Origin of the sequence: Tateyamaria sp., from assembly GCF_039940735.1 — a bacterium.
GTDB lineage: Bacteria > Pseudomonadota > Alphaproteobacteria > Rhodobacterales > Rhodobacteraceae > Tateyamaria.
The window spans coordinates 56,668-113,113 of sequence record NZ_JBDVGB010000091.1 but is presented as its reverse complement, the minus strand read 5'-3'; the positions used below and the strand labels follow the sequence as shown (position 1 = coordinate 113,113).

General features: G+C 56.6%; 56 protein-coding genes (2 of these 56 running past the window's edge). 23 read left to right on the top strand and 33 right to left on the bottom strand.

Annotation, left to right across the window (positions count from 1 at the left end; genetic code table 11):
• Both ABJF76_RS19230 and ABJF76_RS19225 read right to left on the bottom strand, forming a co-directional pair.
• On the bottom strand, positions 1-455 hold the 5' portion of the coding sequence (locus ABJF76_RS19230; RefSeq protein WP_413820317.1) for a hypothetical protein. Its footprint begins 28 nt before the window's first position; 455 of the gene's 483 nt are visible here — the first part of the coding sequence; it begins with the start codon at positions 453-455; its stop codon lies off the left edge, out of view.
• Between the two features lie 85 nt (positions 456-540).
• Positions 541-1,023, bottom strand: a complete 483-nt coding sequence (locus ABJF76_RS19225; protein ID WP_413820316.1) for an RNA pyrophosphohydrolase — start codon at positions 1,021-1,023, stop codon at positions 541-543.
• 253 nt (positions 1,024-1,276) lie between these two features.
• Here ABJF76_RS19225 and ABJF76_RS19220 point away from each other — a divergent pair, with 253 nt between their 5' ends.
• From ABJF76_RS19220 to ABJF76_RS19205, 4 genes are all read left to right on the top strand, one after another.
• Positions 1,277-3,304 (top strand): FAD-dependent oxidoreductase, encoded by a 2,028-nt coding sequence (locus ABJF76_RS19220; RefSeq protein ID WP_413820315.1) that lies wholly within the window; start codon positions 1,277-1,279, stop codon positions 3,302-3,304.
• A gap of 258 nt (positions 3,305-3,562) precedes the next feature.
• Positions 3,563-4,042 carry an RNA polymerase sigma factor gene (locus ABJF76_RS19215; RefSeq protein WP_413820314.1) on the top strand — a complete coding sequence of 160 codons (480 nt, stop codon included), beginning with the start codon at positions 3,563-3,565 and terminating at the stop codon, positions 4,040-4,042.
• The gene (locus ABJF76_RS19210; RefSeq protein WP_413820313.1) at positions 4,039-4,809 is read left to right on the top strand and encodes an anti-sigma factor family protein; all 771 of its coding nucleotides are present in this window, start codon (positions 4,039-4,041) and stop codon (positions 4,807-4,809) included. The genes ABJF76_RS19215 and ABJF76_RS19210 overlap by 4 nt, the downstream gene beginning before the upstream one ends.
• A gap of 132 nt (positions 4,810-4,941) precedes the next feature.
• Positions 4,942-5,847 (top strand): LysR family transcriptional regulator, encoded by a 906-nt coding sequence (locus ABJF76_RS19205; RefSeq protein WP_413820312.1) that lies wholly within the window; start codon positions 4,942-4,944, stop codon positions 5,845-5,847.
• 95 nt (positions 5,848-5,942) lie between these two features.
• Here ABJF76_RS19205 and ABJF76_RS19200 read toward each other — a convergent pair whose 3' ends face one another.
• Genes ABJF76_RS19200 through ABJF76_RS19185 form a run of 4 tightly spaced genes read right to left on the bottom strand, consistent with a single transcriptional unit; the run spans position 5,943 to position 8,935 of the window.
• Entirely contained in the window at positions 5,943-6,917 is a 975-nt protein-coding gene (locus ABJF76_RS19200) for an OmpA family protein (RefSeq protein WP_413820311.1), read from the bottom strand.
• A gap of 2 nt (positions 6,918-6,919) precedes the next feature.
• Positions 6,920-7,486, bottom strand: a complete 567-nt coding sequence (locus ABJF76_RS19195; protein WP_413820310.1) for a peroxidase-related enzyme — start codon at positions 7,484-7,486, stop codon at positions 6,920-6,922.
• 7 nt (positions 7,487-7,493) lie between these two features.
• A complete protein-coding gene (locus ABJF76_RS19190; RefSeq protein WP_413820309.1) occupies positions 7,494-8,216 on the bottom strand; it encodes a GNAT family N-acetyltransferase in 723 nt (240 codons plus the stop codon).
• On the bottom strand, positions 8,213-8,935 hold the full coding sequence (locus ABJF76_RS19185; protein ID WP_413820308.1) for a competence/damage-inducible protein A: 723 nt from the start codon (positions 8,933-8,935) through the stop codon (positions 8,213-8,215). The genes ABJF76_RS19190 and ABJF76_RS19185 overlap by 4 nt, the downstream gene beginning before the upstream one ends.
• 49 nt (positions 8,936-8,984) lie before the next feature.
• Between ABJF76_RS19185 and sfsA the strand changes: the two genes are divergently transcribed.
• Together sfsA and map are read left to right on the top strand one after the other, a co-directional pair.
• The gene (gene sfsA / locus ABJF76_RS19180; RefSeq protein WP_413820307.1) at positions 8,985-9,689 is read left to right on the top strand and encodes a DNA/RNA nuclease SfsA; all 705 of its coding nucleotides are present in this window, start codon (positions 8,985-8,987) and stop codon (positions 9,687-9,689) included.
• A gap of 82 nt (positions 9,690-9,771) precedes the next feature.
• Entirely contained in the window at positions 9,772-10,584 is an 813-nt protein-coding gene (gene map / locus ABJF76_RS19175) for a type I methionyl aminopeptidase (RefSeq protein WP_413820306.1), read from the top strand.
• 27 nt (positions 10,585-10,611) lie between these two features.
• On the opposite strand, the gene ABJF76_RS19170 is transcribed toward map, so the two are convergent.
• The 7 genes from ABJF76_RS19170 to ABJF76_RS19140 all read right to left on the bottom strand — a co-directional run bounded on the left by ABJF76_RS19170 (position 10,612) and on the right by ABJF76_RS19140 (position 17,701).
• Entirely contained in the window at positions 10,612-11,526 is a 915-nt protein-coding gene (locus ABJF76_RS19170; protein WP_413820305.1) for a metal ABC transporter permease, read from the bottom strand.
• A complete protein-coding gene (locus ABJF76_RS19165; protein ID WP_413820304.1) occupies positions 11,523-12,725 on the bottom strand; it encodes a metal ABC transporter permease in 1,203 nt (400 codons plus the stop codon). Before ABJF76_RS19165 ends, ABJF76_RS19170 begins: the two co-directional genes overlap by 4 nt.
• Positions 12,726-12,728: 3 nt before the next feature.
• Positions 12,729-13,529: a metal ABC transporter ATP-binding protein gene (locus ABJF76_RS19160; protein ID WP_413820303.1), complete on the bottom strand. Its 801-nt coding sequence runs from the start codon at positions 13,527-13,529 to the stop codon at positions 12,729-12,731.
• Entirely contained in the window at positions 13,526-14,500 is a 975-nt protein-coding gene (locus tag ABJF76_RS19155; RefSeq protein WP_413820302.1) for a metal ABC transporter solute-binding protein, Zn/Mn family, read from the bottom strand. Before ABJF76_RS19155 ends, ABJF76_RS19160 begins: the two co-directional genes overlap by 4 nt.
• 80 nt (positions 14,501-14,580) lie before the next feature.
• Positions 14,581-15,537 (bottom strand): sensor histidine kinase, encoded by a 957-nt coding sequence (locus ABJF76_RS19150; protein ID WP_413820301.1) that lies wholly within the window; start codon positions 15,535-15,537, stop codon positions 14,581-14,583.
• Positions 15,522-16,211: a response regulator transcription factor gene (locus ABJF76_RS19145; RefSeq protein ID WP_413820300.1), complete on the bottom strand. Its 690-nt coding sequence runs from the start codon at positions 16,209-16,211 to the stop codon at positions 15,522-15,524. Before ABJF76_RS19145 ends, ABJF76_RS19150 begins: the two co-directional genes overlap by 16 nt.
• Complete coding sequence (locus ABJF76_RS19140; protein ID WP_413820299.1) at positions 16,208-17,701, bottom strand: DUF4153 domain-containing protein; 1,494 nt, start codon at positions 17,699-17,701, stop codon at positions 16,208-16,210. The genes ABJF76_RS19145 and ABJF76_RS19140 overlap by 4 nt, the downstream gene beginning before the upstream one ends.
• Before the next feature lie 175 nt (positions 17,702-17,876).
• Between ABJF76_RS19140 and deoC the strand changes: the two genes are divergently transcribed.
• Together deoC and ABJF76_RS19130 are read left to right on the top strand one after the other, a co-directional pair.
• Positions 17,877-18,878, top strand: coding sequence for a deoxyribose-phosphate aldolase (deoC, locus tag ABJF76_RS19135; RefSeq protein WP_413820298.1), 1,002 nt, complete (start codon positions 17,877-17,879; stop codon positions 18,876-18,878).
• A 76-nt stretch (positions 18,879-18,954) separates the two neighbouring features.
• On the top strand, positions 18,955-21,297 hold the full coding sequence (locus tag ABJF76_RS19130; RefSeq protein WP_413820297.1) for an aldehyde dehydrogenase family protein: 2,343 nt from the start codon (positions 18,955-18,957) through the stop codon (positions 21,295-21,297).
• Positions 21,298-21,548: 251 nt separating this feature from the next.
• Here the strand turns inward: ABJF76_RS19130 and ABJF76_RS19125 are convergent, their stop codons facing one another.
• From ABJF76_RS19125 to ABJF76_RS19095, 7 genes are all read right to left on the bottom strand, one after another.
• Positions 21,549-22,865 (bottom strand): M16 family metallopeptidase, encoded by a 1,317-nt coding sequence (locus ABJF76_RS19125; protein ID WP_413820486.1) that lies wholly within the window; start codon positions 22,863-22,865, stop codon positions 21,549-21,551.
• On the bottom strand, positions 22,865-24,214 hold the full coding sequence (locus tag ABJF76_RS19120) for a M16 family metallopeptidase (protein ID WP_413820485.1): 1,350 nt from the start codon (positions 24,212-24,214) through the stop codon (positions 22,865-22,867). Before ABJF76_RS19120 ends, ABJF76_RS19125 begins: the two co-directional genes overlap by 1 nt.
• Before the next feature lie 124 nt (positions 24,215-24,338).
• Positions 24,339-24,833 carry a DUF3035 domain-containing protein gene (locus ABJF76_RS19115; RefSeq protein WP_413820296.1) on the bottom strand — a complete coding sequence of 165 codons (495 nt, stop codon included), beginning with the start codon at positions 24,831-24,833 and terminating at the stop codon, positions 24,339-24,341.
• 51 nt (positions 24,834-24,884) lie between these two features.
• The gene (gene lspA, locus ABJF76_RS19110; protein WP_413820295.1) at positions 24,885-25,361 is read right to left on the bottom strand and encodes a signal peptidase II; all 477 of its coding nucleotides are present in this window, start codon (positions 25,359-25,361) and stop codon (positions 24,885-24,887) included.
• A gap of 7 nt (positions 25,362-25,368) precedes the next feature.
• On the bottom strand, positions 25,369-26,952 hold the full coding sequence (gene purH, locus ABJF76_RS19105) for a bifunctional phosphoribosylaminoimidazolecarboxamide formyltransferase/IMP cyclohydrolase (RefSeq protein WP_413820294.1): 1,584 nt from the start codon (positions 26,950-26,952) through the stop codon (positions 25,369-25,371).
• Positions 26,953-26,970: 18 nt separating this feature from the next.
• A complete protein-coding gene (locus tag ABJF76_RS19100) occupies positions 26,971-28,716 on the bottom strand; it encodes a heparinase II/III family protein (RefSeq protein ID WP_413820293.1) in 1,746 nt (581 codons plus the stop codon).
• A 74-nt stretch (positions 28,717-28,790) separates the two neighbouring features.
• Positions 28,791-30,062, bottom strand: coding sequence for an RsmB/NOP family class I SAM-dependent RNA methyltransferase (locus ABJF76_RS19095; protein WP_413820292.1), 1,272 nt, complete (start codon positions 30,060-30,062; stop codon positions 28,791-28,793).
• 85 nt (positions 30,063-30,147) lie between these two features.
• Here ABJF76_RS19095 and ABJF76_RS19090 point away from each other — a divergent pair, with 85 nt between their 5' ends.
• Complete coding sequence (locus tag ABJF76_RS19090) at positions 30,148-30,324, top strand: DUF1674 domain-containing protein (protein ID WP_413820291.1); 177 nt, start codon at positions 30,148-30,150, stop codon at positions 30,322-30,324.
• Positions 30,325-30,426: 102 nt separating this feature from the next.
• Complete coding sequence (locus ABJF76_RS19085) at positions 30,427-32,538, top strand: mechanosensitive ion channel family protein (RefSeq protein WP_413820290.1); 2,112 nt, start codon at positions 30,427-30,429, stop codon at positions 32,536-32,538.
• A 97-nt stretch (positions 32,539-32,635) separates the two neighbouring features.
• On the opposite strand, the gene ABJF76_RS19080 is transcribed toward ABJF76_RS19085, so the two are convergent.
• Complete coding sequence (locus tag ABJF76_RS19080) at positions 32,636-32,989, bottom strand: dihydrodipicolinate reductase (protein WP_413820289.1); 354 nt, start codon at positions 32,987-32,989, stop codon at positions 32,636-32,638.
• An 89-nt stretch (positions 32,990-33,078) separates the two neighbouring features.
• The gene (gene dapB / locus ABJF76_RS19075; protein ID WP_413820288.1) at positions 33,079-33,894 is read right to left on the bottom strand and encodes a 4-hydroxy-tetrahydrodipicolinate reductase; all 816 of its coding nucleotides are present in this window, start codon (positions 33,892-33,894) and stop codon (positions 33,079-33,081) included.
• A gap of 87 nt (positions 33,895-33,981) precedes the next feature.
• On the opposite strand from dapB, the gene rbfA reads away from it, so the two are divergent.
• From rbfA to rpsO, 7 genes are all read left to right on the top strand, one after another.
• On the top strand, positions 33,982-34,377 hold the full coding sequence (gene rbfA / locus ABJF76_RS19070; protein ID WP_413820287.1) for a 30S ribosome-binding factor RbfA: 396 nt from the start codon (positions 33,982-33,984) through the stop codon (positions 34,375-34,377).
• Positions 34,374-35,108 (top strand): phosphodiester glycosidase family protein, encoded by a 735-nt coding sequence (locus ABJF76_RS19065; protein ID WP_413820286.1) that lies wholly within the window; start codon positions 34,374-34,376, stop codon positions 35,106-35,108. Before rbfA ends, ABJF76_RS19065 begins: the two co-directional genes overlap by 4 nt.
• Before the next feature lie 59 nt (positions 35,109-35,167).
• Entirely contained in the window at positions 35,168-36,073 is a 906-nt protein-coding gene (gene truB / locus ABJF76_RS19060) for a tRNA pseudouridine(55) synthase TruB (protein ID WP_413820285.1), read from the top strand.
• Between the two features lie 205 nt (positions 36,074-36,278).
• Entirely contained in the window at positions 36,279-36,785 is a 507-nt protein-coding gene (locus ABJF76_RS19055) for a hypothetical protein (RefSeq protein ID WP_413820284.1), read from the top strand.
• A gap of 127 nt (positions 36,786-36,912) precedes the next feature.
• A complete protein-coding gene (locus ABJF76_RS19050) occupies positions 36,913-37,422 on the top strand; it encodes a DUF1643 domain-containing protein (protein WP_413820283.1) in 510 nt (169 codons plus the stop codon).
• Between the two features lie 121 nt (positions 37,423-37,543).
• Positions 37,544-38,497, top strand: a complete 954-nt coding sequence (locus ABJF76_RS19045; RefSeq protein ID WP_413820282.1) for a calcium-binding protein — start codon at positions 37,544-37,546, stop codon at positions 38,495-38,497.
• 161 nt (positions 38,498-38,658) lie between these two features.
• A complete protein-coding gene (gene rpsO, locus ABJF76_RS19040) occupies positions 38,659-38,928 on the top strand; it encodes a 30S ribosomal protein S15 (protein ID WP_413820281.1) in 270 nt (89 codons plus the stop codon).
• 103 nt (positions 38,929-39,031) lie between these two features.
• Here rpsO and ABJF76_RS19035 read toward each other — a convergent pair whose 3' ends face one another.
• Positions 39,032-39,505, bottom strand: a complete 474-nt coding sequence (locus ABJF76_RS19035) for a hypothetical protein (RefSeq protein WP_413820280.1) — start codon at positions 39,503-39,505, stop codon at positions 39,032-39,034.
• A 401-nt stretch (positions 39,506-39,906) separates the two neighbouring features.
• Between ABJF76_RS19035 and ABJF76_RS19030 the strand changes: the two genes are divergently transcribed.
• The 3 genes from ABJF76_RS19030 to ABJF76_RS19020 all read left to right on the top strand — a co-directional run bounded on the left by ABJF76_RS19030 (position 39,907) and on the right by ABJF76_RS19020 (position 44,324).
• Entirely contained in the window at positions 39,907-40,722 is an 816-nt protein-coding gene (locus tag ABJF76_RS19030; protein WP_413820279.1) for an alpha/beta hydrolase family esterase, read from the top strand.
• 193 nt (positions 40,723-40,915) lie between these two features.
• Positions 40,916-43,051, top strand: coding sequence for a polyribonucleotide nucleotidyltransferase (gene pnp / locus ABJF76_RS19025; protein WP_413820278.1), 2,136 nt, complete (start codon positions 40,916-40,918; stop codon positions 43,049-43,051).
• A 145-nt stretch (positions 43,052-43,196) separates the two neighbouring features.
• Positions 43,197-44,324 carry a rhamnan synthesis F family protein gene (locus ABJF76_RS19020; protein ID WP_413820277.1) on the top strand — a complete coding sequence of 376 codons (1,128 nt, stop codon included), beginning with the start codon at positions 43,197-43,199 and terminating at the stop codon, positions 44,322-44,324.
• On the opposite strand, the gene ABJF76_RS19015 is transcribed toward ABJF76_RS19020, so the two are convergent.
• Positions 44,240-45,445, bottom strand: a complete 1,206-nt coding sequence (locus ABJF76_RS19015; RefSeq protein WP_413822638.1) for a nitrogen fixation protein FixF — start codon at positions 45,443-45,445, stop codon at positions 44,240-44,242. The two genes, ABJF76_RS19020 and ABJF76_RS19015, sit on opposite strands and share 85 nt — an antisense overlap.
• Before the next feature lie 3 nt (positions 45,446-45,448).
• The gene (locus tag ABJF76_RS19010) at positions 45,449-46,102 is read right to left on the bottom strand and encodes a peroxiredoxin (RefSeq protein WP_413820275.1); all 654 of its coding nucleotides are present in this window, start codon (positions 46,100-46,102) and stop codon (positions 45,449-45,451) included.
• A gap of 133 nt (positions 46,103-46,235) precedes the next feature.
• Here ABJF76_RS19010 and ABJF76_RS19005 point away from each other — a divergent pair, with 133 nt between their 5' ends.
• Complete coding sequence (locus ABJF76_RS19005) at positions 46,236-47,675, top strand: aldehyde dehydrogenase family protein (protein WP_413820274.1); 1,440 nt, start codon at positions 46,236-46,238, stop codon at positions 47,673-47,675.
• 86 nt (positions 47,676-47,761) lie between these two features.
• On the opposite strand, the gene ABJF76_RS19000 is transcribed toward ABJF76_RS19005, so the two are convergent.
• The 7 genes from ABJF76_RS19000 to ABJF76_RS18970 all read right to left on the bottom strand — a co-directional run bounded on the left by ABJF76_RS19000 (position 47,762) and on the right by ABJF76_RS18970 (position 54,475).
• Positions 47,762-48,856 (bottom strand): DUF1513 domain-containing protein, encoded by a 1,095-nt coding sequence (locus ABJF76_RS19000; protein ID WP_413820273.1) that lies wholly within the window; start codon positions 48,854-48,856, stop codon positions 47,762-47,764.
• Complete coding sequence (locus ABJF76_RS18995) at positions 48,846-49,856, bottom strand: imelysin family protein (protein ID WP_413820272.1); 1,011 nt, start codon at positions 49,854-49,856, stop codon at positions 48,846-48,848. The genes ABJF76_RS19000 and ABJF76_RS18995 overlap by 11 nt, the downstream gene beginning before the upstream one ends.
• Positions 49,853-51,418 (bottom strand): di-heme oxidoredictase family protein, encoded by a 1,566-nt coding sequence (locus ABJF76_RS18990; RefSeq protein ID WP_413820271.1) that lies wholly within the window; start codon positions 51,416-51,418, stop codon positions 49,853-49,855. Before ABJF76_RS18990 ends, ABJF76_RS18995 begins: the two co-directional genes overlap by 4 nt.
• Before the next feature lie 72 nt (positions 51,419-51,490).
• Positions 51,491-52,753, bottom strand: a complete 1,263-nt coding sequence (locus ABJF76_RS18985; protein WP_413820270.1) for an imelysin family protein — start codon at positions 52,751-52,753, stop codon at positions 51,491-51,493.
• A gap of 12 nt (positions 52,754-52,765) precedes the next feature.
• Complete coding sequence (locus ABJF76_RS18980) at positions 52,766-53,242, bottom strand: hypothetical protein (RefSeq protein ID WP_413820269.1); 477 nt, start codon at positions 53,240-53,242, stop codon at positions 52,766-52,768.
• On the bottom strand, positions 53,239-53,403 hold the full coding sequence (locus ABJF76_RS18975) for a hemin uptake protein HemP (protein ID WP_413820268.1): 165 nt from the start codon (positions 53,401-53,403) through the stop codon (positions 53,239-53,241). The genes ABJF76_RS18980 and ABJF76_RS18975 overlap by 4 nt, the downstream gene beginning before the upstream one ends.
• 424 nt (positions 53,404-53,827) lie before the next feature.
• A complete protein-coding gene (locus ABJF76_RS18970) occupies positions 53,828-54,475 on the bottom strand; it encodes a pseudouridine synthase (RefSeq protein WP_413820267.1) in 648 nt (215 codons plus the stop codon).
• Between the two features lie 107 nt (positions 54,476-54,582).
• On the opposite strand from ABJF76_RS18970, the gene ABJF76_RS18965 reads away from it, so the two are divergent.
• Positions 54,583-55,380, top strand: a complete 798-nt coding sequence (locus ABJF76_RS18965; RefSeq protein WP_413820266.1) for an alpha/beta hydrolase family esterase — start codon at positions 54,583-54,585, stop codon at positions 55,378-55,380.
• 55 nt (positions 55,381-55,435) lie between these two features.
• Positions 55,436-56,188 carry a hypothetical protein gene (locus tag ABJF76_RS18960; protein WP_413820265.1) on the top strand — a complete coding sequence of 251 codons (753 nt, stop codon included), beginning with the start codon at positions 55,436-55,438 and terminating at the stop codon, positions 56,186-56,188.
• Positions 56,189-56,191: 3 nt separating this feature from the next.
• Here ABJF76_RS18960 and rarD read toward each other — a convergent pair whose 3' ends face one another.
• On the bottom strand, positions 56,192-56,446 hold the 3' end of the coding sequence (rarD, locus tag ABJF76_RS18955; RefSeq protein ID WP_413820264.1) for an EamA family transporter RarD. 648 nt of this gene lie beyond the right edge of the window; only the last 255 of its 903 coding nucleotides appear in the window; the start codon falls outside the window, past its right edge; it ends in the stop codon at positions 56,192-56,194.

Here is a 56,446-nt window from a genome sequence, read left to right as displayed (position 1 = left end):
CGCCCGGCAAGGCAATCCTGCATCTCACTGGCTTGGGCCTTGGTGGGTTGTCCAAACAAGAACCCACCGCAGGCATTTGTGCTAAGCACATAGCCCTCGGCAGTTTCGCGCAGGAAGCCAAGGCTATCGCCCGGTTGCGGCGACGGACACCATGGCCCGGCACAGCGCACCTCTAGTGTTACATTGGCCTCAAACTGCACCGGTTTTCCGCGTGCGCGCAGCACTTTCCCTTTGAAGGTTGCAGGGATCAATGTTTTGGTCGGGGTCGCCTGTTGGTTCTCCCAATCGGTTTGGGGCAAACGATTTAGATCAAAGTCGAGCGTGCCGTGGACGGGCAGGTAAGCTTCCTTGGCGTTAGCCGCTTGAATATAAGCGTTCGCGACGCTGTGCGGTACGCATGACAAAGCCAAAGCCGGTAATGGCAGAAGCGTCAGAACGAAAATCAGATAGCGCATGAAATGTCCCCTTTGTGGGCTGCTGGCGGGCTGACCCACCCTGCGCCCAAGACCTGATGTTATGCAATATCGCCCATTTCTGCTCCTACAAATGAGCAGAAAACGCCGCCAGCACCGCCACGTAAACATCACGTTTGAACGGCACGATCGCGTCGGGCAATTCGGCGACAGGCATCCAGCGCCAAGCCGAAAACTCGGGTTCTTCGGTGGCGATATTTACCTGTGCATCACTGCCCGAAAAGCGCAGCAGAAACCACTTTTGCTTTTGCCCGCGATACTTGCCCTTCCACAATTTCGGGATCAGGTCATGCGGCAGTTCGTAGGGAATCCAATCGCTTGATTCCGCCACGACGTCGACCAAATCAGGGGTGATTCCGGTTTCTTCCTCCAATTCACGCAAGGCGGCGGCGCGTGGGTCTTCGCCTTTGTCGATGCCGCCTTGGGGCATTTGCCAAGCATCCCGGGAATTGTCTTTGCGCTGACCGACCCAGACTTGGCCATCAGCATTCAGCACCATCACGCCAACATTCAGGCGGTAGGGCAATTTAGCGATCTGTTCAGGGGTCATGGCAGTACTTTCATCATCTGAGCGCATTTTTTCGAATTTGAACGTTGCGCGTCACTGTTTCGGGCTGAATAGCATGAAAGCCAACGGCGGCAAACGCGGGTTGAACCATAAGGCGCATCGCTCAAAAGCGTCCGACTTTCCCTGCCGCATTTTGCCAAACTCGACCATATCACCTTGCCTTGACGCCGCGTTTGTCGTGACATCCCGCGTCTGTTGCCTGACACCTTAATAAAATTCGCTTCCGGAGGACACCATGACCACATACCCGCATCTACTTGCCCCGCTGGACCTTGGGTTCACCACGTTGAAAAATCGGGTGCTGATGGGGTCTATGCACACCGGGCTTGAAGAAACAAAAGACTGGAACCGGGTCGCCGAATTCTATGCCGAGCGGGCGCGCGGCGATGTCGGGCTGATGGTAACAGGTGGGATCGGGCCAAACCTTGAGGGATCAGTGCTGCCCGGTGCCGCGATGATGACTACGCAAACCGACATCGACAACCATGGCATCGTGACCAAGCGCGTGCATGACGCAGGCGGCAAGATCGCGATGCAAATCTTGCATGCCGGGCGATATGCCTATGGGCCGATGTGTGTGGCACCATCAGCGGTGAAATCCCCGATCTCGCCCTTTCCGCCGTCTGAGTTGGACGAGGATGGCATCGAAAAACAGATCAGCGACATTGTCGCCACGGCCGAGCGCGCAAAACAAGCGGGCTATGACGGGGTCGAGATCATGGGCTCCGAAGGATATTTCCTGAACCAGTTCCTTGTCACCCACACCAACAAGCGCACAGACCGGTGGGGCGGATCATATGAAAACCGTATGCGCCTGCCTATCGAGGTGGTGCGCCGTGCCCGCGAGGCTGTGGGTACGGATTTTATCATCATCTACCGTTTGTCGATGATTGACCTTGTGCCCAACGGATCAACCTTTGACGAAGTGGTGCAACTGGCCAAGGAAATCGAAAAAGCCGGGGCGACGATTATTAACACCGGCATCGGCTGGCACGAAGCCCGCATTCCGACCATCGCCACATCTGTGCCGCGTGCGGCGTTCGCGTGGGTGACGAAAAAACTGATGGGTCAGGTGGGTATCCCGGTTATCACCTCAAACCGCATCAACACGCCCGACGTGGCCGAAGACGTGCTGGCAACCGGCTGCGCCGATATGGTGTCTATGGCGCGGCCCATGCTGGCGGATGCGCACTTTGTCGCCAAAGCGGCGGCGGGCAACGGTGCGCAAATTGCGCCCTGCATTGCCTGCAATCAGGCGTGCCTTGATCACACGTTTTCCGGCAAGCTGAGTTCGTGCCTTGTGAACCCACGCGCCTGTAATGAAACCGAGCTGGTCATTGAAACCGCCGCGACGCCCAAATCCATCGCCGTTGTGGGCGCGGGTCCGGCAGGGCTGTCCGCTGCAATAACGGCCGCGGAACGCGGGCACAAAGTGACACTGATTGACCGCGCCGATGAAATTGGCGGACAGCTGAACATGGCGAAACAAGTGCCTGGCAAGGAAGAGTTCTGGGGGTTGGTTGATTGGTATCGCACCATGGTGGCCGAAATGGGCATTGAAGTGCGCCTTGGCACGGAAGCGACCGTTGAAACATTGACGGGGTTTGACGAGGTCATCATCGCAACGGGCGTGTTGCCGCGTGACACGGCCATTCCCGGGCAAGACGGCGCGAATGTGCATTCCTATATAGATGTGTTGAAAAAGCGCAGCGTGCCCGGCAAGCGCGTGGCTGTGATTGGCGCAGGCGGCATTGGCTTTGATGTGTCGGAATTCCTTGTGCACCAAGGCGACAGCCTGACCGAAAACTTGCCAGACTGGATGGTTGAATGGGGGGTGAGCGACCCCGGTGAACATCGCGGCGGCCTTGCCCCCGAAGGTAGCCAACCCGACGCCCCTGCCCGCGCTGTTACGCTGTTGCAGCGAAAGGCGGAAAAGCACGGGAAACGGCTGGGCAAAACGACGGGATGGATTCACCGCGCCGCTCTTAACATGAAGGACGTGCAATTCGTCGCAGGTGTGAACTATGAACGGATCGACGACGACGGCCTGCATGTGTCGTTCGGTGAGGCGCGTGAAAACCCGACGCTGATCGAGGTCGACGACATCGTGATGTGTGCCGGACAAGTCCCAGACCGCTCCCTTGCGGATGCGTTGGAACAGGCGGGCATCGCACATCACATCATCGGCGGCGCAGATGTCGCGGCGGAACTTGACGCCAAACGCGCCATTGATCAGGGCACGCGGCTGGCGGCAACGCTGTGATTACTGCATTTGCAGCGCATCCAGCCGTATTTAAAGGTCAGCCCGGTGCCAATCCGTCCTTGTCGGTATTGTTACCGACAGCACATTTTTTTACCGCGTCCGGCTCCTAGCATTTTCAACCGGTGATAATTACAAACCTAACAAAAGCTTTTATTGTGTTCGCGCCATTTTTGGTGTCGTTCTAACACCGACACATACAACAGGACCGGGTCTATTTCTGCTTTCCCTTCAAATTCCGTCTCAGAGGTGCGCGCTGGTATGGCTGCGGTTTATCCGCGCCTTTGGCGTTATGCTGTGGCGCTAACCGGACGACGCGACTGGGCGGACGATCTGGTGCAAACGACCTGTGTGCGCGCTTTGGACAAAGCCGACCAATTTCAGGCGGGTACACACCTGGACCGTTGGTTGTTTCGCATGACCCAACGCATTTGGCTAAACGAGTTGCGATCGCGTAAGGTGCGTACCGGCGGCGGCCTTGTTCCAGTCGAAGACATCGACCTTCCCGATACGTCCCCCGACGTCGAAGTGAATATTTTCGCGCGTGATGTGTTAAATAAGGTGAATGCGCTTCCCGAAGCACAACGCCAATCGGTGCTGCTCGTTTATGTGGAGGGGTTTAGTTATAAAGAGGCCGCCGAAATTATGGACATTCCCGTGGGAACAGTCATGAGTCGGCTTGCCGGGGCACGCAAACGGTTGAACACTCAAATGGCGGAACCAGAGGACGTAAAGCGATGAGTATCTCGCACAGTTTTTCAGATGAAGATCTGACGGCCTTTCTGGACGGAGAGGCCGCTGACGCCCTGCACGACGCAATTGAACAGGCTTTGGAAACCGATATGGCCTTGGCCGATCGTATGGCGTCACTTGATATTCCGCTGGCGCCGATCGTGGCTGCTTTTGACACATTACTGGACACGGCACCTGTGATGCCGGAATTCGCGGTGACCGAAACCCCGCCCGCGAAAGCAAAGCGAATGAATTGGGGTTGGGGCATCGGCACCTTTGCGACCGGATTGGCAGCGGGTCTTGCTGTTGCGGTCTTTACCGGCTTTGGCACCCCCGAACCCGCTCCGCGTGGCTGGATTAGCTTTGTGGCCAGCTATCAAGCGCTTTACACCACTGCGACATTGCAAGGCGCCACACCCAGCGCCGATGAAGCAAAAATGCAATTGGCCAACGTGTCTGACGCCTTGGGCTTTGATCTTTCCACATTGCCCGCGACAGAAGGGCTGACATTCAAACGGGCGCAGATTTTAGGCTTTGCAGGCAAACCGCTGATCCAGATCGCGTTCCTGCGCGCCGATGGTACGCCAGTGGCGTTGTGTATCATCCCATCCGGTGCTGGCGACAAACCTATCAACATGGGTGCGGCCGAAGGGCTGGATATTGCACGCTGGAATACCTCTGACTTTGGCTTTCTGCTGATCGGTGGCCAAGATGCAGAACCGTTGGCGCAAGAGGCGGAAACCTTCCGCAACTGGAGTACGGACATCGCCACCTAATCCGCGATCCTTCGTTTCCGTGCCATCAACGATCCCTGCAATCACCCCAGTATTATCCCATCCCTGCCCTGATTGTGCCCTGATTGGGCGCGATACCTGATCCTCGAAGCAGTAAAGATGGAAAGGGACGGCATGGACCGCCTCACCGAAATGGAAGCATTCGCTATGGTCGTTGACCAAGGCGGATTTACAGACGCCGCCAAGAAGATGGGGATTTCAAAATCCGCTGTCTCCAAGCACGTGTCTTCGCTGGAGGCCCGCTTGGGTGCCCGCTTGTTGAACCGCACCACGCGTCGGGTTTCGCCGACCGAAATCGGCCTAGCCTATTACGACCGTGCTCGCCGCGTTCTGAATGATGCAGGCGAGGCAGATTCGCTGGTCACATCCATGCAATCCGCGCCATCCGGCTTGCTGCGCATTTCTGTCGCGACGGATTTTGGGGTCAACCACCTATCACCGCGCTTGTCCGAATTCCTTGAGGATTTCCCCGATATCACCGTCAACATGGTGTTGAACAATCGGTACGTCGAACTGATTTCGGAAGGGTTCGATATGGCCATCCGCATCGGTGAGCTGGAAGACAGCACCCTAAGAGCGCGTAAGCTGACCGAAACCACAAAACGCATGATCGCCAGCCCCGAGTATTTCGAAAAGTATGGGCGTCCCGAAAAGATCGATGACCTGAACGAACACAAGTTGTTGCACTATTCCAACCAGTCTTCGGGCAACGTGTGGAAACTGACGGCGCCTTCGGGCGAAAAGCGTCAAGTGCGCACTGCCGGCTGGCTGTCGGTGAACGACGGACAATCCTTGCTGAACGCCGCAGTTTCTGGCCTTGGCATCGCCTATTTGCCCAGCTTTCTATACGCCGAAGCGATGGAAAAGGGTCTGATCGAAGACGCGATCCCCGAATTGCCGATGGAAACCCAAGGCATCTATGCCGTGTACCCACCGGGTCGTTTCACCCAGCCCAAGGTCCGTGCTTTCATCGATTTTCTGGTCCACGCCTTTGCCGACAAAGGCCCGGCGGACTGGTAAGATTTTCTCCCCGACCGAAATATTCGGTCACCTGCCCCGACGTGAAAGCGCCGGGGCTTTTTTTGATCAACGCATCGGGCTAGCCCGTGTGGTTGTCATCCGTCGTCAGACAGAACAATCACCTCAACTCGACGATTGGCGTCGCGCCCGTCTGGCGTCAGGTTGCTTGCGATGGGCGCTAAATACCCCATCCCCTCTGCATCGATTTGGGCCGCTGGGGCATTGAACGTGTTGATCAGCGCAGACCGGACGGCCTGCGCTCGCGCGCGCGAGATGTTGATATTGGCCTGAAGCCCGCCTTCTGTGTCCGTGTGGCCAACGACCGCGATACGCAATCCGCGCCGCGCTTGTAACAGTTCGGCAAGAGTCGCCAGTTCAGGATTGACGGTCGAACTTAGGGTCGTGGCCCCCACTGCAAAATCCAGATCATGCAAAACTGCGCGCCCCTGCGTTTGCAATTGTGTCACCAAATCCCCCGGCGTTTGGGGGGCAGTAGTACGGGGCACATCAGTTTGAGCTGCGGGGGGCTGTGGTTCCGGCGTCACTGCCACGTTTGAAATGTTGACCGTCGCCGTGTCAGAACCAATCTGCACGATCTGCAAATAGCCCGCACCGGATGCGGCGCTCGCCAACAAGGTCACCGCAGAATCTGTGCCGGGCAGGGCTGCGCTGATGAAATGGAAGCCTCGGATATTCACATACATCCCTGGTGCCGGCAGCACATCGATGCCAAACCGAAAATCAAAACCGCCGCAGCGGTCCGTTTCACAATCCAACAGCACCTCGTAACCCGCAGTTTCAAGTTGCGTCCGGATCGGCGCCAAAATCTGAAACGATGTCATCCCTGAAGACGGAATGCGATAGGCGCGCCGCGTCACCGGTCCTTCGACGATGCGCACAGGCAATGTGCCATCGGCAAAGGGGCCCGTCGGCACGGCCTCTTGGTCAAGCGTGCTGTCGCGCGCTTCGGTTTCGGTTGCACTGGCGGGCAAAGTCAATTCCAGCGCATGCGCGGGCCATGCCGTACCGATCAGAAGGATTGCAGATATGCCCCGCGCCAGCTTTGTCATCTTTAACGCGCCTGCCCGTGGTATTCTGCGTTGGGCTGCATCGCCGTCGCACTTGCCACGCGATTTGACATGTTAAAAAAAGCCGCGACGTTGATCAGGTCCCAAATATCGCGGTCACTTAAATCATGATCCCGCAGGGTCGCACGGTCGCTTTCCTCGATCTGGGCCGAGGCGAGCGTGAGTTTTTCGGCAAATTCCAGCATTGCACGTTGGCGCGGCGTGACAGATGCGACACGCCAGTTCATCACTAACGCTTCGCCCAAAGCCGGATCACCCGACAGCGCACGCACCGCCGCACCATGTGCCGTCAGGCAATAATAACAACAGTTGGTTGCGCTGACGACCACGGCCACCATCTCGCGTTCAAGCTTGGTCAGGCCGCTGTCCGTCAACATCAGATCGTTATAAAGCGCGGTGAATGCGTTCAGTTTATCAATATCAAAGGCGTGCGCGGTAAGGACATTGGGCACCATCCCCAGCTTATCCTGACAAATATCAAAGTACTTTTGTGTCTGTTCCGGCAAAGGATCGACCATGGGCAAGTCTAGGGCGGTGGGGCTATTGGTCATTGCGGTTTCACTGTTCTGCCGGATCTATGCGGTAATGATAGCCGCCAATGGGTGAAAAACCCAACTGTTGATACAACGCATTTGCAGGGCCGTTTGATGCAGTCGTCAAGACCGCCAAGGTTTCGGCCCCGTTTTGCTGCGCCCAAAACGCCGCGCGGCGCATGATCCATTGCGCCACACCTTGACGGCGCTGCGATTTAAGCACTTCGACCGCATGTACCATGGCGATGCCGTCGTGGATCGCGACAAAAGCCGCCCCCGCCGGTTTTTCGTTCCACCTTGCAAGGATACCTGTCTTGATTTGCGCCCGTTCCATTACGGCCAAGCGCGCCGGACCAATGCCGCCTTGGGCCCAGATTTCGGCCATGATGGCCAGCGGTTCCCAAATGGCAAAGGCCGTGACGGGCGGCACTGGCGTGTCTGTTAGTGCAGAAACAGGGGCAACATAGCCATTGGTCGAGTCGATCACCTCATAATCGCGCGCGGCAAGTGCTGCGTCTAGTGCATCTTCGCCTGCGCGCACCTTAAACAGCGACCTTTGGTCAATCGTGCGCATGGCCGTTTCTGCCTGCGCGATGTCGGCGTCAACGAATGCCCCCTCTGCCGTTACGGCAGTGACACGTTTGCCCCCGCCTTGCCCGTCGCGGATTACCCATGGACCAACACGTGTTTTGCTTGCCGCAGGCCAAGTGCCATCAATGGCCGTGTAAAAGGCCTGCGGGCTGATCATGCTGGGAAAACGCTTGAAAGGGCCTCAAGAGCCGCATCAACCATCGCGCCATCTGTGCCTCGGATCACGACATTTGCACCGTATTTGCCGCCTTTTTGGAAAGGATACGAGCCGATGCTTAGATCAGGATAGGTCGCAGCCAAATCGCCAAGTGGGCCAGCAATGTCACCTTCTCCCCGGTCAATGCGCAGGGTTTTTGACACCAGCGGCGCGCCGCCCGTCAACGTGGGCAACACACTTTCGACCATCGCCTGAAACACCGACGGCACGCCGGCCATCACATGCACATTTCCGATGCTAAAGCCGGGCGCGACCGAAACAGGATTGTCGATCAAAGTTGCCCCATCTGGAATGCGGGCCATCCGCAGGCGGGCGGTGTTCAGTTCGGCCCCGGTCTTGGCATAGTGGGCGGCCAAAAGCGCGCGCGCGTCGTCGCGCACGTCGATGGGGGTGTCAAAGGCAGCAGCAATACAGTCGGCGGTGATATCATCATGGGTCGGCCCGATACCGCCCGAGGTGAACACCGTTTCATGGGCTGCACTCAGCGCTTTGACAGCGGCAATGATCGCATCACGGTCATCACTAACGACGCGGACTTCTTTCAGATCAATGCCGTGGTCAGTCAATTGACCTGCCAAATGGTACATGTTCGCGTCGCGCGTGCGACCCGATAGAATTTCATCGCCGATCACCAGCATGGCAGCGGTTGGGTTGGACATCGTGTTGGCCTCCTTGAGCAGGGCGTGGGATCGGTATAGGCCCGCACCCATGCGCTTTCAAACCGAACTTGTCCCCGCCACCCTGATCCGACGCTACAAACGCTTTTTGGCCGATTGCAGGTTAGAAGACGGACGCGAAGTGGTCGCCCACTGCGCCAATCCGGGGTCGATGATGGGATTGGCGGACCCAGGGATGCGGATTTGGCTCGAACCCAATGACGATCCCAAGAAGAAGTTAAAATTTGGTTGGCGCTTGATTGAACATGATAATGGGCACTTTACAGGTGTGGATACCTCTGTGCCGAACCGCGCCTTGCGGGCTGCGTTTGAGGCAGGCGAGGTGCCGGGATTTCAGGAATATGCGACCGTGCGCCCGGAACAAAAATACGGAACAAACAGCCGCATCGATTTTCTGTTGCAGGGTGACGGCCTGCCCGACGCCTATGTCGAGGTCAAATCCGTGACCTTATCGCGCACGGCTGGCCTTGCTGAATTTCCTGACAGTGTGACAGCGCGCGGCGCCAAACATTTGGGCGAATTGGCAGCGATGGCGCAGGCGGGGCACAGGGCGGTGATGCTGTATTTGGTGCAGCGTACAGATTGTGACCGTTTTGCCCTCGCGGCCGATATCGACCCTGCATATGCGGCGGCCTATCGATCTGCGTCACAGTCGGGGGTGGAAACCATGTGCCTTGGAACCTACATCACCCCTGAAGGCGTCGATGTTGCAAACCCGATCTTGATCGCGATCTGACAGCGTCTGGCCCTTTTCGCCGCAGTGCAGTATACTGGCGGTTATAGAATTTAAGACACCTTTTTTGCCGATGGAGCAGACCTTGAACAAAGAAAGCCGAGGCCGCCAAACCAAAGACGGTATCCGCATCTATGAAGCTGCGGACTTTGCTGGCATGCACGCCGCCGGACGGCTGGCCGCCGAAATTCTGGACGCCATGGCCCCGCTGGTCGTGCCCGGCCAAACCACGGGCGAGATCGACCGCATCATCACGCAGATGGTTGATGACGCCGGCGCCACGTCAGCCACCATTGGATACAAGGGCTATAAACACGCCAGCTGTATCAGTGTGAACCATGTGGTCTGTCACGGTATTCCGGGCGACAAGGTGCTTAAGGATGGCGACATTCTGAATATTGACGTGACTGTCATCGTGGATGGTTGGTTTGGTGACACAAGCCGGATGTATGTGGCCGGCAAACTGCCCCGCAAGGCCGAACGCTTGATCCAAGTGACCCATGATGCGCTGATGCTGGGGATTGAGACGGTTAAGCCCGGCAATACGTTTGGCGACATCGGTCATGCCATCCAAACCTATGTGGAAGGCCATCGCATGTCGGTTGTGCGTGACTTTTGTGGTCACGGGTTGGGTCGCGTGTTTCACGCCCCGCCCAACGTTTTGCATTACGGTCGCCCCGGTACCGGTGCGGTGCTAGAACCCGGTATGATCTTTACCATCGAACCGATGGTTAACTTGGGTCGCCCTGAAACCAAAACCTTGTCCGATGATTGGACTGCTGTGACGCGTGACAAGTCGTTGTCGGCGCAGTTTGAACATTCAGTGGGCGTGACTGAAGATGGGGTCGAGATTTTCACACCGTCCCCGGTTGGAAAGTTCCACCCAACATTTGGCTAACCAAGGGCGGAGCAAGCTCCGCCTTACTTAGCTACCGCGTGTGCGGTGCGGTCCAGCAATTGCTGCCAGTGCAAGGATCGCCCCTGACACGGTCGCGATCATACCCGCCGCACTCACGGATGCAGAGGCCCCAATCCAAAGGGGGCCATATCCTGCCAGCACATATCCCATGATGGCCGCGACTGTCGCAAAACCTGCCGACCACGCCACTTGATGGCCCAAACGGTTGGTCATCATCCGTGCGGCGGCTGGTGGGCATATGAACATCGCGATCACAATGATTGATCCCACGGCGTCAAATGCAGCCACGGCAGCAATCGCCGACACGACCACCAACGCCAGTCCTAATGGCCCGGTACGCAGGCCTAGGCCACGGGCAAACCCTTCGTCGAAGGTCGACAAGGCCAAGGGTCGCCAAAACAGGCATAAGAACGCAGCAACCACCACCAACGCCAGTGCCATGCGCGGCAATTCGACAGGCAATCCAGCGAGGGCTGTGGGATCGACCAAAGATCCCCACCCATCTGCATCTAGCCAAATCAGACTTTCTAGGTTGCCGAACAGCGCGTGTTCAACATCCAAATGAACGTTGGACGTGTCTGAACGTTCCAGCAGCAAAACGCCCCCGGCAAACATTGCGGTGAACACGACACCCATCGCAGCACCCGCTTCGATCCGGCCAAGACGGCGGATGGCTTCGATCGCGATGACCGCCAAGACCGCAGCCCCCGCCGCCCCAAGTAGCATCGGCCCCGTGGCGACCACCCCTGTCAAAAGGAAAGCCACAACGATACCCGGCAGGACCACGTGGCTGATCGCATCGCCGATCAGCGCCTGACGCCGCAACAATAGAAAATTCCCCGGTAGCGCACAGGCCACAGCCACACACACCCCAATCAGGATAGGTGTAAGGGACAGGGCGACAAATTCAGCCCCCATCACGTCACCACCACCGGTGCGGCAATCTTGCCGTCCACATCACTTAGTTGATCCGGGGTAAGGATGTCTTCGATCGGGGTCAGCCCGTCGTAGCGCGTGGCCGCCGCTGCAAAACTGTGGTCCGCCCGCACAATCGACCAACGGGTTTCATCAAGCAGCGCCTTAGAAGCCGCCGCCTGCCCCTGCACCGTCGCCACACCATCGGGTAAAATCAACCCCTCGCGGGTCATCAAACGTCTTGTCAGGGCCTCGAATATTTGTTGGCCCTGCGCCAGCGCCAACAACCCTTGTCGCATATGCACCCGCCGTTGATAGCGGCGGTGCACAAGGACTGAAGCCAGCACCCCGCGCCCCGGCGACAAAAGCAACGACACAAGAAACAGCGAAAAGCCGGCCAGCACTACAATCGGCCCTGTCGGCAACGCAGGCGCTACGGCAGACGTTGCCGCCCCGACATAACCCGACACTCCGCCAACCAAGCCCGCGATCAGCACCACATGGCCCGCCCGGTCTGTCCAGAACCGCGCGGTCACCGCAGGTACAATCAACAAGGCAACAATCAGGATCAACCCGACAACCTTGAGGCCCACAACCGTGACAACCAGCACAATGCCCATCATCGCCAGATCAATGCGCCCCAACGTCCAACCTGTTGCTTGGGCGTAACCGGGATCAAACGCTGCCAATTCCAAGGGACGGCGCAGCGCCAGAACCAGCACCAATACAACGGCCGCCGAAACCGCCAACAAAATCGCATCACTGCGCAACATGCCCGCGGTGGAGCCCAGCAAGAACCCTTCGAGGCCAGCCTGACGGCCTGAATTCATCGTCTGGATGATGGTTAAAATCACAATGCCGATGCCAAAGAACACCGACAGTACGGCCCCAATCGCGGCATCCTCGCCCAGCCGCGTGCGTGCACTTAACCACTGCACACAAAGCAACCCCAAAGCCGCCGACGCACCCGCGCCCAGCAACAATCCCGGCAACCAGCGTCCGTCTCCGCCCAAGCTAACCATCACAATAAAGGCCAGCCCAACGCCCGGCAGGGTCGCATGGCTGATCGCATCACTGACCAAAGCGCGTTTGCGCAAAAATAGAAAAGTGCCTGCCACGCCCGAGGCAACGCCCAACAGCGTAGCCCCCAAGGTCACAAGCGTCGCGTTATATCCAAGCTGCAAAAGCAGAGCATCGGCAAGCATAGCTTAGCCTGCGACGCTTTCTGGATCGACCCGCGCAGTTGTCAAACGACCACCATAGGCGGCTTGTAGGTTGTCTTCGGTAAAGATGTTTTCGACCGGACCGGCGGCGACCACTTGGGTGTTCAGCAACACCACGTCGTCGAAATAATCCGGCACGGTGGCCAAATCATGATGCACGGCCAGCACTGTGCGTCCGGTATCACGCAGGCCTTGCAGCACCGAAATGATGGCCTTTTCCGTTGCTGCATCTACGCCCGCAAAGGGTTCGTCCAGCACGTAAATGTCTGCATCCTGCGCCAAGGCACGGGCCAAGAACACACGCTGTTGCTGCCCGCCCGAAAGTTGGCCAATCTGGCGCGTGGCAAAATCTGTCATACCAACACGGTGCAAGGCATCGATCGCCTGCGCACGGTGTTTGGAACGCACGCGGCCCAAAAGGCCAAGCTGGCGGTACATACCCATCATGACCACGTCGATCACACGGGTCGGAAAATCCCAATCCACGCTGGCGCGTTGCGGCACATAGGCAATGCGATCGCGCATTTGCGCCAGCGGTTTGCCAAAAATCGCAACAGTCCCAGCCAGTGGTTTAACAACCTGCAACGCAGCCTTTAGCAACGTGGATTTGCCCGCCCCGTTGGGGCCGACGATTGCCGTCATTTTACCTGCGCGCACTGTCATATCGACAGAAAAAATCGCCGGGGTCTGCCCATAAGACACCGTCAGGCCGCGCACAGAAAGCGGGCTTGCAAGGCGTGTCTCTTCGGCTTTGGTTGCGTGATCAGTGACCAAGGAAAGTGTCATGCCGCCCCCTTTAGGTTGCCCAAACGTCCACCAGCAGGCACATCCGCGCCCAGTGCGCGGGCGATGGTCGTGACGTTGTGATCAATCATCCCAAGCCACGTGCCCTCATAGGTGCCATCCAGCCCCATCGCGTCAGAATAAAGCGATCCGCCAATGGCGACAGTGTGTCCCTGAGCGGCAGCACCTTCGATCAGCGCGCGAATGTTGCGATCCGAAACAGAGGTTTCGACAAACACGGCCGGCAATTGGCGCGCCACAAGCGTGTCCACCAACGTGCTGATGCGGTTCAGCCCTGCTTCGCTTTCCGTTGAAATGCCTTGAATGCCCAGCACCTCAAACCCGAAAGCCGCGCCGAAATAGCTGAACGCGTCGTGGGCCGTCAGTAACACACGCGCCTCGGGGCGCACTTGGGAAAGCACATCGTGGCTGTAGACCGAAAGGGCCTTTGCGTCGGTGACAAAGGTAGCGGCGTTGTCTTCGAACAGCGTTTTGCCTTTGGGGCGCAGCGTCGTCAGGGCACGCACAACTTCGGGCACACATTGCACCCACAAATCCGGGTCCATCCAAACGTGCGGGTCAAACCGGTTCTCATAATCCTGACTTGCAATCAAAGCAGCGGGATCAAGCGTTTCGGCAACCGCAAAAACCGGGCGTTTGCGCCCAAGATCGGTCAGAAATTCCTCCATCTGAGCCTCAAGGTACAGCCCGTGCGAAAACACCGCATCAGAACGCGTCATATCGACAATATCACTGCGGGTCTGGCGATAGGCGTGCGGATCAACACCCGCCCCCATCAAGGCTTGCACCTCGACGCCCGAACCACCAATGCGGCGCACCATGTCCGCGATCATGCCTGTTGTCGCAACAGCATTTACCCGAGAGGCCGCAAAAGACGGCGTTGCCACCATTGTTGCCATACCCGCCAGAACCGCGCGGCGCGAAACATTTGGAGTTTGAGGAAGATTTTTCATACAGTTGAATATGAGAGTCATTCGCAAGAAGTCAATAAGAATGAGAATGACTCGCAATAACAGCTTCGTGTTTTCGGGGTTTACTCAAAATTGATTAAAAAATGGGCGCCTTTTTCGTGATCTAACAAGGTGATCTGTCCTCCGCGTGCTTGAACAAGACTGCGCACGATACTTAAGCCCATGCCCGTGCCGCCACTTTCACGCCGTGTGGTAAAGAATGGATCGAACACCCGACTACGATTGCCGACACTAATGCCGGGGCCATCGTCGCCCACATGCAAACGCCCGGCTTGGGCATGTAACGTTAGGTACGTCGCGCCATGTTCGGCCGCATTGCGCGCCAATTGAGTTAGAATCGTGCCCAGATCGGACGCAATCAACGGCACCATGCCATCATGGCTCACCTCGATATTGATCGCGGCATTTAGCCCAAGTGCCACCTCGGACAATTTGCAGACGCCGCTGCCAGCACTTGTCGCGGCTTTGGCATGATGGCCCAGATCGTCCAACAGCATTTGCATGCGCTGGCTTGCATTGTGGATTGTGGCACTGAGTTCGCTTGCATCTTCTCCGCTGGCCCCCGCTTGCAACAGCTCAGCCGCACCTTGGATCGCTGTTAAGGGCGACGTCAGCTCGTGCGCAACATGATCGGCATAGGCTTTCATCCCATCTGCACGGTTGTGCAGGCTTTCGCCCATCGCCATGACGCTGACCCCCAGCCTGCTAAGTTCTGGCGTACCGAAATGCGTAGGCGCCGCGACATCGCGCCCCGCTTTCATCGCACGGGCATAATCCGTCAGGCGATAAATCGGACGCAGCACCAAACGCCACAATAAAAACCCCAAGACGCCAGTGGCCACCACGCCGATCCAGCCGATCAACCATGCGGCTTCACCCCAGCCCAGAATGTTTCCCCATAGACGCAGGTATATGATGCCAAAAAGCGGCGACACCAGCACGGCCGCCAACGTGCCCCCAAGGACCAGCGCCAAAGGCGGGCGCCACTTTTGGCCAATGCGTTTTACAGGCCCGTGCATGCGCCCATCCTTATGCCGATGCCATGCACCGTTTCGATGGCGTCTGCACAGCCTGCTTTGGTCAATTTGGCACGCAGATTGCGCAAATGGCTGTCGAGCGTGCGATCACTTGCCCCTGCATGCCCATAAAGCGCATCTGTCAACGACGGGCGCGCATGGATACGTTCGGGGTTGGCGATCAGGTGGGCAAGGATATCCATTTCACGCGCTGTCAGTGTGACAGGGGTACCATGCACCAGACAAAGATGGCGGGTCGCATCCACGCTGATCACACCGCGCGCCACTGCGGCACCTGATGGCGCAACGGGTCGCGTCCGCTTGAGGATCGCAGCGATGCGCGCCACCAACTCGCGGGGCGAGAACGGTTTGGTCACGTAATCATCGCCGCCCAATTCGAACCCCAGTATCCGGTCGATTTCGTCTTGCCGTGCGGTCAGAAACAACACGGGTGTCGTGTCGTTTGTGCGCAGTTCGCGGCACACGGCCAATCCGTCCATCTCGGGCAGGCCGATGTCCAGCACGATCAGATCAAAGCGACCTGACCGGGCCTTGGCAAGCCCTTCGGCCCCATCGCCCGCCTCGCTGACCTCGTGACCAGCTTGCTGCAGCGTGATGCGCAAGACAGAACGGATGTGGGGGTCGTCATCGACGATCAAAAGATGTGCGGTGTTCATGGTGCGGTCGCAGTCTGTGTCATGTTCGCAAGGCTACGGCGCACCCGCCAATTGCGAAAGCCCCATTCGCGCCAATCGTTCGGCTGAAAGACACGCGGCACGCGATACGAAGAAACACATTCAGCCGACCAATTTGCGCCAAAACGGGCAGTCATGGCAGGCACCACGTCTTCAGACAAACCACAAAGTGCAAACGTATCGGGGTCTGTATGGCGACTAAGGTTATGCCTCGCAATCGCGGCATCAAAACTCACGAAAGCACAGACATACAAAACTGCCGCCGCCAATGCTCCTCCGCGCAGTAGCATCCACGCTGCGGGGTAGTCCCGCCACACTTGCCAAACCACGATGCACAGCCCCGACGCCACCAGCCCCATCCAAACATAAGCGGCAAGCCGCAACCGCGTTAGCCCATAGATGTCCACATATGTGTCCAGTCGCCAGACCGAAGCAGCCACCAACGCCAGTGTCTGTGCCAACCACAACAGCATCAACCAACGCAAAACAGGGCGTCCAGCAAGATGTGGGCGCGCAAGCACGGCAAACAGGCCAGCCAGCAACGCCGTGACCAAAAGCGGATAAGCCCCGCGATGCGCATAGGTCGCCGCAGTGATCCCATCGGGAAGACCAGCATCGCCGTATAGAAACAGGATATCCATTCCCGTCTGCACCGCAAACAGTGCATTAAAAGCCACCAGCGAACGCGCGACTGATTCCGCGTTGATAATCCCCTGACGACGCACAGTTGAACGCACAGGGCGGCGCGCGCGCAACCGTTCGCGCATTCCCCACGCGGCCAGCACAGGCCAAATCATAACGGCCAGCGCGATCCAGAACCACAAACGCCACATGTTCGGCGCAGGCGCTTGCCACTCTGCCAGATTGGCAAAGATGCGGTCGAGCACCGGGTTTGCGCCAATAAGCAACAGTGCAAAAATCACCGTCGTCCCCAAGGGCAAGGCCCACGCCATCACAAACGCGCGGACATCAAAAGGGCCGGGACGGGCATTGCCGAGCTGTCCTGCCGTTTTGATACCGCTTTGTGCACTATGCAACGGCGCAACCCACCACAGCCGCAACCCGCCGCGCAAAAAATCACCCCGCGATAATCCCGCAAGGGCGACCACGCACCCCGTCAGTCCGCACAATGCTATAAGGACAGACAAAGGTTGCACCAGTTCAATCAGTGGCAACACCGACAACACAGCCCCTGACGCGATCCCGACCCGCGCCTGCATACCAAGGCGGGGCCATGCCAAAGCCAGCCCCGCCATAACGATCACAAGCGCCAACAGCGCAAAGCTGATCGCAGGAACCGCTTGCCAGACCAACAGGTCTCCGGTTGCGATTAGGGTGATCAAAAGACCGGCTTTCATGCCATCGTGTTTGCGCCGCATCTGCTTGCCCTGTCCCGTCGTTTTAGGCGCATCCAACCACCACCCATCCTGCTTCATACGCAGCGGCACTCCGCGAAAAATCCTCGTTTCCATGATCTGTCCCTGTGACTTTGTTTTTGCTGATGGGACGAATGTGACAGGCGGTTGTGCAGCGCCTGACGCAAAGCTTGTGCAGAATTTGTGCAGGCCGTGACATCGCGGCACAGCTTGCCAAACCGCGCATGTCGTGCCACTTCCGTAGCCTACCCAAATCCGAAAGGATCGCCCGATGCATGCCACCCAAACGTCTTCTGTCGGTTCAAACACCGCCCAATTGCCGCAGGTCACCGAGCCTCGCAATCCAGGAATGGCGCTGGATATGGATTGGGTGAGGCGGGTTCAGGCCAACACTTCGGCCATCGAACGGCGATGCGCGACCCTTTCAGCGCGACGTTCGATCAAGAAAGATCATCAAGCGGCGTGGTTGCTGAAAGCGGTCAGCCTGATCGATCTGACAACATTGTCAGGGGACGACACCGAAGCCCGCGTGCAGCGCCTTTGCGCCAAAGCACGCCAACCAATACGGGCCGAAATGCTGGATGCGTTGGGGATGGACGGACTGACAACCGGTGCCATCTGCGTCTATCATGAAATGATCCCCGCCGCAGTCACCGCATTGCATGGCACTGGCATTCCCGTTGCTGCCGTGTCCACTGGTTTCCCGGCGGGTCTGTCCCCTTTCCCCCTGCGTCTGCAAGAGATTACCCAAAGCGTCGCGGCCGGAGCTGCGGAAATTGACATTGTGATATCGCGTCGCCACGTGCTCGAAGGCAATTGGCAAGCGCTTTATGAAGAAATGGCCCAAATGCGCACCGCATGCGGAGACGCCCAAGTCAAAGCGATCCTCGCCACTGGCGAGTTGGGATCTTTGCGCAACGTCGCGCGCGCGTCACTGGTTTGCATGATGGCAGGCGCGGATTTCATCAAGACATCGACCGGCAAGGAAAGCGTCAACGCAACCCTGCCCGTAACGCTGGTGATGATCCGCGCAATTCGCGACTATTTCGAAGCGACGGGATTTCGCGTTGGATACAAGCCCGCTGGTGGGATATCCAAAGCCAAAGACGCGTTGGTTTATTTGTCTCTGATGAAGGAAGAGCTAGGAGACCGCTGGTTGATGCCTGACCTGTTTCGGTTTGGTGCGTCATCATTATTGGGCGATATTGAACGCCAACTCGAACACCATTTGACCGGCGCCTATTCAGCTGGGTACCGTCACCCCATCGGGTGAGGCGGAATTTTAAGTAAAATTCCGGCCATTTTCTGTGTCAGAAAATGCCGCCCGGAACAGACCGAGGGACGACACCATGACCGTCAAGAACATCTTTGAATCCATGGACTACGGCGAAGCTCCCGAAGCTGCTGGCGACGCGTTAACGTGGCTTGCTGATCGCGGCCCCGTTTTCGGCCACTTTATTGACGGCAAATGGGGTTCAAAGCGTGATGACTTCGCATCAACAAACCCCGCCACGGGTGAAAAACTGGCTGGCGTCACAAAAGGCACGCCTCAAGAAGTGGCCACTGCGGTTGCAGCCGCCCGCGCCGCCCAACCCAAGTGGGCCAAGTCAGGCGGCCACGCCCGCGCCCGCGTTCTTTATGCCATCGCCCGCCTTATGCAAAAGAACGCGCGCCTTCTGGCCGTCATGGAAACGTTGGACAATGGCAAACCGATCCGCGAAAGCCGCGACATAGACGTGCCTCTCGCGATCCGCCACTTCTATCACCATGCTGGGTTTGCTCAGCTGATGGACACCGAATTGCCTGATCAAGCGCCGCTTGGTGTTTGCGGTCAGATTATTCCTTGGAATTTTCCCTTGTTGATGTTGGCCTGGAAAATTGCGCCAGCTTTGGCGATGGGCAACACAGTTGTCCTAAAACCCGCCGAATATACGTCTTTGACTGCTATGGTATTTGCTGAAATCTGCACCCAAGCCGGCGTGCCCCCCGGCGTCGTCAATATCGTCACAGGAGACGGCGAAACCGGCGCAGCGCTGGTCGCCTCTGATGTCGACAAGATCGCCTTTACCGGGTCCACCGCAGTTGGCCGTCACATCCGCCAAGCCACTGCTGGCACGGGCAAGGCGCTGACCTTGGAATTGGGCGGCAAGTCCCCCTACATTGTGTTTGACGATGCCGACATTGATTCCGCGGTCGAAGGTCTGGTGGACGCGATCTGGTTCAATCAGGGGCAAGTCTGTTGCGCAGGCTCGCGCCTGTTGGTGCACGAACCCATTGCTGAAACCTTCTATGCTAAATTGCGCTCCCGCATGGATCGTTTGCGCGTGGGCGACCCCCTCGACAAATCCATCGACGTCGGCGCTATTGTGGACCCTGTTCAGTTGGGTGCGATCTCCAAAATGGTTGCTGGCAATACCGCAGGCACCACCTATCAACCCGACACCGCGCTACCTGCGACGGGAAGTTTCTATCCCCCGACCCTTATCACGGGCCTCAACACCGCCGACACGTTGATGCAGGAAGAAATCTTTGGCCCGGTCCTTGTCTCCACCACCTTCCGCACCCCTGCCGAAGCGGTGGAATTGGCCAACAACACCCGCTACGGCCTTGCGGCATCGGTCTGGAGCGAGAACGTCAACCTTGCCCTCGATATTGCGCCTAAACTTGCAGCAGGCATCGTTTGGGTGAACGCCACCAACCTCATGGATGCATCCGCCGGCTTCGGTGGCGTGCGCGAAAGCGGCTTTGGGCGCGAAGGCGGTTGGGAAGGGTTGCAAGCCTATACCAAGCCAAAGACCACACCCAAGCCTTTGAAACCCATCGCCACATATGCAGGCAAAGGCGGCCCAACCGATGCGCTGGACCGCACCGCCAAACTGTACATCGGCGGCAAACAAGCACGCCCCGACAGCGGATATTCCCGTAACGTCTATGGCAAAAACGGCGCACTGCTGGGGCAATCCAGCCTCGCCAACCGCAAAGACCTGCGCAACGCAGTAGAAGCCGCACATGCCGCAAAAGGCTGGAGCAAAACCACAGGCCACCTGCGCGCACAGATCCTGTATTACATTGCAGAAAACCTGTCAGCCCGCGCTGACGAATTCAGCAAACGGCTTGACGCCCTACAAGGCGGAAAATCCGGCAACAAAGAAGTCGAGGCCTCGATCCAACGCCTGTTTACCTACGCAGCATGGGCCGACAAATACGACGGGGCCGTCAAAGGCGTTCCCATGCGCGGCGTCGCACTGGCCATGAACGAACCCATTGGCGTTATCGGGTGTCTTTGCCCGGACGAGGCGCCATTGTTGGGGTTGATATCGCTTGTTGCGCCCGCCATCGCGATGGGCAACCGGATGGTTCTGGCCGCGTCAGACCCTTTCCCATTGGCCGCCACTGATTTTTACCAAGTTCTCGACACATCTGACGTTCCCGCCGGGGTGGTCAATATTTTGACCGGTGATCACACCGACCTTGCGCCGCACATCGCGAAACACTTGAACATCGACGCGGTTTGGTCGTTCTCGGGCGCGGATGTCTCGAAGACCATCGAACAAGAGGCGGCGGGAAATCTAAAGCGCACATGGGTCAATAACGGCCAAGCGCGCGACTGGTTCAGCACCGCAGGCGAAGGCAAAGCGTTCTTGCAAGCCGCCACACAGACCAAAACCATCTGGGTGCCCTATGGCGAATAGGCCTGTGATTTAGGTTTGGTGCCGCCTTGCCGTTCTTAGGTAAAAACAAGCTGATGGGCCAAACGCTTGCTTTGTTTGAGCCGCCCGGCCCGGCATGACCCAAAACCTAACGACGGTCTGAAGGTTCGCTTGACCGAAACACGTTCGCAAACAATAACCCACGCGTCCACCGCAATATCACGCAAGCCGAAGGGAAATTGGCCAAGCCAACCGCCCCCTTCAGCATGTCGTGTGCGCAGCACGCATTTGGGTCAATCGGTGTCTGTGTCCGCAAGGCCGACGGGTTTTCCGACAACCACAAAGTGCAGTTGATCCGGGTTCAACAACGTGCCCGCCACACGGCGCACATCGTCCAGCGTGACGGCGTCAACCTTTTCGTTGCGGGTGGCGATGTAGTCGATGGGAAGCCCCAACATCTGCATACCGACCATGATCCGCGCGATCGGGCCATTACCGTTAAACCGCAACGGATAAGCGCCAGTGATATAAGTCTTGGCCCCGATCAGTTCTTCTTCGGTGATACCTTCGTTTGCGGCGCGTGCCCATTCGTCGCGGATCACGTTTACGGCTTCGGCGATGCTATCGTTGGCCGATGCCACCTGCCCCTGCACGGTTTCCGCATAATCCTGCGGTACAAGAAAGGACGACACGCCATAGGTCAGCCCCCGCTTTTCGCGCACTTCAGTCATCAGGCGGCTTTCAAAGCCCCCGCCGCCCAGCACTCGATTTAGCACATTGGCCGCAAAGAAATCCGGATCGTCCTGCGCGATGCCGTTCTGGCCAAAGATCGCAACAGACTGCGGTGTTTCAAACTCGACAACGGTTGTGCCGCCTTCGATCGTGACCGCGGCCGGTTTTGGCATTGGCGCGCCGGTTTCGGGCAGATCACCCAACAACGTATCAAGCATCACACCCAGCTCTTGTGGTGTGATGTCGCCCACAGCACCGACATAAATCCGGTCTTTGGCAAACACGGCCTTGTGTGCGGTCACAATATCATCGCGGTTCAGCGCCGTAACGGATTCAATCGTGCCCTCATAGGCGGTCGCATAAGGGTGATCGCCATAGGTCATCGCGTCAAAGGTCAAGCGCGCGATTTCGTTGGGGTCTTTTGCGTCAGCGCGTCGCCCCGCCAGCACCTGTTCGCGCACCCGTTCTAGGGCGGTGTCGGCAAAAGTTGGTTCGATGATCGACTTGCGCAGTAATTCCAGCGCGTCTGCCCGGTTCTCAGATAAAAATCTGGCGGAGACTGATAGGGAATCGTCGCCCACATCATAGCCAAAGGACGCGGCCAAGCTTTCTTGCGCACGCGCAAAGCCACGGGCGTCCAGATCACCAGCACCTTCTTCCAAAAGTCCTGTCATCAGGTTGATCGCACCGCGCTTGCCAGCGGCATCAAGGGACGCCCCGCCGCGAAAGCGCATTTCCAGCGCCATAAAGGGTATTGATGGTTCGCGCACCAACCATGCGGTGATACCGCCGGGGCTTACGACTTCTTCGATTTTCACTTCGGCACGGGTGGGCAAAGCGGCAGCGACTGCCACCGCAAAGATCATCACAAAACGCATCATTGGCTAATCTCCTTTTGCGTTTCGGGGCGGGTCAGCCACCCGGTCACCGATGCATCGCGGTTCAACACGGAACGCGCCGCTTGCATGATGTCTTCGGGCGTTACGGCTTGTAAAACCCCGGGCCATTTCTGAACGTCGTCGATCCCAAGACCCACCGCCATTGCCGCCCCATAGCGCCGCGCGATCCCGTCCACGTTATCGCGTTCGTAAATCTGGCTGGCACCCAGTTGGTATTTGATACGTTCCAATTGTTCAGCATCGACGCCGTCCACAAGGAATTGCGCCAGAACTTTATCCATCGCGTCCTCGCCTTCTTGGAGGGTCAGGCCGGGGGCTGGCACAACCACCACATCAAAGGTCGTGTCGTCCACCGAAGTCCCGCGATAAAACGCGCCGGAAAACGTTGCGATCTGTTCGTCAAATTGCAGCTTTTCGGTCATATAGCTGGTCTGCCCACCGCCCAAAACTTCGGCCAAAAGCGTCAGCGCAGCGGCCGCTGTTTGGTCACCCGGATCGCGTTCAGGGGCAAGGTACGAGCGGCTGACATATTCTTGCGCCACCCGCGCATCCCGAAAAATCACCCGGCGTTCTGCCGTTTGCGGAGGCTCTTCCGAACGCAGGCGTTCTGGCAAATCTGGGTTCGGAGGGATCACGCCATAATAGGTTTCGGCCAAGGCTTTTACGTCTTCCGCGTCCACATCACCGGACACAACAAGGATCGCATTGTTGGGATAATAGTAGGTATTATAGAACCCCAAAGCATCCGCTTTATCGAGCGTTTCCATTTCATGCATCCACCCGATGATCGGCACGCCATAGCGATGGTTCAGATATTGCGCCGCGTTCATCTGTTCACCAAACAACGCACGCGGGTTGTTTTCGGTGCGTTGGTTGCGTTCTTCGATGATCACGCGGCGTTCTGTTTCGACGTTCTGATCGGTGAAATTGATGTTGCGCATCCGGTCGGATTCCATGCGCATCATCAATTCAAGCCGGTCGGCCGCGACGCGTTGGAAGTAGGCAGTGTAATCATAGCTGGTAAACGCATTGTCACGCCCACCATTGGCGGCCACGGTTGCCGACAATTCACCATCGGCCAGCGTATCTGTCGCTTTGAACAGCAAGTGTTCCAAAAAGTGCGCCACGCCGGACGAACCGACAGGTTCATCCGCGGATCCGGCACGATACCAAACCATGTGCTGCACAACTGGGGCTCTGTTGTCTTCGACGACAACGACTTGCATTCCGTTCTCTAGCTCAAAGGTTGTGACCCCGTCCTGTTCGGCCTGCGCCGCGGCGGGCGCAAGCGTAACAGAAAGGGCAAAAGCAGCCAAAGCGGCGCGCATACGTGTCATGGTAAAATCCAATTCATCAAGCGGTGTCGGACTAAAGATACTCTGCCACGCGCAGGCTTCAAGAAGGGCTAGCAGCTTTGTGAGGGTCACGCGCAGATGCAGCGGCCCATCTTTGTTATGGCGCAGATGGGGTCGGCACACCCGCGCGGCGGAATTCGTCAGCAACAGGACCGGGACGAAGCGATTGGCGGCGATACGCGCGCGCATAGGTGTCTTCCTGAATGATGCGGATCTGCGAAAAGCGAGCTTGGCGTTTGCGGAACTTAGCGTCGGCCTCGGCCAAAGTGGCCCGGATATTTGCTTCGCGTCCAAAACGGCTTGCGTAGTTGACAAGCGTCCCATCGACACCCGGAACCGGCGCATTCGGAGAGGTCGCCTGACCACCCAATTCGGCCACGGCGTCTTCTAGGGGGCGTTGATCTGTTCGGTTAAATCCACCCGGTGTCGGCGTTGGCAACGCAGAAAAGCTTTCAGGTTCTTGGAGCGGTTTATTCGGCACGATCAGGAAATCATCCGGCCCCTCGCCTCGGTTTTGAACCTCGCGCAGGCCTTTGCTCTCGCATGCAGCAAGAACAGTGACGGCTATCAAGGCACAGACGATCAGACGCATTTACGAAACTCTCCTCATTTGGGCCGCATTATCGCAGCTTGGGCCAGCTTGTCACGCACCCTTTTTGCGCGGCTTGTCCTCTTGCCCAAAGATCACAAGGCTTATCGCTCCGACAAAGATAAAGATATCGCCAACATTATATACGGTTGGATTGTTTAACCCGCAGCAAGATGTGTTCAAAAAGTCGAGAACATACCCATAGATGAAACGATCCAGAACGTTGCCCAACGCGCCGCCGATCAGAAACCCGGCCCCCATATTCGCCAAGGGAGGTTGCGGTACACGCCATGCCCAAACGAGCACAAGTAAACATATGACAATCGCTAACGCGGCGAGCACCCAGACCGGCAAAGAACCGCTGAACAGGCCAAAGTTGATACCTCGGTTTTCACCATAGGAAAATCGGATGATCGGTGGCAGAACGTCCATAGTTCTGCTGCCATTGATACCCATCATATGGATGACCACGTATTTCGACAGTTGGTCGAGCGCAAAGGCCAAAAAGGCCGATATCCAAAGAAGTTTCATAGCCGCCTTAATGCCTGAAATGACGCATGCCGGTAAAGACCATAGCAAGGCCTGCTTCGTCTGCCGCAGCAATCACTTCGTCATCACGCATCGACCCGCCCGGCTGGATCAGAGCGGTTGCGCCCGCTTCGGCAGCCGTCACAAGACCATCCGCGAAAGGAAAGAACGCGTCAGATGCCACCACAGATCCGTTAGTCAAAGGTGCGGGCAAGCCCATGGCTTCGGCCATATCCTGCGCTTTGCGCGCCGCGATACGGGTGCTGTCCACACGGCTCATTTGCCCGGCACCGACGCCAACTGTCGCGCCATCTTTGACGTAGATGATCGCATTGGACTTTACGTGTTTCGCAACGGTCCAAGCGAACAACAGATCGGCCAATTCTTGCTCAGAAGGCTGGCGTTTGGTCACGACTTTCAGATCATCGCGCGAAATCCGCCCGACGTCTTTGTCCTGCACCAAGAACCCGCCCGACACTTGTTTCACCGCAACAGCCGCAGCGGCGGGATCCGAAAGCCCATCTGTCGTCAGCAAACGCAGGTTCTTTTTCTTGGCGAACACCGCGACAGCGTCAGCATCTGCGCCGGGGGCGATGACGACTTCGGTGAAAATGCCACTGATGGCTTCGGCCGTTGCGCCATCAAGGGGTTGGTTCAGTGCAATGATCCCGCCAAACGCGCTGGTGCGGTCGCAATCAAACGCACGGGTATAGGCCTGTTCCAAGGAGTCCCCCGTTGCAACACCACAAGGGTTGGCGTGTTTGATGATCGCGCAAGCAGGGCCTTGGCCCGCAAATTCGCTGACCAGTTCAAAGGCCGCATCCGTGTCGTTGATGTTGTTGTAGGACAGTTCTTTGCCTTGGTGTTGGGTCGCGGTGGCGACACCGGGGCGCGCAGCACCATCCGTATAAAACGCAGCCGCCTGATGCGGGTTTTCGCCGTAACGCAAGGTTTGCGCCAAAGTGCCTGCAAAAGCGCGGCGGCGTGGTGTTTCGGGCACTTCGCCTGCCATCCAAGTGCTGACAGCCGTGTCATAGGCCGCAGTTCGTGCATAAGCCGTCTGTGCCAGACGCTGGCGCAAAGCATAAGATGTTTTGCCCCCCTGTGCCGCCAATTCCGACAGGACGGCGTCGTAATCCTGCACATCCACAACCACGGTCACAAACCCATGGTTCTTGGCCGCAGAACGGATCATCGCTGGTCCGCCGATGTCTATGTTTTCGATAACTTCACCATAGGGCGCGCCCTTGGCAACGGTTTCTTCGAACGGATAAAGGTTCACGACCACCAGATCGATCGCGCCGATGCTGTGTTCTTCCATAGATGCGACGTGATCGTCATTGTCGCGCAACGCAAGCAAGCCACCATGAACAACCGGGTGCAGCGTCTTGACGCGGCCATCCATCATTTCGGGAAAACCGGTGACATCCGCCACATCGCGCACGTTCAGCCCTGCCTCGCGCAATGCACGTGCCGTACCGCCGGTGCTTAGCAGTTCGATGCCCTGTCCTGCGAGGGCTGTGGCAAATTCCAACAGGCCAGTTTTGTCGGATACAGAAATCAACGCGCGACGCACGGGGGTCAGGTCAGTCATGGGGGCAGCACTCCTAGTTCAGTCGTAGATGTCGGGCGGATCATCCCGATTAAGATCGCGGATGCCCATGGCAGTTTCCTGCGCTTTGGACAAGGACCAGCGAACACGCATCGCATATCCCAACGTGCGTCCCGACAGTACAATCTGCTGGCTCGCACGCGGCTTTAGGCGGCCCGTTTCCAGATAAACGCTTGGTTCCAAACGCAAATCCTGCGCGCCATCATGGCGGAACACCCAAATTTCGCCACTTTTGAGCGCCATCGATACGGCAGACCCGCCCATATCAAGTTCTGCGTCCACCTCTGGATGAAGGTGAAAGCGTAAATCAAAGGGGATTCCCGCCAGTTTTTTGGCATCCATCACCTGATCAAAGCGACGCTGTTCGTGATCTTCCAGCGCCAACAACATGTCTTCGCCCGCCATGCCGCGCCCATCAAAAGTCAATTCCAGCTGACGTGCATGGGTCAAGCCGTGGGTGCGCACATAGCCGTTGTGCCCCCCCTGAAAGCGCAGGCCATCCGGTGCGTGGCTGACTTCGATTGGGACGTGATTAGGCGCGTCGATCAATACTTCACTAGCTCTGGCACGACCCGAATCCCCCAGCCGCGCGCTGGAGTACCCATCCAGCGTCAACGCAGAATGAGAAGGGGTAGCACGCCCAGCACGCCGCCAATCCGCACCAAAACTGACGCCTGAGCCACAATTCACAATAACAGGCCGCCGCCCGGACGTTACCTCAAATGCGAGGGTCGAGGCATGCGCATTTTGGCTGGCAGCTGACGCTGGTGGAGTTGCCGCATCAATGATCACACTGGTTCGTCCAGCGCTCAGCCGGGCATAACCCATCGACAAGCCATCTGGTTGCCGTTTTTTCACGCCAGACGCAGCAAGAGCCGTATCAAGCCAACCTTCTTGCCCGCGTCCGCCCCCATGAAAGCGCGCCAAGCCGCCATCGGAATGGCGCAAGGTGCGCAGCGTCGGCGCGATGCGTTCGATTGCTGCTGTATGCGCGTCCGGCACATCCTTTTGCGCATCTTCCAATGCAGCAGCAGCCCAAGTGAGCAAGGTAAAGACTTCTAGCAATTCTTCGGGATTGCGGGTGGTCAAACCACCCTGCTCGTCAATTTGTTCTGCGCACTCACGTGCTAGAGCGGTCACCGCAGGCGGGGCCAACCCTTCCATGCCCTCAAGCGACAAACCGGCGTAAATCAAGCCGGTCAACGCCTCAAAACGCGGCAAACCCGGTGCCGCGGCGTGCCAACGTTTCGACAAGAACATCGTCTGTTGTGCCAGCGACAGGTAAAATGATTCCGCCTCAGATGCTTCTTGGCCACGCAACATGAACAGCGCATGGTTGATCCAACGGATCAAACGACGCCCCGTCAGATCAGGTGTCCAGCCGGGCCCGCGCCCTTTGCCATAGCGTTCGATCCAGTCCCACAACCAGCGTTGGCCTGCCTCGCGCGTTGATGAATCACCAACTGCGGCCAGATCGTCCATCCATGCAAAACCATGCAGGGCTTCTTCAAAGGCGAAGTCAGGTGCATCGACATCCCAAAGCGCGACACCCGGTGCCTCGATCAATGCGCCTGCAAACAAATAATTGCCCGCCACCAACTGCCGCCCACGCGCAAAACTGCCGATCGTGCGCGGTTCGGGGGCGGATACAAATGCGGTTGCAGCACGGGCCCTTGTGGTGCGGGCGGCGTGCCATCGGTTTAAAAACCGGGCTTTGCGTGCGGAGAACCCTTGCAGGGTGGTCATTGGAACTGCCTCGATGCGTCTGATGCGCTATTACGGCGCACCATAGCTTGGCCTGATCCTCAAGTCACGCAATCTCAGTCTGTTTTGCGCAGACAGGCCACATAGAAACCGTCCATATGGCCAAGTTCCGCCCACAGGTCGGGACGTAATCGCAGGCCGCCTTCTTCGGTGATCCAGTCGGAATCGATGCCGGGACGATCCAAGGCCGTGCGATCGACGCTAAGATTTGAATGGCGCTCCAGTGCCTCTTCGATTTGCACTTCGCCCTCGTCCGGCAGCAGCGAACAGGTGCAAAACACCAGACGTCCGCCGGGTTTCAGCAAGGTCAGCGCGTGATCAATCATGCGCGATTGCAAATCGATCAACATCCCGAATTCCGAGCCATCCTTGGCGAACGGCAGATCAGGGTGACGGCGAATCGTGCCTGTCGCCGAACAGGGGGCATCCAGCAAAATCGCATCATATTGGCCTGAAATGTCGAACACGTCGGCCACTTCGGTCTGCGCAGACAGCCCTGTGCGAATAAGGTTTTGCGACACCCGTTCCATCCGCCCGTTCGAAATATCCACCGCTGTAACGGTTGTACCGCTGGCAGCCAGTTGCATCGTTTTGCCGCCGGGGGCCGCGCACAGGTCCAGCACGGTTTCGCCCTTTTGCGCATCCAAAACGCGCGCAGGCATTGCCGCGGCCGCATCCTGCACCCACCAATCGCCCGCATTAAAGCCCGGAAGGGCCGACACCTGACCGGCATCTACCAACCGCACGGACCCTGAGGGCAACACCGTTCCGCCCGTCGCCTTGGCGACCGCCTCGGGATCGGACTTGGCAGTCAAATCAAGCGGAGTGGCCGCAAAGAACGCTGTTTCCATGCCGCCCACCGCCTCGGCGCCCCATGCTTGCACAAACGGTTTGCGCAGCCACGACGGCAGACGCGGCGTGCGCAATGTTGGCCATTGTTCCGGCCCTTTGTCGGCAACTTTTCGCAGCACCGCATTGACCAATCCCTTTAAGTGGCCATAGCGCTTGTGCTTGGAAATGATGGTGACCATGGCGTTCACGACCCCATGCGCGGCCTCGCCCTGACACAGCTCATACGTCCCGATGCGCAGCGCGTTGCGCACTGTGGTGTCGGGATATTTCTGCAAATGACGCTGCAACAGGCGGTCGATGCGTTCCATGCTGCGCAGGGTTTCGGTTGCAAGGCGTTGCGCGCGGGCGCGGTCTGCCGGCGCCAGACGGTCCAGCGCACCTGCACCGATCACTTCGGACATTAACTTGCCCTCGCCCATGATCTGATCCAGCAAAAAGATCGCGCTGCGCCGCGCGGGCAGGCCAATGTCGCTCATGCTTGTCCTCGTTGATGATGCCGCACCCGCTTGCCGGGGCTAAGTTCGGGCGTATATCAAGGGTCAAGCTGTTAAGGAAGCGACCATGTCACAGAACGATCCAGACCTGCCCCCCGCCGCCCAACGCGCTTTGGCCGAGGCCGAAGACCGCCGCAAAGCTGCCAAAGCGCTGGAGCTACCCACAGAATTGGGCGGACGCGATGGGCCAGAACCCGTGCGATTTGGCGATTGGGAGAAAAAAGGGATCGCAATCGATTTTTAAAAGCCCTGTATGGCGTCAATAACGGGTGCGCACTCAAAGCGGCTATTGCGACATAAAACATCTCAAAATACAGTTCGCCGACTGTAACCGTCGGAGCTGTCCATGAAATTTCTTTCGCTTGTTTTGGCTTTGGTCATGTTTGTGACCATCCCACTGTCTTCGGTTGCGGCAAATGAAGATCTATCAAGGCTGTCAGACGAACAGGTAAGAGAGCTGCTTTTGGGCATGCTGGAAGAGCCGGAAGCAGAACCCGAACCGGCATTTAACCCGGCGGAAACGGCCTATCGCATTCAACAAAAGTTCACCAAAATCCACGCCCGAGCAAGTGAGATTTTGGGAGCGTACCGAGAGCTGCCAAGTCTGCCCGGAGCATGGTGGGACAAGATGACAAATGGGCGTGATGGGCGTTCATTTGGCATATTTGTCCTGACCTTTCTGTTCTGCGTGGGTGTTGGCTTGGTGGCCTCCACGTTCACACGACGCAGGCTGAACCAGATCGCCGCTCAGGATACGCAGGCAACATCGCACGCCCAAAAATTCGGAGGCCGCATTGTACGCCACTTGATAAGCGTTCTTGTTTTGGTGGTGACGGCCACTGTTTGCTTCTTTGTTTTCTATGCCTCTGATCCAAGGGATCGAACATTGTTCTTTTTCTATCTTGCGGCGGTCACAATCATTCATTTTGTGACGGGTGCCAGCCGGGCGATGTTTGAACCAAGAGATGGCGCATTGCGCATTCCAAACATGACGGACCGTGACGCGGGTGGGTTCCACCGGTCAATTTTGACTGCAACTGCCTTTGGCGCATTTGGGTTCTTTTCCTGTGCATCCTTTGCGGCCATTGGAATAAACGGCGATGTGCATGATCTTTTGCTTTTGATCGTCGGGTTGGTGACGACGCTGCTTTTAACTTACGCAGTGTGGCGCCATGCCGACGCGATTTCGAATGACATTCTGACAGGCACACCAAACCCGTCTTTGCTGCGCATGCAGATTGCCCGGTTTTGGCCGATGATCACGTGTTTTGCGATCCCGGCCATGTTCTTTGGCTTGTCGATGAGTGTCTTTCTTGGCGGTTTGCCGCTTTATGGCGCGGCATTGATTTCGGTTGCCATTATGATCTTACTGCCCATCGGCGAGGCCGCATTGTCACGTGCCGTGACCCGGTTGAATGGCACCAACCAAATTTCGATGTCGATTGTGGCCCGTATTTCCAGAATAGTACTGCTGTTTTTGGTCATCGTCATTCTGGCGACTTCATGGCGGGTCAACCTGTTAGCCACGGGTGATGATGGGTTAAGTTCGCAGGTGTTCAAGGCTCTGACCAACATCACCGCAATGATCGCGGTTGCTTACGCAGTTTGGCAGGTCATTCGGGTGTTTGTGGATCAGAAAATCGCGGAAGAAGACGCGCTTTACAAAGAACAAGCCGGGTTAGGAGACAACGAAGAGGTCGAAGAAATCGGCCTTGGAATGAGCCGTATGCGCACCCTACTGCCGCTTTTGCGCCGCGCGGCGATGATTATTCTGTTTACGCTTGTGACGTTGGTGTCGCTGTCGTCGCTTGGGGTAAACACAGGCCCATTACTGGCGGGTGCAGGCGTTGTTGGGCTTGCCGTTGGGTTTGGCTCACAAGCCTTGGTCAAAGACGTGGTCAGCGGATTTTTCTTTCTGCTGGAAGACGCATTTCGCTTGGGTGAATATATCGACATCGGCAAGGCAAAGGGGTCGGTCGAAGCCATCTCGGTACGGTCGCTGAAACTAAGGCATCATCGCGGCGCTTTGAACACGGTTCCTTTCGGATCGATCGACGTCATCGAAAACTTCAGCCGCGATTGGGCGATTATGAAGCTGAAAGTACGCGTGCCGTTTGAAACGGACCTAAATTTGGTGCGCAAACTTTTAAAGAAAGCCGGTCAGGAACTTTCAGAAGTTGACGCGATCAAGGATGATTTCCTTCAGCCTTTCAAAGCCCAAGGGGCCGTGGAAGTGGATGATTACGGCTTTGTCATTTCGACCAAATTCATGTCAAAACCCGGCAAGCAGTTCGTCATCAGACGCTATGCTTTCCAAGCGATGCAGGATGCGTTTGAAGAAAACGGCATTCCATTCTCGCGACCCCGCGTGCGGGTTGTAATTGATGGCGACAATGACCAAAGCGACCCAGCGCGCGCAGCCGCAGGTGGCGCAGCATTGACGACGTCGACCCCTTAAAACGCGTGAATTCTATATTCTATGTTGCGTTGGGGGTCGTCACGAATTGCGCATGCTTTGGCGACAAAGCTGCCTTTGGAAATACCGCGCCGGGGTTCTATCGCAGACGGAACATCGCGCTGTCGCCCGCGCCCCGGTCCGACGTGAACTTGATCTGCCCATCGGCGCTTGCCTGTACTTCTTGGCAATTATAGCCCAGCGCGTCGCCGCCCCAAAACAAATCACGGCAGAAAAAACCACCCTGCCAAGACCAAGATCCCTCGATATCCCAAAGGGATCCGCGTCCTTCGATTTGCCCATCCGGCGATACGGTCAGCTTGACCATCGGGCGCGTTAACGTCTTGCCGTTTATAAGGCGCACAAACTGCCCCTGATCCTCGATCTTGACCAAGTCGGCCCAAGCGGGCGCTGCCATCGTCACCGCAACTGCGGCCATCATTACCAAACGCATGGGGCACACCCTTTCCAAAAGACGCATACAATAGCTACGCGCCGTTCGACCGTTTGGTTCACTTGTCGATGAAATTTTGCAAAGCGGCCTTAGGCCTTGAGGCCAAGCACATCCAGCATGTCGTATTCGCCCGGCACCTGATCCAGCGCCCAAAGCGCTGCCTTTAGCGCACCTTTGGCAAACAACGCCCGGTCCGTCGCCATGTGGCGCAGCACGATCCGCTCACCAGGGCCCGCGAATAGCACATCGTGTTCGCCCACAATGTCGCCACCGCGAATGGCGCTGAACCCGATATCGCCGCGCTTGCGTGCGCCGGTGATGCCGTCACGACCTGAATCGCTGACCTCAGACAACGTCACGCCGCGCCCCTCGGCGGCGGCCTCGCCCAACATCAACGCCGTGCCTGACGGCGCGTCGACTTTGTGGTGGTGGTGCGCTTCGATCACTTCGACATCGAAATCTTCGTCCAATGCGGCGGCCACTTGTTTGGTCAATTGCACCAACAGGTTCACCCCAAGGCTCATGTTGCCAGCGCGCACAATGGCGCAGTGACGCGAGGCCGGTTCCAACTGCGCGATTTGCGCGTCGGTCATGCCTGTGGTGCCGATAATATGCGCCGCGCGGGCTTGCGCCGCGGTATGAGACAAAGCAATCGTTGCTTCAGGCGCCGTGAAATCAATCACTGCACGTGCTTTTGACATGGGTTCCAACGGATCATCCCAAACCAGCGCCCCAACGGCTTGCCCGCCCATTGCCTCGCCTACATCCCGGCCGATCCAATCGTGACCTGGGCGTTCTAAGACACCAACCAACCGCATCGCATCGCTGTCCAATACCGAACGGATCAGCATCTGACCCATACGGCCCGACGCCCCTGCAATCACAATTCCTGGCAATTCTGACATGATCTGGCCCTCGCTTGGCAATTTCCCGCTGTCCTAGCGCGTGTGGCACCGCTTGGCAAAGGGCCAATCCCCCACTAGATGGGTCTTATGGCTAAGAACAAATTCCCCGAGGGCGGTGGCCCGTCTCAACGACAACTGCGTGTGGCTGAACTGGTGCGCCGGACTTTGTCCGAAGTGCTGGCGCGCGGCGATGTGCATGATGTGGACCTCAACCGTCTGTCGATCACGGTGGGCGAAGTGCGCACGTCACCTGATCTTAAGATCGCGACGGCCTATGTGCTGCCTTTGGGCGGCGACGGGCGCGACGAGGTGTTAAAACTGCTGGCCCGCAACAAGGGCGAGCTGCGCCGCTTGGTATCCAAGAAAATGGCGTTGAAACATTCGCCCGATCTGCGCTTTCAACTGGACGAGACCTTTGACCGGATGGATGAAACCCGCCGGATGCTGGAACAAGACGACGTGCGCCGGGACACCGAAGCGTGATCCGCGCCGCCCTCTTTGCGCTTTTGGCATGGAGCGCGCCAGCATTGGCAGCAACGTGCGAAAACGTCCAGTATAGTGGCAAGGGGTATGCGATTTGCACTGTTGATCTGACCTCAGAAGACCTGCGTTTATTTCTTTATGACGAAGACGACGCGGTTTTGGGCCAGTTCGGTGCAGTCGACCGCGCCTTGGAAAAAAATGGCGAAGAACTGAGTTTTGCCATGAACGCCGGTATGTATCACAGCGACCGTGCGCCGGTTGGCCACTATGTCGAGAACGGCACTGAGATCATGCGCGTGATCCCAAACGCCGGCCCCGGCAATTTCGGCCTGCTGCCCAATGGGGTTTTTTGCATCCGCCAAGGGCGCGCTGACGTGATTGAGACGCTCAAATACGTGGACGAGGCCCCCGACTGTACGTATGCCACCCAATCCGGCCCTATGTTAGTCATCGACGGCGCGCTGCATCCGCGTTTTTTGGAAGACAGCACCTCGCGTTTCACCCGAAACGGCGTGGGCACTAGTGCGGATGGGAAAACTGCTTTCTTTGCGATTTCGCGTGGCCAGGTGACATTTCATGAATTCGGCAGCCTGTTTCGCGACCATCTGGAAACGCCCAATGCGCTGTTCTTGGATGGCAATATTTCGCGGCTTTATGCGCCCGATTTAAGCCGAAACGATATCGGCTTTTCTTTGGGGCCGATCGTCGGAACCGTCGTTTCCACCAATTGACAAAGCGGTAGGCCGCGCGATAGGCGGCAGCTCTTGTCCGACATCAAAAAAGGTATCCCATGGGACGCACACGCAAAGGGCGCGACATTTCCGGCTGGCTGGTCATCGACAAACCTGCTGGGCCGACTTCGACTGCGATCGTGAACAAAGTCCGCTGGGCGTTTGGCGCAAAGAAAGCGGGCCATGCAGGCACGCTTGATCCTGACGCAACGGGCGTTTTGGCCGTGGCTTTGGGTGAAGCGACAAAAACTGTCCCTTATATTACCGACGCGCTAAAGGCTTACAGCTTTACGGTTCGGTTGGGGCAAACGACAAACACCGACGATGCCGAAGGGCAAGTCACTGCCTCTTCGGATGCGCGCCCGACGGATGATGAAGTCAAAGACGCCCTTGGCGCTTTTGTCGGTGACATTATGCAAGTGCCACCGCAGTTTTCAGCCGTAAAAATCGACGGCGAGCGCGCCTATAAACGTGCGCGCGACGGTGAAGACATGGAAATTGCCGCCCGTCCACTTTGGGTCGAAGAACTTGTGATGACTGCCCGGCCAGACGCCGATCACGTCACGTTGGAAATGACCTGCGGTAAGGGCGGTTATGTGCGTTCTATTGCGCGCGACTTGGGCGAGGCGCTGGGATGTTATGGCCATGTGCGCGAACTGCGCCGCATTTGGTCCGGTCCTTTTGACGTCGAAAACGGCCTGACCATGGATCAAATCGAAGCAATGGCTCAAACGCCCGAGCTCGACACGCATTTGCGCCCCGTCGCTGATGGGCTTGTCGACTTGCCTGAACTGCGCGCTACCACAGAAGGTGCAACGCGCCTGCGCAACGGCAACCCTGGCATGGTTTTGGCATCTGATGTCGAATACGGAGACGAGGCCTGGGCCTCGCTTGATGGCATTCCAGTCGCCGTTGGGCGCTATAAAGCGGGCGAATTACACCCTGCACGGGTTTTTAACCTCTGACTTTAACGACAATTGTTTCAATGCTGCGTCCCGAACAGGGGCACGCAGGCTTTTGCCGTGGCGTCAAACCAGCCCAATGTTACAGAATCCGCGTCCGACGTCATCGCTTCGTGAGGGGGGGTACTCGACCGCAGCAATACCCCTCATCTCTAGTCCAGCCAGCAACTGACCAGCAAAAGACAGTTCACATATTCGGAGACGAAAGATGACACAGATTACACTTCGCAACGTTACCATCGTTTTAGCTGCCGGCGCATTTGCCACCATCGCATTCGACGCGTTCGGCAAAGGGCTCGCCCCGCTGTTCGGCTATGCCAAACTGGCACCTGTCGGGCTTGCCAGCTCGACTCTTAAATCCGTCTTTGGCGCGTCCCCAAAAGGCGCCGCAGACTTGCTGCATGCCATCACTGGGCTGGTCTTTTATGCCGTCGGCTATTTCGCTATCGCCCGCCCAATTCAATTGGCAATCCTGCCGCGCCTACCTTGGGTCGTGACGGCAGCCGCCTACGGCGTCGCGCTTTGGGTCTTTGCCCTTTACATCATGGCCCACCTTGTTGCCGGCATGCCCGCATTCCTCGGATGGACTGGAATCACATGGGTCGCCCTATGGGGTCACATCGTCTATGCCCTCGTCGCCGCTGCGATCATGGAAGCCAAGGGGGCCGTTCTTGTCCCCCACGGCAATGATACCAACGCCGCTGCGATGGCCTGAACAAGCGCTCGCCAAGACTAAAACCTCCACTCACGGAGCGCTTGAGGTCGCCCGGAATTTCCGGGCGGCCTTTTTTCGTGCCATCCGCCCGCTTGCGACCCGCGCAAGGCACTGGCACAACACATGGATGATAACCCGTACACACACCAAGGGCGACGCGCCCTCGACCGCGATCTATTCGGATTGCGAGAGCTATCGCTATAGCCTGACACGCATCTGGGATGACGCGGGCACGCGGGTCAATTTTGTCATGTTGAACCCTTCAACGGCAACCGAAGTCCAAAACGACCCCACCGTCGAGCGCTGCGAACGCCGGGCGCGCACTTTGGGCTATGGTGGTTTTGCGGTGACCAATATCTTTGCGTGGCGTGACACCGATCCAAAAGGCATGCGCGCCGCTGCTGACCCCATCGGATCAGACAACAACGATGCGATCAAGGATCGCGCGATTTGGGCCACAGATGTGATCGCTGCGTGGGGCACCCATGGCGCACATCTGAACCGCGGACCCGAGGTCGCAATCCTGCTGGGAATGCTAGATCGTCCCCTGTTTCACCTTGGTTTGTCCAAGGCAGGGCACCCCAAACATCCGCTATATCTCCCCTACTCCCAAAGCCCGGAACGCTGGCTTACATAACGCACACGCACCGCGTTCACTTACCAATGGTTAACCATCAAAACGGAAACGATTTGCGCTACTAATCCGAAATATCGTACGAAGGATGTAGCGTAATGTGCTTGTTATATGGGAATTTGCAATGCTTTGGCTTGCTGGGTTGATGGGTCTAATGGCGGTCGGCGCCGTCGGTGTTATCGATATGAATCCCGACGCGGAAGACGAGTCGACTGAGTCTGAAACTGACGCAAACACTGACGAAACCGAACAAAACAGCGCCGCTCCTGAACCGATTGTCCTTCAAAACCAAACGTCCGATACCGAAAACACGTCTGATGTTTTGGAAGATACCATCGATGAAACACAAAATACGGATGGCAATGATACCCTAAGTGGTTCGGACGATGCGGACACTGTCGTCGGTGGTGCGGGCAATGACATTCTGCACGGCCAAGATGATAACGACCTGATCGAGGGTGACTCGGGCAACGACACTCTGTTCGGCCACAACGGAAATGACAGCCTAAACGGTGGAGACGGCGACGATTCCCTGCAAGGGTCTGCCGGCAATGATTTCGTCGATGGCGGAGAGGGAGACGATGCCGTTCATGGCGGTCTTGGCGATGACACTGTGTCCGGTGGCGCAGGCTTTGACGCCCTGTTCGGCGGGCACGGAAATGATGTCGTGCACGGGATATCTAATACCTCGGCCTCTGGCTCTGTAAACGACACCGACGATAGTGATTTTCTGAACGGCGGCGACGGTGACGACGTCATTATCGCGGGCAATGATGACGTCGTCACGCCGGGCAACGGCACCGACACAATCGTCGGAGGATCATGGATTACCGATAGTCACGCTATCGACATCATCGATTTTGATGCTGAGGACGACAACATCCTGCTTATCTACGAAGATGATGCCGACGTTCCCGACGTAACATTACAGCCCGATCCTGATGATTCTGAAGTCACACAAGTGCTGATGGACGGCGTTGCGGTCGCAAATGTCATGAACGGCGCAGGAATTTCTATCGAAGATATCGCGGTCATGCCGCTCAGCCTCGCGCAATCCACGGGCATGGCGCCACTTTAACACCCGGCACCCGCAAGCGGTGGCATTGCATTTAGGCTTTGCCATTCACCCGAATCTTTCCTATACGCGCGCATCTCCGACGCGCTGTCGGATATCAAGGCCCCGTGCTGGACGACATCCCGGCCGGCGGCGTCTCACACTAACCTGAAAAGGAGACACGGATGTCGATCACTGCAGAAGAAAAAGCCCGCGTCATGAAAGAATTCGCAATCAAAGAAGGCGACACCGGTTCGCCCGAAGTTCAGGTTGCGATCCTGTCCTCGCGCATCGCGACGCTGACAGAGCACTTCAAAACGCACAAAAAAGACAACCACGGCCGCCGTGGTCTGTTGAAAATGGTGGCCCTGCGCCGCAAGCTTCTGGACTACACCAAAGGCAAAGACGAAGCGCGCTACCAAGACCTGATCAAACGTCTGGGCCTGCGCCGTTAAGCGCCAGTCAATCGTAGCTTTAAGAAAAGCCGCGCCATCCCAGCGCGGCTTTTTTGTGCGCCATATGTCAGAACTGAGCTCTTATTAACCATCACAGATAATTTCAAAAACTGAAACTAGCGAATGCATCTGGGGCATTTGCTTTGGACGATACCAGTTGAACTTTTTGAGCATTCTTCAGATCAGTACCGCAGATCGCCAAAAGCACTTTTCCCTCATCTTTGCTTCCGAAGGTCAATAACTTGAAATGGCCATCTGCCGCCAAACCAATATCATGTAGCAAAAGTTTTTCACCGTCGATCTCAACGAGGAATCGGAGCAGCCTAGTACCAGCTTGGTTGTGGGAGCCTATCTTCGCAAAATCCTGTAGATTACAGATAATTTGCGTATCTATTATTGGCTGAACAATGAATGACTGATAGAGTGCATCGACGATATTTTCCCACTCATCGTAGGCATTAAAATAACTTGTTTCGATCCCTCCTCTGGCAGCGAACGGATGGACTGCATCCAACGCCTCTAATAAAAGTGAAAATTGTTCGGCGGCGGCGTAAGGAAGTTTTACTTCGTTCTTCAAAAGACCATCCTCCAACTTGAACTTATTTATATTCTACAAAGGCACGGAACAATGCAAAGTGTAGTGTTCCAGCATTTGTGAATTTCCCAAAAATCCGCTGGCCCAACACTCCTCCAAAACCAAAACACCTTCGATCGTAGCCCAGGCTAAAACGATTTGCTCGCCTCATCCCAGCAAATACTCTTTCCACGAATATGCAGACATTAAACCCATCAACCGCTTCGTGTTGGCATTCGAATAAAACGTCTCATGCATATCCATCCTCGACTTTGCATAAAGGGTCGGCGGGTGGGCGCCTTCGCGCCAGCGAACAGACCGGCCCCGACGCGCCTAACATTGTGACTTGATCCTACACCCCAGCTCGGCAACGCTATGTGATGTATCCAGAAAGGTATTTTATTATGCTGCGTTGGCCCGTCCTTATCCTCTCCGCCCTCATATCGTTGACTTCAAATGCCGCACAAGCCTGTGGCACTGAAAGTAAATGTCGTATCGGCGACCGGCACTATTACATCGCGATGCCGCCGGGACATGACGGTAAAACACCAGTGCCTGCCGCGATCTTTGCCCATGGGTTGCAAGGCACCGCACTTGGCAGCATACGCAATCCAAGGTTGCGCGCAGTTGCCCAGCAGCACGGTTTTGCCCTCATCGGCATCAAATCGCGTGGCGACAGCTGGAACACACCCGGCTCCCCCTTTGATACCCGTGACGGCGGACGGGACGAGCTGAATTATATCGATGCCGTGTTGGCCGACGCAGCAAAACGCTTCCCCCTCCAAACGGATCGAATTGTCATGTCCGGCGCATCAGCGGGGGGCATGCTCACTTGGTTCCTTGCCTGTGAACGCAGTGCCGTTTTTGCAGGCTTCGTACCTATGTCTGGCACCTTTTGGGATCCGTTGCCTCGCAGATGCACAAAACCTGTCGCCAACATTGTCCACTTTCACGGCGACAATGATCGCACCGTTCCCCTGCAAGGGCGTGCCGTCGCTGGCAAACAACAAGGCAGCGTGACCGAGGCCTTTGACCTTTACACCCGCTTTGGAAACTTCCGCCGCCCCAAACAAACCCAAGTTGAGGACATGACCTGCCAAACGCGCGCCAACCGACGCAGCAATATCCTCAACTTCTGTCTATATCCGGGACGACATTCTTTTCGATCCGCGAACCTAGGGATTGCGTGGCAAATGTTGCGGGCCGCCGGGCAACTCTGACAGCGGCGCTTGGCCGCGCCGTGCCTTGTGTCACCACGCTTTCCAAATACACAAATCTGATGTATGGGCGCACAATCTGAAAGCATGGCGCCCGGACCTCAGCGCCCGAAATTGGATGGCATCCCAGATGCCGAGGTCAGGGGGAATACGCCCCCTATGCAAATGGCCAAACGGGCCAACTTAGGAAACTTAGATGTTCAACGAAGTGAAAAAATCGATGCAGTGGGGCGAAGAAACGCTCACACTGGAAACTGGCAAAGTCGCCCGTCAAGCAGACGGATCTGTCATTGCCACGCTGGGTGAAACCAGCGTTATGGCCAACGTCACGTTCGCCAAAAAACCAAAACCCGGTCAGGATTTCTTTCCCCTGACGGTCCACTACCAAGAAAAATATTACGCCGCGGGCAAAATCCCCGGTGGGTTCTTCAAACGCGAAGCGCGCCCAACTGAAAAAGAAACACTGACAGCCCGCCTGATCGACCGTCCGATCCGCCCGCTGTTCGTCTCCGGCTTCAAGCACGAAGTTCTGGTGATGTGTACCGTCCTGTCCCACGATCTGGTCAACGACCCAGACATGGTTGCGATGATCGCGGCCTCTGCCGCGCTGACCATTTCCGGTGCACCGTTCATGGGCCCAATCGGCGCTTGCCGCGTTGGTTTTGAAGATGGCGAATACATCCTCAACCCAACTGTCGATGACATGCAGGACCTGCGCCTGAACCCTGAACAGCGCCTTGATCTGGTTGTTGCCGGGACCAAAGACGCCGTGATGATGGTGGAATCCGAAGCCTACGAACTCTCCGAGGCTGAAATGCTGGGTGCGGTGAAATTCGCCCACGAACAGTTCCAGCCTGTGATCGACCTGATCATTGATCTGGCCGAATCCGCCGCAAAAGAACCATTTGATTTCCAAGCGCCTGACTACTCGGACCTGTCCGCAGCCGTCAAAGCCGCTGGTGAAACGCAAATGCGCGCAGCCTTCGCGATCTCTGACAAGCAAGAGCGCACCGCAGCGGTTTCCGCAGCACGTACCGCGATTGTCGAAGCCCTGAGCGAAGAGCAAGCTGGCGATGCCAACCTCGGTTCCGCGATGAAAGGCCTCGAAGCCTCCATCCTGCGCGGTGACGTTGTCAAAACCGGCACGCGCATCGACGGTCGCAAAACCGATGAAATCCGCGACATCGTTTGCCAAACCGGCCTTCTGCCCCGCACACACGGCTCTGCCCTGTTCACACGCGGCGAAACGCAAGGTTTGGTTGTGACCACGCTGGGCACCGGCGACGACGAGCAGTTCATCGACGCGCTGCATGGCAACTTCAAATCCAACTTCCTGCTGCACTATAACTTCCCCCCCTACTCGGTGGGCGAAGCGGGTCGCGTGGGCCCTCCCGGCCGTCGCGAAATCGGTCACGGCAAACTGGCATGGCGCGCGTTGCAAGCTGTGTTGCCAGCCTCGACTGACTTCCCTTACACAGTGCGTCTGGTGTCGGAAATCACTGAATCCAACGGTTCGAGCTCGATGGCTTCTGTCTGCGGCGGCTCGCTGTCGATGATGGACGCTGGTGTGCCACTGAAATCGGCTGTTGCTGGTGTGGCCATGGGTCTGATCCTTGAGGACAGCGGCGATTACGCGATCCTGTCGGACATCTTGGGTGACGAAGACCACCTCGGCGACATGGACTTCAAAGTTGCGGGTACCGAAAACGGCATCACGTCGCTTCAGATGGACATCAAGATCGCAGGCATCACGCCCGAGATCATGGAAAAAGCGTTGGATCAAGCCAAAGCAGGCCGGATGCACATTCTGGGCGAAATGGCCAAATCGATCACAGGCGCGCAAGAGTTCTCTGAGCACGCACCACGTATCGAAACCATGCAGGTGCCGACGGATAAAATCCGCGAAGTCATCGGCTCAGGCGGTAAAGTGATCCGTGAAATCGTTGAAGTGTCTGGCGCTAAAGTCGACATCAACGACGACGGCATCATCAAGATCGCATCGCCAAACGGCGACTCGATCAAGAAAGCCTACGACATGATCTGGTCCATCGTGGCCGAACCGGAAGAAGGCGCGATTTACACAGGTACGGTTGTGAAAATCGTCGACTTCGGTGCGTTCGTGAACTTCTTTGGCAAGCGCGATGGTCTGGTGCACGTCTCCCAGATCGAAAACCGCCGCCTGAACCATCCTTCGGATGTGTTGAAGGAAGGCCAAGAGGTCAAAGTCAAATTGCTTGGCTTTGATGATCGCGGCAAGGTGCGTCTGTCGATGAAAGTTGTCGATCAGGAAACCGGCGAAGAAGTTAAAAAAGAAGAAGCCGAAGGCGAATAATCGTCCGAGACATTCTAAAATTCAGGCCCAGATGCACAGCGTCTGGGCCTTTTTTATGTAGTTTAACGAACAAAACCAGCAAATGTTGTGCCCACTGCGCACAGCCCTTATACCGACAACAAAGGCAATTACTGGACCCATCCACATGCTCAAAACGTGGAAAATCAAGCGAGAACTGCGCCGTTTTAAGGTGCAAACCCTTGAAATCATGCACCTTGCCAGCGGGAACCGTAATCGTGCGCGATACGATCGCGAAGAACGACCAAAAGTTGTGACCACCTTAGGTGATGCAGCAGCGTTGCCTGATATGGCAATTTTGTTGATCTATCAGCCAAAAGCTCTTTTGAAATCGCTTTTCCTGACGCTTGAACATCTTGACGAACAAGGTGTCAGCGTTGTGCTTGTTGCCAATCACACACTTTCAAGCGCCGACATCGACCGCCTGCGGCCGCATTGCCATCTGATTGTACAACGCCCTAACATTGGATACGATTTCGGGGGATATCGCGAGGGCATGCTGACGCTGTTTGATCGCGGCATTACGCCCGAAACGCTGTTTGTGTTGAACGATTCAGTATGGTTTCCGCTTGCGCGCACCTGCACACTGATCCAACAGGCCAAAGCAGCGCCTGAAGACGTCTTTGGTATTTTTCGTAACACCAAAAACAAAGACGTAAAGCACCACCACCTACAATCCTATTTTTACCGGTTCAAAAAGAACGTCATCAAAGACCCGCAATTTCAGAATTTCTGGCGCACCATGCCATTCTTTGACACCAAGCGGCTTATTGTTCGCCAGTTTGAGGTCAAACTGACAGGTCGGCTGTCTTCTATGGGGTTTTCGATTGGTTCGCGCCTCACGCCACCAGATATCGAGGCCGCGGGTCTCGGACTGAGCGACGACGAGCTGCTTGAAGTCGCAGCCTATCATAGGCAAGCGACTTTACGTGGACGCGCTATATTTGAGCAAATGGTGGAGCTTACTCCCGATGATCCCGATTGGGGCCCAACACGCACCAAAGCGATCACTGACAGCCGTTTCAAATACTATTTGATTGATGCACATCCAATTATGCTCTTTAAATATCTCGATGTCCCGTTCCTGAAAAAAAGCCGCGAATACCATTATTATTCCCAACGCGACGCAGTCATTGCCGGTGGATTTCACACAGGTTTCGACCCAATTATTCAGGCCGAAGTTTTGGGTTGGAATGCATCCGGAGTGGCAGGAAAACCTAACGACGACAGCTTCCCACCCATCCCGGCACGCTGAACGATTTGATCTGCCAAATCATCAGGCAGATCATCATAGCGCCCGTGCATAAGGTAGCGATGCGATAGATAACCCAGAAACTGGGTCCTTAACCGGGCATTGTGGGTCCAACTTTTGGATGTCTCAAGTGCTGCATCAAGCTGGCGCGCGTCTTCGGCATGTAGCACCAGCCCATCTATGTTATAGCAAGCCGTCCCAAGTGTGATGACGGGGCGGTCAAATAACAGTGCCTCAACCCCGACAGTTGAGTTTAGTGTCACAACCACACGGGCGTTTTTGATCAAATCTGATGTTACATTATCATTGGCAAAAACCACACGCGGGTGATCCGGGCGCAGTCCCTTAACCGATCGTTTAAAGCTGGGGTGTTCTTTGATCACAAACACATCGTCCGGGTTGCGCTCAGCCGCTTCCAGCACCGCATCCAAAAACATCTCCATGTCACGAATCCACGGCGAATGTTGTGTCACCTGCATGTCGGAAGGCACTTGGAACGGAACAAAAACGTATCCCTTTTCCAACATTACAGCACCTGTGCCCGCGACCTTGGCCGCGCGATTATTCACGATATTAGGCAACCCGCCGGCGGCAAAGTCTTCGCTCGTGTCTAGGTAAAATACAGGGTCGCGCGGCACAGAATTAGCACCGTTTAGCCCTTTGGGATCAATCTGCAGTGTATTTGGGAAAAACCCTGCTTCGACAAATATCCGACGCCGCTCGCGTGATACTTCGGCCAACACAGATTCTGGGTAAACTGACCCGTTGTACACAATCACAACCTCAGGGTTTGACGTCGCAATTGTATCACCCAAAGCGGCGTGCAACATCATCGCTTGCCCTGCTTTGATGTGGCGATAGATAGCTGCAACCACTCGGTTACCAAAAACGGCAGGCAGCCGGATACGCTTGCGATCCACATTCCCTTGTACCAAAGCGTAGGCACTTGCATCCGGCGCGCACTTGGATTGCAACCACAGCCGCAAAGCGCCAGCCCAGCCACGATGGTTGGCCAAACGGCGCAAAACTTTGCCAGGGTTGGTCGCAACCACCGTCACATCGTCTGACAAAACGGCATCAAAGTTTCCAATGGTGCCGGTGTCTAGTTTCAAAAACGTTGCCACGGTTTAGCCAGGTGCTTTGGTCGTGCGCAGATAAGGCAACACTGTGGTGAACGCACCAAATTTGGCCTTGGCGTCTGCGTCCGACACAGTCGCAGGAATGATCACGTCGTCGCCCACATTCCAGTTTGCAGGTGTGGCCACACCGTTGCCACTGGACATTTGCAACCCGTCCAAAGCGCGCAGCACCTCAGCAAAGTTGCGCCCAACAGTCATCGGGTATGTCATGCTCAGCTTGAGCTGCTTGTCAGGGCCGATAATAAACACGGATCGCACTGTGGCGCTGTGGGCCGGAGTGCGCCCATCGGGCAAATACGCTTCGGCAGGCAACATGTCGAACGCTTTGGAGATTTCCAAACCATCATCCGCAATGATTGGGAAACCCGCAGGTGCGCCGCCGACTTTTTCGATATCACCTTTCCACTTTTTGTGATCCTCGACACCATCCACCGACACGCCCAGCACTTTTGTGCCGCGTTTGGCCCATTCATCCGCCAACTGCGCAACAGCGCCAAATTCGGTTGTGCAAACTGGTGTGAAATCCTTGGGGTGTGAAAACAAAATCGCCCAAGAATCACCAATCCAATCATGCAACGAAAAGGTACCTTGATCCGTCGTGACTGTCAGATCGGGGATCGTGTCGTTGATGCGCAAAGCCATGAAGTGTCTCCCTTAGAAACGTTAGCGTTGCCTCCTACTTAATGTATCACACGAACAGTTTCATCCCCTGTCTTGCCGTCGTGAAGATCCAATGTCACAGTCCATCCTAAACCCATCCCTGAAAGGCATGACCATGCTCGAGAAACGCGATTTTTATATCAACGGTCAGTGGGTCGCTCCGCTTAATGGCACTGACCACCATGTGATTGATCCCTCCACCGAAGAACCCTGCGCAGTGATCTCGCTTGGTGGTGTCGAGGACACAAACGCTGCTATCGCCGCTGCCAAATCCGCACAATTGTCGTGGATGCACACAGACCCGGCTGAACGCATCGCGCTGGTCGAAACGCTGATCAAAGTATACGAGGCTCGCGCCGATGACTTAGCGGAAGCGATGTCGACAGAGATGGGCGCGCCCATCGACATGGCCCGCAGTTCGCAAGCGGGTGCTGGCACGTGGCACCTGAATGGCTTTGTAGAGACCGCTAAAAACTTCCAGTTCAACCGCCCTTTGGGCGATCATGCGCCCGGTGATCGGATCATCTATGAACCCGTTGGCGTTGCCGCTTTGATCACGCCGTGGAACTGGCCAATGAACCAAGTCACGCTAAAAGTAGGCGCTGCCGCCATTGCCGGCTGCACTATGGTGCTGAAACCGTCCGAAGAATCCCCTCTTAATGCCATGATCTTTGCCGAATTGATGGACGAAGCAGGTTTCCCCGCAGGCGTCTTCAACATGGTAAACGGCGACGGCGTTGGCGTGGGCAGCACCTTGTCTGGGCACAGAGACGTGGACATGGTCAGCTTCACCGGCTCGTCCCGCGCCGGTACGCTGATCTCGAAGAACGCGGCTGATACGCTCAAACGCGTGCATCTGGAATTGGGTGGCAAAGGTGCCAATCTGATCTTCGACGATGCCGACGAAAAGGCCGTCAAACGCGGTGTGCTACACATGATGCAGAACACAGGCCAGTCCTGCAACGCACCATCCCGCATGCTGGTGCAACGCGGCATTTATGACCGGGTGGTGGAAGAAGCCGCAACAATCGCTGACAAAGTCTCGGTTGGTCCGGCGGACGAAAACGGTCGTCACATCGGCCCCGTCGTGAACGAAGTCCAGTGGACCAAAATCCAGGGCCTTATCGAACAGGGCATCAAAGAGGGCGCAAAGCTTGTCGCAGGCGGCCCCGGCCGGCCAGAAGCCTTCAACAAGGGTTATTATGTACGCCCAACCGTCTTTGCAGATGTGAACAACGACATGACCATCGCTCGCGAAGAGATCTTTGGCCCCGTCCTGACGATCATTCCCTTCGACACCGAGTCCGAAGCCGTCGAAATCGCCAATGACACGCCTTATGGCCTTACGAACTATGTACAGACACAGGACGCTCAGCGCGCCAACCGTCTTGCCACGCAATTGCGTTCTGGCATGGTCGAGATGAACGGCACGTCTCGGGCTGCCGGGTCACCCTTTGGTGGCATGAAACAGTCTGGCAATGGACGCGAAGGCGGCGTCTGGGGCATCGAGGATTTCCTTGAAGTCAAAGCTGTCTCGGGCTGGTCGGCTGAGTGAAACGTAAGGTGGGGTTAACCCCACCTTACCGCAGGTACGTCACGCAGCACTTTGGTGGCGGCCGAGACGCCCATCACATTGTGACGTCATATCCTGATCAGATGATTGTCCCATGCCAGCAGGGTTGCGTGTTCTACCCTCTGTTGACCCGCCGAAACCGCGCGAAGAACGCCTGTACCCGAAGTCACTGAAAAACCAGTTCCCTGCTGTGCCACGCCGCACACATCTTCAAAGTGAATTGCGCTTTGCAGTGCAGCAGTCGTCGCATCGTACATTTGCAGCACACCACCGCGTGGGGATGTCGCTGCGATCACACGCCCATCAACGGAAACGGCGACGCTTCCGATGTACCCATTCATGTCGCGGATCGCAGCACTGGGCGCGCTCAAAAAAGCCATGCCCTGACCACGTCTATGTGTGCCAACCAGCGCGTCGGGTTGCCCTTGCCCTTCCCATTGCATGCCGAAAATAACTGTGTTGTCCGGGCCAATCGCCAAATGCCGGATGGAGCTTTTTTGCATATCTTCCGGCAACAAAGCCGTTTCAAGCACCGAGCCATTGTCAACATAGGCAAGGTTCGCACGCATGGTGGGAATATTCAGCTTTGTGCGCCCGCTTGCGGGATGTGTATCAATGCCGCCGTTTGCAACGACAAGTATATCGGTGCCGGGCAAGCGTTGAATGTCATGCGGGCCGATGCCGCCGCTGGCCCAATCATCCGTTCGTACATACCCACGCCCAACATCCCAGACACCAATGCGACCTTGACCTGCCTCATAATCGTTTTCAGTTGTGAACAGCAGGCTCCCATCAGCAGAATACACCCCATGGCCATAGAAATGGCGGCCACTTGGCGCCGATAACTGCGCCTTCTGAGCGCCTGTGATGCAATCGATAACCATTGCAAATGTCCCCGGTCTGCGGGCAAAGGCGACGGCCTCGGGCCTTGTTGGATGCGCGGCTGCCGCATGACCCCGTGCCGGAAGAGGCTGTTCAAATGCGATCGACAGATCCGCGTTAATACCGCAAAGCACGAATGCCTCATCTGGTCGGGCAGCTGCCGAAAGGTAACTGGGTGATCCGGCATCCGCCCATGTGGGTTTCGGCGCAAATCCTACTGCCAGAACGCCGGTAAGGAACTGCCGCCGGTTTGATCTTGAAGCGCGCAATTCAGTCACCATCCAAAGAATTGAAACCTGCCGCGACCCCCAGAGTGGGGCCCAGTCCATCGCGCACAGTTGTGCGTATTGTGTCGACGGATTGTTGCAACACCTCAATCCTCAGACGCAATTGCGGGTCTGTCACACCTGCGAAAACCGGGTCGTTGAGCGCGTCTAGTTTTGTGCGGGCTTTGTTAAAGTCGTTATTCAGTTCTGCGGTAAGGGCAGCATCGCCAGATGCCAATCGGCGCGCGATATCCTGCAAAGACTCCAAACTTAACCCAACATGCGTTGCCGACCGGCCTGATCGGTACACTTCGACACGGGTTGGTCGTGGTTTATCAAATGTCCCAAGTGGTCGACCAAGACGCATATCAGATGTGAATTGCAACCCAGTGCTGAGCGCTTTGAACAGCTCTTGAAGCGCCTCTGTATCCGAGCGGTAAACGCCCTCCGGGTCAGGCGTCAGCAAAGTTGTCCGGTACTCAGACTGCCAATCGCCATACATCGCATCCGTCGTTGCAACGATATCAGCGCTGATGCTTTGAACAAGTTTGCAGTGATAGTCCGCATCGCCTGCCCCCATCAACGCGTCGTCAAACAATAGAAATTCCAGCGCATAAAAACCCCGCGCTGCGATTGAAACCTCTGCGTATTCCGCGCCGTTTGCGATAATTGGATCTTTGTCCTGAATAAGCGCGTTCAGCGTCCGCGGCGTGGCACCGCGATTGTCGGGCCAAAAAGCGATCGCAAAAGCACGATCATTCGTTTCAGTTGGGCCAAAACGCAAGTGGCTGGCTGCGATCCACGCATCGAACGCGTCACCGTAGGCCGCGCGCAGCGCTGTTGACGTTGGTGTGCAATCTTGCCCGGCAGCATCGGCCAATGCGTGCGATTGGGTTGCCAATGCTTCAAACCGGGGCAGGATGTGTGCATCGACGATGTCTTGCACAACAGCGTTTTGCGCCATTACCGTGACTGGAACCAAGGACAAAGCTGCGGCAAGGGCGGTTCGTTTCATAGACTCTCCAGATAGGCGATTAGGGCGGCGCGGGCGGCGGTTGGCAGGGCCACCACGGCATCACGTTGCGTTTGTGCTTCGCCGCCATGCCACAACACGGCCTCAAGCAGTGACCGTGCGCGACCGTCATGCAGGAAATTAGTGTGCCCACTGACTTGTTCAGTAAGGCCAATACCCCACAGAGGCGCAGTGCGCCATTCTTGCCCGGTGGCGCGTGCCTCTGGTCGGTTGTCGGCCAAAGCGGGCCCCATGTCGTGAAGCAACATATCCGTGTACGGCCAGATCAGCTGAAAGCTTTGTTCAGGCTGGTCCTTTAGTCTGTGGGTAACAAAGCTGGGAGTGTGGCAGGACGTGCAGCCTGTATCATAAAACACCTTCTTGCCGCGCAAGACCTGTGCGTCATTCACATTGCGCCGCGCAGGGACTGCTAGGTTGCGACTGTAGAATGTAACAAGGCCCATGCCTTCGGCGTCAATTTCAGTGTCGCGCACATCGCCATCGCCATGGATCGCATTCTGACAATCAGCTTGTGCGGCGGTGCACTCTCCGGCGCCAGCGGGGAACAAAGGCGACGATATCCCGATGTCGCCGGCAAATGCCCCGGCAGACTGTTGCATGATCGTCGGATGCCCTGCTTTTAGTCCGAAACGGCCCAGCATTGGTTGGGCAAATTCTTCCGACCAAACAACATTTGGTCGGCCGGAAATACCGTCGCCATTCAAATCATCAGGATCGGCGTTTGCCAGAATGGTGGCTGCTGGGATCGCTTCTAGCAACCCAAGCCCAATCATCTGTGGCGCAACGCGTGGGGACAACATTGCTTCCTTGTGCAGCGGACCATACCCAAGATTGGCCGCTTCGTAACTTGGATGGCGCAAGGACACCTTTGTTCCATCCGCGAGGGTCACGATTTCTTCGGCATAGGTGACGTTCAGACGGTATTCAGAGGCATGGCCTTGCACCGCAAAATCCTGCAATTGCGTGCCGTAGGTCGGATCAGGAAGCGTTGCAATATATCCTTCGATCTCGGCGATGCCGTCATCGATTCCACCCGGAATGGAAACGCGCAAAAACATCGAAATCGCATTGTCGGCAGCATTTTGCGGTGGATGCCCGCGCCCGTCTTTGATGTGACACCGTTGGCAAGACCGCGCATTGTAAAGAGGGCCAAGACCGTCCGAAGCAAGGGTGGACGACGGGGCCGAAACCCAGAGCTTACGAAATAAACCGTTACCAAGTTTAAAGGTCAGTTCGTCCTCAAACGAAATGTTGCCGGATGGCAGCGAGAACGCGTTCGCATCGCTTAACACCCGCACGGTGGCCGCACCGGCAGCCCGTTCTTCAAACCTTTCAGCCGTAGAAAAGTCTGTCGTTGGTGTCGTGACGGCCGCGATCCGTGCACGTTCGCCTTTGGTGCGCGGCACCACGTTCAAATGCGGATCACCAAGGCCCCAAACTGGGGCCTTGGTTTCATTGTCGGCAAACGCTGACCATCCCGTGGCCAAACTGACAAAGATCAAAATGCTTGGCATTTTCCATTTTCGTCGCATGAAACTGCGCATGTTTTTCTTCATCAAATTTGGCCGATAGGTTGAGTTGCGTTTCAAGCCGTCCGTAAAAGTAAGGCCTGCTTTTTATTGGAACACAGCGTTCGGGTCATCCAAGCTGTCGGATCCTTCGAAAGCGATCTGATCAAGCCCCAACACCGTCACGACCCGTTCAATCGACCGGGTTTGATCGATGAAACCATTAACGCCACCCATAACCAAAGCCTCGCCCGCGTCATTGCCGCGTTCCAGCATCTGATCATAGGCAAACCCGGCCTCTGCCGTGGTCTTGATCCGTCCAAGGGACATCATGGTCGCGCTTAGCTTTTCTTGCACCTCAGCGTCTAGGGCCGCATCCGCTTCAGACACGAGGTCGGATAGCGAAGCCCCGGACACAAGCGTGCCGTCAACCCGGACATATTCCCCGATATAAGCGCTTTGAACACCAAGTCCGTCATAATAGTGGTCGTTGTGGGTGTTATCGGCAAAGCAGGAATGTTCCTCCTCGGGATCGTTGAGCATGAGACCAAGGCGCATGCGTTCGCCCGCAACTTCGCCATAAGACAATGACCCCATGCCGGTCAGGATTGCAGCAAGGCCAGTATCAACATTGGACATCACTTGCGCCCGCGCAGCACCGTCGTCACCCCATTGCGCCGTCATCCATTCGAGGTCGGACACCAGCAGATCCGTTGCGGCCGTCAGATACGCGCCACGACGGTCACAATTGTCGTGCGTGCAAGCACTGCCGACGGCGTAGTCTGTCCACGGACGGTTGCCTGCACCTGCGCCGTGACCATTCAAATCCTGGCCCCACAGCAGGAATTCAATCGCGTGATATCCTGTGGCGACATTGGCCTCGACGCCATCTGCTTCGTGCAAGGCGTCTTCGATTAGGGCTGGGGTGATGTTTGTCGCATCGATGTCAGCACCAGACAAAGTGAAATTTGGGTGCGCGATCACGTTCAGACCTGCCAACGCATTTTCGTCCGACGCACCACCGTAAGAGGCATCCACGTAGTCAATGAGCCCTTCGTCCAAAGGCCATGCGTTCACCTTGCCTTCCCAATCGTCAACGATCGCGTTGCCAAATCGGTAAACTTCGGTCTGCTGATATGGCACGCGCGCGGCCAACCAAGCACTGCGTGCAGCCGTCAAGTTAGCATCGGATGGGGTCGCGACAAGCGCGTTTACCATTGCTTGCAAATGTTGGGCCGTTGTCAGGCTGTCACCATATTTGGCTGCGGCGATGTCGGCGTATGTGTCAAGAACATCCACCTTTTCAACGGCCAGCGCAGGAGTGGATAATGCAGCAAGCGCTGCAACGGATAAAAAGAAATGTCGTGCCATGAGAGGTCCTTGTCAGTGAAGTGTCGTTGGTTGAGATGTTGTTGCAAATGCGCGCGGAGCGCTTAGGTGCATACGTTTGAGGGCAAGGCCAAAGTCCGCCGCAAGTGATGCGATAAGCGGTGCCACATCAGGCCGCACCAAAAGCGTCGCAATCAGCAGGGCATCTTCGCGATCCCCTTCAGTTGCCGTTGCTATGAAGTTGGCAAAACAGGATTCATCCGAGCCAAGGCATTTGCATTCAACGGCATGACGCATCAGCGGTCGGCGGCCATGGCGGACGCAAAGGTCACACAAACCCTCAAAGGTTTTTACAGCTTTGCGCCCCTGTTCCGGGCCAAGACTGCATGCGAAATCGTTCCAAACTTGTGACTGCGCGTCGGCTCCGCCGCACCACAAACGCAGATAGATGACCGATGCCGCCTCTAGTCCGCTCAATTCTGTGACGTACCCAACAGGAGCCCCGCCGCGTCTGTTCTGCGCCGCGCTCATTTTGTTAGGATCAATTTGCCAGCCCGCGTAATCCGCAGAGTGTAAATTTGATCACCCAATACAATTTGCGCTTGATCGCCACCTTCCGTCAGATCGCGTGCCGCATAGGTGGGCTGAACGCGCGGAAGGGGGTGCTTTGGCGGTGGTGTATGAAAACTCATGAAACACATCCATTTCGGCTTGCTGACCAATGAAACAGCCACTCCATGCAAACCCCATCGGCGCTCAATCCTGTCAGAAGTGTTTCGAGCGTGGCGTTGGCAAGCAAACAAGGGCGCTGCGGGCCAAGGATGGGAAATGTAGGTATCGGGTCTTTGCGGTGCATTTTCGAAGTCCTCACATCAATTTGTGTCGGGCTTCCCATGCTTGCGATACCGGGTGGCTTGACTTGAAATATACCTGATTGATTTAGTATGGAATGTCAATCCGACAATTTTACTCGGATATAATAATACTGATAGCTCTTGAGAAACCGGGCATAAAGCACCGGTAAATCCAGACGAGCCCTATCCTCATAACCTGTGTTTCATGAGTGAACGCTTCGCATCGCCTGAAGGTCAGAAATACCAACCGAAGGCTACAAAATCAAAATGGGACGGGTGCGCGAAATTTCATCATGCGCCCAGAATCCGGATGCTTGATCTTTAGTTCTTCGGAATGCAGCATCAACCGTTCATGATCCCGCGCTTCCCCTGTCGCATAGAAAGGGTCCCCAAGGATCGGATGGCCCAGCGCCAACATGTGCACCCGCAACTGATGGCTACGCCCGGTTTTAGGCATCAGGCGCACCCGGCTTTCGGTTTCCGTATCGCGCAGCACACGCCAGTCGGTGATCGCGGCCTTGCCATTTTCATGGTCCACATGCTGAAGCGGACGGTTTGGCCAATCCACCAGCAAAGGCAAATCAACCCGCCCCGTCTTGGGCGTCAACCGCCCCCAGACCCTTGCGACATATGACTTTTTCGCAGCGCGCAATTCAAATTGTTTGGACAAAAACCGTTGCGCATGCGGCGTCAATCCGAACACGATTACGCCGCTGGTGTCGCGGTCCAATCGGTGCACCACCAGCGCGTGCGGCCACACTTTTTGCACCCGTGTGATCAGACAATCGGCCAGATGTTCGCCCTTGCCCGGTACGCTCAGCAAACCGGCGGGCTTACTGACCACCAGCACTTGGGCATCGTCATGCAGAACGTCCAACGGGTCCTGCGGTGGGGCGTAATCTTCACTCATGCCTCCGCCTGTCAAATGTACCACGCCAAGGCAACCCCAATCACGTTCCGGCGATATCATCCTGTGGCCCGTTGCACCGCCTCTCGCTGCATGGTTTCATCTCTGTCATGAGATATTTGATTGCCCTGCTCCTTGCCCTTCCAACAGTTGTTTCCGCCGAATGCGGCCCCGATGACCCGTGTGAAATCGAAGGGGGCAGTTACCACATGTTGGCCCCTGAATTCGCTGGCGAAAAACTGCCGGCCCTTGTGTTTTTTCACGGCCATAACGCCCGCGGAACAATGATTTTTCGCGGCGGAATCAAATCTGACTTTGCCGAAGGCGGCTATGTCGTGATTGCCCCCAACGGCACCCCAATCGAAGGGCGCAAGACCCTGCGGTGGTCAGGCCGCGATGGCAGTTCACGCGATGATGTAGCGTTTACCCTCGATGTGATCAAAGATGCGGCAACCAAGGCCAATATTGACCCTGACCGCATCTATGTGGCTGGATTTTCTGCTGGTGGTTCGATGGCGTGGTTGATGGCCTGCAAAGAAGCTGAACACTTCGCAGGCTACGCCTCGATCTCGGGGGCGCTGCGCCAACCTAATGACACGACCAACTGCCCGACGGCCCCGGTGCGGTTTTTGCAAATCCATGGATTCGGCGACAACCAAGTCCCGTTTGAGGGGCGTGGCATTCGCGATTGGCACCAAGGCAGCCTTTGGGACAGCCTTGCCCTTGCACGCACGGCCAACCAATGCCGCAGCCACCCCGACACCATCGAAATCGGTGAACAGTTCCGCTGCCGCACATGGAATGAGAGCTGCGGCGCCGGTGCGATAAAATTCTGCGAACATGACGGTGGCCACGGGATGCCACGCGGGTGGACAACGATGGCCCGCGAATGGTTCGAGGCTGGATAACACGCCCGCCTGACTGGACATATTTGTGCCACCATAGCACGATATTGCGGTGCATATGTTTGACACCGGATATTCCAAAGACGTTATCGCGCTTGCCGCGCGCGCAGAACAGGCTGCGGGGCGCCCTGATGCGTTGCGACGTCGGGCACGCGCGTATCTAGAGCTTTACCAGGATTCAAACCAGATTTGCGTGTTTGCGTTAGTTGCCGCGCATGGTGCAATTTGGGCCTCTTGGTATCTGGTCTGCGCCAAACTTGCCGCCATGGTTTTTGCCGTTCTAGACCCCACAGGCCCGTATCGTCCCGTGCACCGGTATCGCTGTTTTGCGACCTACGTCGCCGCCTTAAAAGAGATCAACCGCACGGTGATGGTCGCGACCTATGTCATCGTCCACGGCATCCGGGAATTGGGGCCTGACGCATTGATCGCCGACGGTTTCCCGCCTGATCTGGTCAGGGACTACGATCAACTAATGACAGCCCCCGACACCGACCAAAAGATGTTGCGCGATCTGTATCACCGACACTTTCTGTGGGAACAGGACCGCGTCGTGTCTGACATCCTCGATACCGCTTTTACGCAGTTTGATTGGCCCTTCATGGCACAATTATGCCAGCGCCCGTGGGTGTGGTTTTCGTATTTCCGCGTAGGGAAATCGATGAACTTCCGCCGCTTCACCGACAAAGAAGAACGAATTGAAAAGGGTTTGATCGCCTATGATCAAGGTGCAGCCCAAGGTTTTGATCGATTGGCAGAGGTCACATTGCGCACGATCGTTTTGCTAAACCGGATCCTGCCCAAACGGTGAAAGTCACAAGGCTGAAGCCGCCTTGGATCGCATCTGTCGAACCATCGACACCGAATAGATGATCAACGCCGTCCAGATAATCGGAAAGGCAATCAACCGCCCTTGATCCAGTGGTTCTTTGAAGACAAACACAGCGATTACAAAGATCAGCGTCGGCGCAAGATATCCCAGAATGGCGATGGTCGTAAGCCGCAACCCTTTGGCCCCATTGGCATAAAGGATCAGCGGTACCGCAGTGACTGCCCCGCATCCAAGCAA

Bases quoted from the DNA above. Each gene is read 5' to 3' on its own strand.
- ABJF76_RS19225 (WP_413820316.1), bottom strand. From the start codon at position 1,023: ATGACCCCTGAACAGATCGCTAAATTGCCCTACCGCCTGAATGTTGGC.
- ABJF76_RS18980 (WP_413820269.1), bottom strand. From the start codon at position 53,242: ATGAGCGCGGCGCAGAACAGACGCGGCGGGGCTCCTGTTGGGTACGTC.
- ABJF76_RS19000 (WP_413820273.1), bottom strand. From the start codon at position 48,856: ATGGTGACTGAATTGCGCGCTTCAAGATCAAACCGGCGGCAGTTCCTT.
- ABJF76_RS18970 (WP_413820267.1), bottom strand. From the start codon at position 54,475: ATGAGTGAAGATTACGCCCCACCGCAGGACCCGTTGGACGTTCTGCAT.
- lspA (WP_413820295.1), bottom strand. From the start codon at position 25,361: ATGAAACTTCTTTGGATATCGGCCTTTTTGGCCTTTGCGCTCGACCAA.
- truB (WP_413820285.1), top strand. From the start codon at position 35,168: ATGGGACGCACACGCAAAGGGCGCGACATTTCCGGCTGGCTGGTCATC.
- ABJF76_RS19085 (WP_413820290.1), top strand. From the start codon at position 30,427: ATGAAATTTCTTTCGCTTGTTTTGGCTTTGGTCATGTTTGTGACCATC.
- ABJF76_RS19050 (WP_413820283.1), top strand. From the start codon at position 36,913: ATGATAACCCGTACACACACCAAGGGCGACGCGCCCTCGACCGCGATC.
- ABJF76_RS19100 (WP_413820293.1), bottom strand. From the start codon at position 28,716: ATGACCACCCTGCAAGGGTTCTCCGCACGCAAAGCCCGGTTTTTAAAC.
- dapB (WP_413820288.1), bottom strand. From the start codon at position 33,894: ATGTCAGAATTGCCAGGAATTGTGATTGCAGGGGCGTCGGGCCGTATG.
- deoC (WP_413820298.1), top strand. From the start codon at position 17,877: ATGCATGCCACCCAAACGTCTTCTGTCGGTTCAAACACCGCCCAATTG.
- sfsA (WP_413820307.1), top strand. From the start codon at position 8,985: ATGCGCTTTCAAACCGAACTTGTCCCCGCCACCCTGATCCGACGCTAC.
- ABJF76_RS19090 (WP_413820291.1), top strand. From the start codon at position 30,148: ATGTCACAGAACGATCCAGACCTGCCCCCCGCCGCCCAACGCGCTTTG.
- rpsO (WP_413820281.1), top strand. From the start codon at position 38,659: ATGTCGATCACTGCAGAAGAAAAAGCCCGCGTCATGAAAGAATTCGCA.
- ABJF76_RS19005 (WP_413820274.1), top strand. From the start codon at position 46,236: ATGCTCGAGAAACGCGATTTTTATATCAACGGTCAGTGGGTCGCTCCG.
- pnp (WP_413820278.1), top strand. From the start codon at position 40,916: ATGTTCAACGAAGTGAAAAAATCGATGCAGTGGGGCGAAGAAACGCTC.
- ABJF76_RS19020 (WP_413820277.1), top strand. From the start codon at position 43,197: ATGCTCAAAACGTGGAAAATCAAGCGAGAACTGCGCCGTTTTAAGGTG.
- ABJF76_RS19160 (WP_413820303.1), bottom strand. From the start codon at position 13,529: ATGACACTTTCCTTGGTCACTGATCACGCAACCAAAGCCGAAGAGACA.
- ABJF76_RS19205 (WP_413820312.1), top strand. From the start codon at position 4,942: ATGGACCGCCTCACCGAAATGGAAGCATTCGCTATGGTCGTTGACCAA.
- ABJF76_RS19130 (WP_413820297.1), top strand. From the start codon at position 18,955: ATGACCGTCAAGAACATCTTTGAATCCATGGACTACGGCGAAGCTCCC.
- ABJF76_RS19120 (WP_413820485.1), bottom strand. From the start codon at position 24,214: ATGCGCGCCGCTTTGGCTGCTTTTGCCCTTTCTGTTACGCTTGCGCCC.
- ABJF76_RS18975 (WP_413820268.1), bottom strand. From the start codon at position 53,403: ATGAGTTTTCATACACCACCGCCAAAGCACCCCCTTCCGCGCGTTCAG.
- ABJF76_RS19030 (WP_413820279.1), top strand. From the start codon at position 39,907: ATGCTGCGTTGGCCCGTCCTTATCCTCTCCGCCCTCATATCGTTGACT.
- rbfA (WP_413820287.1), top strand. From the start codon at position 33,982: ATGGCTAAGAACAAATTCCCCGAGGGCGGTGGCCCGTCTCAACGACAA.
- ABJF76_RS18990 (WP_413820271.1), bottom strand. From the start codon at position 51,418: ATGCGCAGTTTCATGCGACGAAAATGGAAAATGCCAAGCATTTTGATC.
- ABJF76_RS19185 (WP_413820308.1), bottom strand. From the start codon at position 8,935: ATGTCCAACCCAACCGCTGCCATGCTGGTGATCGGCGATGAAATTCTA.
- ABJF76_RS19140 (WP_413820299.1), bottom strand. From the start codon at position 17,701: ATGGAAACGAGGATTTTTCGCGGAGTGCCGCTGCGTATGAAGCAGGAT.
- ABJF76_RS18960 (WP_413820265.1), top strand. From the start codon at position 55,436: ATGTTTGACACCGGATATTCCAAAGACGTTATCGCGCTTGCCGCGCGC.
- ABJF76_RS19190 (WP_413820309.1), bottom strand. From the start codon at position 8,216: ATGATCAGCCCGCAGGCCTTTTACACGGCCATTGATGGCACTTGGCCT.
- ABJF76_RS19045 (WP_413820282.1), top strand. From the start codon at position 37,544: ATGCTTTGGCTTGCTGGGTTGATGGGTCTAATGGCGGTCGGCGCCGTC.
- ABJF76_RS19200 (WP_413820311.1), bottom strand. From the start codon at position 6,917: ATGACAAAGCTGGCGCGGGGCATATCTGCAATCCTTCTGATCGGTACG.
- ABJF76_RS19055 (WP_413820284.1), top strand. From the start codon at position 36,279: ATGACACAGATTACACTTCGCAACGTTACCATCGTTTTAGCTGCCGGC.
- ABJF76_RS19195 (WP_413820310.1), bottom strand. From the start codon at position 7,486: ATGACCAATAGCCCCACCGCCCTAGACTTGCCCATGGTCGATCCTTTG.
- purH (WP_413820294.1), bottom strand. From the start codon at position 26,952: ATGACTGACCTGACCCCCGTGCGTCGCGCGTTGATTTCTGTATCCGAC.
- ABJF76_RS18985 (WP_413820270.1), bottom strand. From the start codon at position 52,753: ATGGCACGACATTTCTTTTTATCCGTTGCAGCGCTTGCTGCATTATCC.
- ABJF76_RS19220 (WP_413820315.1), top strand. From the start codon at position 1,277: ATGACCACATACCCGCATCTACTTGCCCCGCTGGACCTTGGGTTCACC.
- ABJF76_RS19080 (WP_413820289.1), bottom strand. From the start codon at position 32,989: ATGCGTTTGGTAATGATGGCCGCAGTTGCGGTGACGATGGCAGCGCCC.
- ABJF76_RS19010 (WP_413820275.1), bottom strand. From the start codon at position 46,102: ATGGCTTTGCGCATCAACGACACGATCCCCGATCTGACAGTCACGACG.
- ABJF76_RS19215 (WP_413820314.1), top strand. From the start codon at position 3,563: ATGGCTGCGGTTTATCCGCGCCTTTGGCGTTATGCTGTGGCGCTAACC.
- ABJF76_RS19210 (WP_413820313.1), top strand. From the start codon at position 4,039: ATGAGTATCTCGCACAGTTTTTCAGATGAAGATCTGACGGCCTTTCTG.
- ABJF76_RS19095 (WP_413820292.1), bottom strand. From the start codon at position 30,062: ATGAGCGACATTGGCCTGCCCGCGCGGCGCAGCGCGATCTTTTTGCTG.
- ABJF76_RS19165 (WP_413820304.1), bottom strand. From the start codon at position 12,725: ATGCTTGCCGATGCTCTGCTTTTGCAGCTTGGATATAACGCGACGCTT.
- ABJF76_RS18965 (WP_413820266.1), top strand. From the start codon at position 54,583: ATGAGATATTTGATTGCCCTGCTCCTTGCCCTTCCAACAGTTGTTTCC.
- ABJF76_RS19125 (WP_413820486.1), bottom strand. From the start codon at position 22,865: ATGCGTTTTGTGATGATCTTTGCGGTGGCAGTCGCTGCCGCTTTGCCC.
- ABJF76_RS19145 (WP_413820300.1), bottom strand. From the start codon at position 16,211: ATGAACACCGCACATCTTTTGATCGTCGATGACGACCCCCACATCCGT.
- ABJF76_RS18995 (WP_413820272.1), bottom strand. From the start codon at position 49,856: ATGAAACGAACCGCCCTTGCCGCAGCTTTGTCCTTGGTTCCAGTCACG.
- ABJF76_RS19115 (WP_413820296.1), bottom strand. From the start codon at position 24,833: ATGCGTCTGATCGTCTGTGCCTTGATAGCCGTCACTGTTCTTGCTGCA.
- ABJF76_RS19150 (WP_413820301.1), bottom strand. From the start codon at position 15,537: ATGCACGGGCCTGTAAAACGCATTGGCCAAAAGTGGCGCCCGCCTTTG.
- ABJF76_RS19155 (WP_413820302.1), bottom strand. From the start codon at position 14,500: ATGAAAAATCTTCCTCAAACTCCAAATGTTTCGCGCCGCGCGGTTCTG.